Source organism: Aeromonas sp. 62-46, from assembly GCF_001898585.1.
Lineage (GTDB): Bacteria > Pseudomonadota > Gammaproteobacteria > Enterobacterales > Aeromonadaceae > Aeromonas > Aeromonas caviae.
Genome location: NZ_MKUI01000057.1, coordinates 1 through 41,382 on the forward strand (window position 1 = coordinate 1; position 41,382 = coordinate 41,382).

45 protein-coding genes and 1 pseudogene are annotated in these 41,382 nt (G+C 63.1%); 15 read left to right on the plus strand and 31 right to left on the minus strand.

Annotated features, from left to right (window positions below):
* Positions 1 to 206: 206 nt before the first annotated feature.
* Positions 207 to 1,586: an MATE family efflux transporter gene (locus BGO64_RS17580; RefSeq protein ID WP_029314480.1), complete on the minus strand. Its 1,380-nt coding sequence runs from the start codon at positions 1,584 to 1,586 to the stop codon at positions 207 to 209.
* Positions 1,587 to 1,737: 151 nt separating this feature from the next.
* Positions 1,738 to 1,944 carry a YaeP family protein gene (locus tag BGO64_RS17585; protein ID WP_010674629.1) on the minus strand — a complete coding sequence of 69 codons (207 nt, stop codon included), beginning with the start codon at positions 1,942 to 1,944 and terminating at the stop codon, positions 1,738 to 1,740.
* Positions 1,945 to 2,077: 133 nt separating this feature from the next.
* On the opposite strand from BGO64_RS17585, the gene BGO64_RS17590 reads away from it, so the two are divergent.
* Complete coding sequence (locus BGO64_RS17590; protein WP_039039091.1) at positions 2,078 to 2,689, plus strand: riboflavin synthase; 612 nt, start codon at positions 2,078 to 2,080, stop codon at positions 2,687 to 2,689.
* Positions 2,690 to 2,791: 102 nt separating this feature from the next.
* Complete coding sequence (locus tag BGO64_RS17595; RefSeq protein WP_029314482.1) at positions 2,792 to 3,082, plus strand: YciI family protein; 291 nt, start codon at positions 2,792 to 2,794, stop codon at positions 3,080 to 3,082.
* Between the two features lie 78 nt (positions 3,083 to 3,160).
* Here BGO64_RS17595 and BGO64_RS17600 read toward each other — a convergent pair whose 3' ends face one another.
* From BGO64_RS17600 to BGO64_RS17615, 4 genes are all read right to left on the minus strand, one after another.
* Positions 3,161 to 3,364, minus strand: a complete 204-nt coding sequence (locus tag BGO64_RS17600) for a CPXCG motif-containing cysteine-rich protein (protein ID WP_005336871.1) — start codon at positions 3,362 to 3,364, stop codon at positions 3,161 to 3,163.
* Between the two features lie 136 nt (positions 3,365 to 3,500).
* The gene (gene hxpB, locus BGO64_RS17605; protein WP_049636390.1) at positions 3,501 to 4,160 is read right to left on the minus strand and encodes a hexitol phosphatase HxpB; all 660 of its coding nucleotides are present in this window, start codon (positions 4,158 to 4,160) and stop codon (positions 3,501 to 3,503) included.
* A gap of 128 nt (positions 4,161 to 4,288) precedes the next feature.
* On the minus strand, positions 4,289 to 5,467 hold the full coding sequence (gene purT, locus BGO64_RS17610) for a formate-dependent phosphoribosylglycinamide formyltransferase (RefSeq protein WP_286701097.1): 1,179 nt from the start codon (positions 5,465 to 5,467) through the stop codon (positions 4,289 to 4,291).
* Between the two features lie 73 nt (positions 5,468 to 5,540).
* The gene (locus BGO64_RS17615) at positions 5,541 to 6,431 is read right to left on the minus strand and encodes a DMT family transporter (RefSeq protein WP_286701098.1); all 891 of its coding nucleotides are present in this window, start codon (positions 6,429 to 6,431) and stop codon (positions 5,541 to 5,543) included.
* A gap of 226 nt (positions 6,432 to 6,657) precedes the next feature.
* On the opposite strand from BGO64_RS17615, the gene BGO64_RS17620 reads away from it, so the two are divergent.
* Positions 6,658 to 7,245, plus strand: coding sequence for an FMN-dependent NADH-azoreductase (locus BGO64_RS17620; protein WP_010674635.1), 588 nt, complete (start codon positions 6,658 to 6,660; stop codon positions 7,243 to 7,245).
* Between the two features lie 91 nt (positions 7,246 to 7,336).
* On the opposite strand, the gene BGO64_RS17625 is transcribed toward BGO64_RS17620, so the two are convergent.
* From BGO64_RS17625 to BGO64_RS17640, 4 genes and pseudogenes are all read right to left on the minus strand, one after another.
* A complete protein-coding gene (locus BGO64_RS17625) occupies positions 7,337 to 7,516 on the minus strand; it encodes a hypothetical protein (protein ID WP_010674636.1) in 180 nt (59 codons plus the stop codon).
* A 161-nt stretch (positions 7,517 to 7,677) separates the two neighbouring features.
* A complete protein-coding gene (locus BGO64_RS17630; protein ID WP_043155974.1) occupies positions 7,678 to 7,866 on the minus strand; it encodes a DUF4250 domain-containing protein in 189 nt (62 codons plus the stop codon).
* Complete coding sequence (locus BGO64_RS17635; RefSeq protein WP_010674639.1) at positions 7,863 to 8,333, minus strand: MarR family winged helix-turn-helix transcriptional regulator; 471 nt, start codon at positions 8,331 to 8,333, stop codon at positions 7,863 to 7,865. Before BGO64_RS17635 ends, BGO64_RS17630 begins: the two co-directional genes overlap by 4 nt.
* Before the next feature lie 150 nt (positions 8,334 to 8,483).
* A pseudogene (locus BGO64_RS17640) lies at positions 8,484 to 9,661 on the minus strand (UPF0149 family protein).
* Between the two features lie 271 nt (positions 9,662 to 9,932).
* Here BGO64_RS17640 and BGO64_RS17650 point away from each other — a divergent pair.
* Positions 9,933 to 10,802, plus strand: coding sequence for a CvfB family protein (locus BGO64_RS17650; RefSeq protein ID WP_042014378.1), 870 nt, complete (start codon positions 9,933 to 9,935; stop codon positions 10,800 to 10,802).
* A gap of 1 nt (position 10,803) precedes the next feature.
* Positions 10,804 to 11,115, plus strand: a complete 312-nt coding sequence (locus BGO64_RS17655) for a DUF1289 domain-containing protein (RefSeq protein ID WP_045524812.1) — start codon at positions 10,804 to 10,806, stop codon at positions 11,113 to 11,115.
* Positions 11,116 to 11,160: 45 nt separating this feature from the next.
* Here the strand turns inward: BGO64_RS17655 and BGO64_RS17660 are convergent, their stop codons facing one another.
* From BGO64_RS17660 to minC, 6 genes are all read right to left on the minus strand, one after another.
* Positions 11,161 to 11,484 carry an HI1450 family dsDNA-mimic protein gene (locus tag BGO64_RS17660; RefSeq protein ID WP_010674643.1) on the minus strand — a complete coding sequence of 108 codons (324 nt, stop codon included), beginning with the start codon at positions 11,482 to 11,484 and terminating at the stop codon, positions 11,161 to 11,163.
* A gap of 284 nt (positions 11,485 to 11,768) precedes the next feature.
* Positions 11,769 to 12,476 (minus strand): monofunctional biosynthetic peptidoglycan transglycosylase, encoded by a 708-nt coding sequence (gene mtgA, locus BGO64_RS17665; RefSeq protein WP_080767838.1) that lies wholly within the window; start codon positions 12,474 to 12,476, stop codon positions 11,769 to 11,771.
* A gap of 53 nt (positions 12,477 to 12,529) precedes the next feature.
* Entirely contained in the window at positions 12,530 to 12,856 is a 327-nt protein-coding gene (locus tag BGO64_RS17670) for an HI1450 family dsDNA-mimic protein (RefSeq protein ID WP_029314491.1), read from the minus strand.
* 180 nt (positions 12,857 to 13,036) lie between these two features.
* Positions 13,037 to 13,306, minus strand: a complete 270-nt coding sequence (minE, locus tag BGO64_RS17675; RefSeq protein WP_010674646.1) for a cell division topological specificity factor MinE — start codon at positions 13,304 to 13,306, stop codon at positions 13,037 to 13,039.
* 2 nt (positions 13,307 to 13,308) lie between these two features.
* A complete protein-coding gene (gene minD / locus BGO64_RS17680; protein ID WP_010674647.1) occupies positions 13,309 to 14,121 on the minus strand; it encodes a septum site-determining protein MinD in 813 nt (270 codons plus the stop codon).
* Between the two features lie 18 nt (positions 14,122 to 14,139).
* Entirely contained in the window at positions 14,140 to 14,865 is a 726-nt protein-coding gene (minC, locus tag BGO64_RS17685) for a septum site-determining protein MinC (RefSeq protein ID WP_286701101.1), read from the minus strand.
* A gap of 106 nt (positions 14,866 to 14,971) precedes the next feature.
* Between minC and BGO64_RS17690 the strand changes: the two genes are divergently transcribed.
* Together BGO64_RS17690 and BGO64_RS17695 are read left to right on the plus strand one after the other, a co-directional pair.
* Positions 14,972 to 15,250 carry a YcgL domain-containing protein gene (locus BGO64_RS17690; RefSeq protein ID WP_151028228.1) on the plus strand — a complete coding sequence of 93 codons (279 nt, stop codon included), beginning with the start codon at positions 14,972 to 14,974 and terminating at the stop codon, positions 15,248 to 15,250.
* Positions 15,247 to 16,209, plus strand: coding sequence for a lytic murein transglycosylase (locus BGO64_RS17695; protein WP_286701102.1), 963 nt, complete (start codon positions 15,247 to 15,249; stop codon positions 16,207 to 16,209). The genes BGO64_RS17690 and BGO64_RS17695 overlap by 4 nt, the downstream gene beginning before the upstream one ends.
* Before the next feature lie 163 nt (positions 16,210 to 16,372).
* Here the strand turns inward: BGO64_RS17695 and BGO64_RS17700 are convergent, their stop codons facing one another.
* From BGO64_RS17700 to ppnP, 3 genes are all read right to left on the minus strand, one after another.
* Entirely contained in the window at positions 16,373 to 17,743 is a 1,371-nt protein-coding gene (locus tag BGO64_RS17700) for an L-serine ammonia-lyase (protein WP_039039104.1), read from the minus strand.
* Positions 17,744 to 18,027: 284 nt separating this feature from the next.
* Entirely contained in the window at positions 18,028 to 19,410 is a 1,383-nt protein-coding gene (locus BGO64_RS17705) for an L-serine ammonia-lyase (RefSeq protein ID WP_010674652.1), read from the minus strand.
* Between the two features lie 156 nt (positions 19,411 to 19,566).
* Entirely contained in the window at positions 19,567 to 19,851 is a 285-nt protein-coding gene (ppnP, locus tag BGO64_RS17710) for a pyrimidine/purine nucleoside phosphorylase (protein WP_162624626.1), read from the minus strand.
* A 268-nt stretch (positions 19,852 to 20,119) separates the two neighbouring features.
* On the opposite strand from ppnP, the gene BGO64_RS17715 reads away from it, so the two are divergent.
* Complete coding sequence (locus BGO64_RS17715; RefSeq protein ID WP_286701103.1) at positions 20,120 to 21,364, plus strand: dicarboxylate/amino acid:cation symporter; 1,245 nt, start codon at positions 20,120 to 20,122, stop codon at positions 21,362 to 21,364.
* Between the two features lie 108 nt (positions 21,365 to 21,472).
* On the opposite strand, the gene BGO64_RS17720 is transcribed toward BGO64_RS17715, so the two are convergent.
* Positions 21,473 to 21,871 carry a MerR family transcriptional regulator gene (locus tag BGO64_RS17720; RefSeq protein WP_010674655.1) on the minus strand — a complete coding sequence of 133 codons (399 nt, stop codon included), beginning with the start codon at positions 21,869 to 21,871 and terminating at the stop codon, positions 21,473 to 21,475.
* A gap of 132 nt (positions 21,872 to 22,003) precedes the next feature.
* Between BGO64_RS17720 and BGO64_RS17725 the strand changes: the two genes are divergently transcribed.
* Positions 22,004 to 23,170: a thiolase family protein gene (locus BGO64_RS17725; protein WP_286701104.1), complete on the plus strand. Its 1,167-nt coding sequence runs from the start codon at positions 22,004 to 22,006 to the stop codon at positions 23,168 to 23,170.
* A 61-nt stretch (positions 23,171 to 23,231) separates the two neighbouring features.
* On the opposite strand, the gene BGO64_RS17730 is transcribed toward BGO64_RS17725, so the two are convergent.
* The 11 genes from BGO64_RS17730 to BGO64_RS17780 all read right to left on the minus strand — a co-directional run bounded on the left by BGO64_RS17730 (position 23,232) and on the right by BGO64_RS17780 (position 35,524).
* The gene (locus BGO64_RS17730; RefSeq protein WP_113070305.1) at positions 23,232 to 24,473 is read right to left on the minus strand and encodes an EAL and HDOD domain-containing protein; all 1,242 of its coding nucleotides are present in this window, start codon (positions 24,471 to 24,473) and stop codon (positions 23,232 to 23,234) included.
* Between the two features lie 116 nt (positions 24,474 to 24,589).
* Positions 24,590 to 25,846, minus strand: a complete 1,257-nt coding sequence (locus BGO64_RS17735; protein WP_286701105.1) for an outer membrane protein transport protein — start codon at positions 25,844 to 25,846, stop codon at positions 24,590 to 24,592.
* A 250-nt stretch (positions 25,847 to 26,096) separates the two neighbouring features.
* Positions 26,097 to 27,368 carry an outer membrane protein transport protein gene (locus tag BGO64_RS17740; RefSeq protein ID WP_139737813.1) on the minus strand — a complete coding sequence of 424 codons (1,272 nt, stop codon included), beginning with the start codon at positions 27,366 to 27,368 and terminating at the stop codon, positions 26,097 to 26,099.
* Positions 27,369 to 27,776: 408 nt separating this feature from the next.
* Entirely contained in the window at positions 27,777 to 28,520 is a 744-nt protein-coding gene (locus BGO64_RS17745) for a DUF3379 domain-containing protein (RefSeq protein WP_041215209.1), read from the minus strand.
* The gene (locus tag BGO64_RS17750; RefSeq protein WP_286701106.1) at positions 28,513 to 29,103 is read right to left on the minus strand and encodes a sigma-70 family RNA polymerase sigma factor; all 591 of its coding nucleotides are present in this window, start codon (positions 29,101 to 29,103) and stop codon (positions 28,513 to 28,515) included. The genes BGO64_RS17745 and BGO64_RS17750 overlap by 8 nt, the downstream gene beginning before the upstream one ends.
* Positions 29,104 to 29,133: 30 nt before the next feature.
* On the minus strand, positions 29,134 to 30,669 hold the full coding sequence (locus BGO64_RS17755) for a hypothetical protein (RefSeq protein ID WP_410487806.1): 1,536 nt from the start codon (positions 30,667 to 30,669) through the stop codon (positions 29,134 to 29,136).
* A 5-nt stretch (positions 30,670 to 30,674) separates the two neighbouring features.
* Positions 30,675 to 32,132: a vWA domain-containing protein gene (locus tag BGO64_RS17760; RefSeq protein ID WP_286701107.1), complete on the minus strand. Its 1,458-nt coding sequence runs from the start codon at positions 32,130 to 32,132 to the stop codon at positions 30,675 to 30,677.
* Between the two features lie 21 nt (positions 32,133 to 32,153).
* Positions 32,154 to 33,116, minus strand: coding sequence for a VWA domain-containing protein (locus BGO64_RS17765; protein ID WP_128274529.1), 963 nt, complete (start codon positions 33,114 to 33,116; stop codon positions 32,154 to 32,156).
* Positions 33,113 to 33,670: a DUF4381 family protein gene (locus BGO64_RS17770; RefSeq protein ID WP_286701108.1), complete on the minus strand. Its 558-nt coding sequence runs from the start codon at positions 33,668 to 33,670 to the stop codon at positions 33,113 to 33,115. The genes BGO64_RS17765 and BGO64_RS17770 overlap by 4 nt, the downstream gene beginning before the upstream one ends.
* Positions 33,655 to 34,545 (minus strand): DUF58 domain-containing protein, encoded by an 891-nt coding sequence (locus BGO64_RS17775; RefSeq protein WP_286701109.1) that lies wholly within the window; start codon positions 34,543 to 34,545, stop codon positions 33,655 to 33,657. Before BGO64_RS17775 ends, BGO64_RS17770 begins: the two co-directional genes overlap by 16 nt.
* A 28-nt stretch (positions 34,546 to 34,573) precedes the next feature.
* Positions 34,574 to 35,524, minus strand: a complete 951-nt coding sequence (locus BGO64_RS17780; protein WP_039039116.1) for an AAA family ATPase — start codon at positions 35,522 to 35,524, stop codon at positions 34,574 to 34,576.
* 183 nt (positions 35,525 to 35,707) lie between these two features.
* On the opposite strand from BGO64_RS17780, the gene fadI reads away from it, so the two are divergent.
* The 6 genes from fadI to BGO64_RS17810 form a co-directional block, all read left to right on the plus strand.
* Positions 35,708 to 37,018 (plus strand): acetyl-CoA C-acyltransferase FadI, encoded by a 1,311-nt coding sequence (gene fadI / locus BGO64_RS17785; RefSeq protein WP_039039117.1) that lies wholly within the window; start codon positions 35,708 to 35,710, stop codon positions 37,016 to 37,018.
* Positions 37,018 to 39,165, plus strand: a complete 2,148-nt coding sequence (gene fadJ / locus BGO64_RS17790; protein WP_103244636.1) for a fatty acid oxidation complex subunit alpha FadJ — start codon at positions 37,018 to 37,020, stop codon at positions 39,163 to 39,165. The genes fadI and fadJ overlap by 1 nt, the downstream gene beginning before the upstream one ends.
* A gap of 262 nt (positions 39,166 to 39,427) precedes the next feature.
* On the plus strand, positions 39,428 to 39,568 hold the full coding sequence (locus BGO64_RS17795) for a TIGR02808 family protein (RefSeq protein ID WP_010674670.1): 141 nt from the start codon (positions 39,428 to 39,430) through the stop codon (positions 39,566 to 39,568).
* Positions 39,569 to 39,757: 189 nt separating this feature from the next.
* On the plus strand, positions 39,758 to 40,315 hold the full coding sequence (locus BGO64_RS17800) for a YaeQ family protein (RefSeq protein WP_043760677.1): 558 nt from the start codon (positions 39,758 to 39,760) through the stop codon (positions 40,313 to 40,315).
* Positions 40,316 to 40,326: 11 nt separating this feature from the next.
* Positions 40,327 to 41,211 (plus strand): AEC family transporter, encoded by an 885-nt coding sequence (locus tag BGO64_RS17805; RefSeq protein WP_286701110.1) that lies wholly within the window; start codon positions 40,327 to 40,329, stop codon positions 41,209 to 41,211.
* A 65-nt stretch (positions 41,212 to 41,276) separates the two neighbouring features.
* A partial coding sequence (locus tag BGO64_RS17810; RefSeq protein ID WP_502686732.1) for a phage portal protein family protein occupies positions 41,277 to 41,382 on the plus strand: 106 nt, incomplete at its 3' end.

Consider the following 41,382-nt stretch of genomic DNA (forward strand, 5'->3'; position numbering starts at 1 on the left):
AGCTATAAACCCACTTCATAAACCGGGCTGAAGACCCGTTTTATCCCGCCAGCACTGCTGGCGTGGTCGGCATACTACCCATGGCCCCCAAGGCTGTCAACAAGGGACATGCACAAAGGAGACTGTTTGCCCAGTTCTTGTGCAGCCTGTTGATTTTACAGGCGAGCCGCCCCAAAAGTGCGGCTCCCCGTGCCCCTGGCCGCGCCCTATTGCGCCCGGGAGAGGGCGGTGCAGGCCGCGGGGCTGGCGAAGCGGCCGTAGATGACGCGCAGCCGCGCGCCCAGCATCAGGGCGGCGGAGGTGAGACCGACGATGAAGCCTATCCAGAAGCCCTGCGGGCCCATGCGCGGTACCACCCAGTCGGTCAGCCCCAGGATCATGCCGGTGGGCAGACCCAGCCCCCAATAGGCGACGATGGTGACGTAGAAGATGGCCTGGGTATCCTTGTAACCGCGCAGGGCCGCCGCGGCCACCACCTGTACCGAATCGGAGATCTGGTAGATGGCGGCGAAGAAGAGCAGGGTGGCGGCGAGGCCGATCACCTGCAGGTCGTCGGTGTAGATCCCCGCGATGGGGTCGCGCAGCAGCACGGTGAGGGCGGCGGTCGCGGCGGCGACGCCCATGCCCAGCATCAGGCCGGTGCGGGCGGCGACCCTGGCCTGATCCGGTTGACCTTCCCCTATGTTGTGACCGACCCGGATGGTCACGCCGACACCGATGGAGAGGGGCAGCATGAAGACCAGGCTGGAGAAGTTGAGCGCAATCTGGTGACTCGCCACCGTCTCCGCGCCGAAGGGTGCCAGCATCAGGGCCACCACGGTAAACAGGGTCACCTCGCAGAAGATGGCCATGGCGATGGGAAACCCCAGGCGAAACAGGCGCCAGATCCGGCTGCCGTTGGGGCGTGCCAGCTGGGCGAACAGGTTGATGCGCTTGAAGTGGGCAGAACACTTCACATAGACGATCATCGCCAGCAGCATGGCCCAGAGCACGATGGCAGTGGCCACGCCGCAGCCGACGCCGCCGAGTTTCGGCATGCCAAAGTGGCCGTGAATGAAGATGTAGTTGGCGGGGATGTTGACCGCGAGCCCCACGAAACCGATAACCATGGTCGGCATGGTGTGGGAGAGCCCCTCACTGAAGTTGCGCAGCACCTGGAACATCACGAAGGCGGGCAGGCCCCACAGGATGGCGTGCAGGTAGCCGGCAGTCTTGGCCGCCATGACGGGATCCACATCCATGAACTGCAGTGCCAGGGGGCTGAAGTAGAGTGCCACCATGGCGATGGGCGTGACGATGAGGGCGAGCCAGAAGCCCTGGTGCACGGCGGGGCGCACCTCGTCCTGCTTGCGGGCGCCGTTGAGCTGGGAAACGATGGGGGTGAGGGCCATGATGATGCCCTGCACCAGCAAGATGATCGGCAACCAGAAGCTGGACGCCACCGACACGGCGGCCAGATCCACGGCGCTCACCTGTCCCGCCATCACGGTATCGACGAAGTTCATGGCGATCTGGGCCACCTGGGCGACCAGAATGGGGCTGGCTAGACGAACGAGCTGCTTCGCCTCGGACCAATAACGTTGCACTGACACCTCCGAGTGGATCAGATAAAAGAGAAAGAGCGGGCAAGAGAGATGGGCTTCTGCCTCCTCGTCCTGAGGAGACAAAATGCGGGGGTGTCATTCTAGCCTGAAAAACCGCCAACGGGGAAGGTCGGCGGCAGATTTGTAGCCGGGATCAGGCGTCTTCATGATCGCTGATCAGCAGGTTGGCCGCGGCATAGGCCGCCTGCTCGCGCAGATCCGCCGGTACCCGCTCGTCGGAGGCCACGGCGTTGAGCGCCCGTATGCTGGCGGCAATGGCCTGGGGCACATAACCCTGCTCACCGGAGCCAATCTGGTTGTAGGCGATGCGAATGGCTTCACAGCATTGATATACCTGCATTTTTGTTTCCTCGTTCAGTCTGGATTGATTGGGGTCACTATAGCGATCGCGCTTCTCCTTGTCAGCCGGCACCCTTGTCTTGCAAGGTGGCCGGGGGTAACCTGCCGACAATTTTCACAGCCTGGAGAGACTCATGTTCACCGGCATCGTACAAGGGACCGCCGAACTGGTGGCCATCGATTCACTGCCCAATTTTCGCACCCACGTGATCCGCATGCCGAGCCCGGCCTGGGGCGAGGGGCTGGCCCTGGGGGCCTCGGTAGCCCACAACGGCTGCTGCCTGACCGTCACCCGGGTGGAGGGGGATCTGGTCAGCTTCGATCTGATGCAGGAGACTCTGCGCCTCACCAACCTTGGGCAACTGGTGGTGGGTGACAAGGTCAACGTGGAGCGGGCCGCCCGCTTTGGGGACGAGATTGGCGGCCATGCCATGTCCGGCCACATCATGGGGACGGCCGAGGTGACCTCGGTCATCGACACCCCCAACAACCGCCAGGTGTGGTATCGCCTCGATCCTGCGCTCATGAAGTACGTGCTGACCAAGGGCTACATCGGCATCGACGGCATCAGCCTCACCGTGGGCGAGGTGCGCGCCAGCGAGTTCTGCGTCAACCTGATCCCCGAGACCCTGGCCCGCACCAACCTGGGCTGGGTCAAGGCCGGCTGGCGGACCAACATCGAGATTGACCCCCAGACCCAGGCCATCGTCGACACGGTGGAGCGGGTGCTGGCGGCGCGCCAGTAACCACCTGAGCGCTGCCCCCAGGGTTCGAAGAGGAGGGTGGCATCACGGGAAAGGCGTCCTCTTGTGGAAGAGGCGCCGCCCCAGGGCCTTGGAGACTTCTCTATGTTTGTCGTGACATTGACTTATGTGAAACCGCTGGCGGAGATCGATGCCCTGATCCCGGCCCACATTGCGTGGCTGGAGCGGCAGTATGCCGCAGGCCATTTTCTGGCGTCCGGGCGTCGGGTACCCCGAGTCGGGGGCGTCATACTGGCGCAGGGAGTGAGCCGAGACGCCCTGGAGGCGATGCTGGCAGAGGATCCCTTCAAGCAGGCAGAGGCGGCCGATTATCAGGTGGTGGAGTTTGTTCCGACCATGACGTCGGCGAAGGCGGCGTGCTTGAGGGAGGCGTGATCCAGCCTGACGATGGCACCAGAACAAACGGGACCCACAGGGTCCCGTTTGTTTTTGTCTGTGTCTGGACAGGGGGATTCAGAACAGCTGCTCGTCGTCGGCATCCACGAAGAGTTGCAGGCAGTCGCGGGCTTCATCCCGGTGCAGCCGCAGGTGGATGGGGTTGCAGCAGGCCATGCAATCTTCGTAGAACTCCTGATCCCCCTGGCTGGCATCCAGCTCGACCCGGGTGTGGTGGCCGCAGTGGGGGCAGACGATACGCTTGCTGGTGTATTCGATCATGGTGACCTCCTCGGGCCCGTGGGCCGTCTCTGTGCTCCTGCTGATTCTAGTCGCCACAGGACGGCGCAACCGCGAGCAAGCGCACGTTTATGAGCGGGCTCAAGGGAGGCAGGAGGTCAGTCCGCCAGGGTGCTGCCTACTTGACCCAGCCGGCCAGCATCTCTGCGTTCAGCTCGGCAAGAGATCGCAGCTCGTGGTTGGCGATGGCCAGACGGGGATCGCCGACCAGCGCCGGGTCCGGCACGATCAGCGCCGTCATGGCGGCTGCCTTGGCCGCCAGCAGGCCGGTGAAGCTGTCCTCGATGGCGAGACAGTGCACAGGCTCGACGCCGAGCTTCTCGGCGGCGTGGATATAGACATCCGGGTGGGGTTTGCCAAAGCGCTCCACTTCGGCGGAGTGGACCGCCATGAAACGGTCCTGGATGCCGAGTTTGCCGAGCACCGCCTCGACCATGGCAAACGGGGAGGAGGTGGCGAGCCCGATCTTGAGCCCTTGGGCCTCGATGAGGTCGAGCGCTTCCAGCACCCCGGCCTTGGGCTGTCCCTCTTGCAGGATGAGCGCGATCACCTGATCCAGGATGCGCTGTACTACCTCTTCCTGGCTGGGGCTGCTCCAGGGGCGGATCCGGTACCAGTGGGCCACCAGCTGATCGATGCGCACCCCTATGGTGGAGTTGCAGTCCTCCTCGGTGTGGAAGTGGCCCAGTTCGGCGAAGACGGCCATCTGTGCCCGTTGCCAGAAGGGTTCCGAGTCGATCAGAACACCATCCATATCGAAGATCACGGCAGTTAACATCTTGTACTCCTGACATAGGTGAAGGGGGGATTATAAGCCCGGTGCTTCAATGGGAAAGGGGCAGTCACCTGCCCCTTGCGCCGGATCACGCAGATAAACGTTTGTTTTTGCGTGGTAAAGCGGAGTGCCTAGAACAGTACCTCGACTTGGGCTGCCACCGTCTTGGCCTGCTCCACGGCTTCCTGGCAATCCTGCCCACGGGCGAGCGTCACCCCGAGGCGACGACGACCGGCGATCTCCGGCTTGCCAAAGAGACGCAACTGGGCACCGGGCACCAGGGCCAGTGCCTCGCCGATCCCCTGATAGCGGATATCCTGGCTGTGGCCTTCCCGCAGCACCACGGCAGAGGCGCTCGGGCCGTACTGGGTGATGGTGCCGACGGGCAGCCCCAGGATGGCGCGCACGTGCAGGGCGAACTCGGAGAGATCCTGGGAGATCAGGGTCACCATGCCGGTGTCGTGGGGGCGGGGGGAGACTTCGCTGAACCACACCTCGTCACCCCTGATGAAGAGCTCGACCCCGAACAGACCGTAGCCGCCAAGGGCTTCAACCACCTTGGCCGCCACCTCCTTGGAGCGGGCCAGGGCCAGCTCGCTCATGGCCTGGGGCTGCCAGGATTCGCGGTAGTCGCCATCCTCCTGACGATGGCCGATAGGCTCGCAGAAGTGGATGCCATCGACGGCGCGCACCGTGAGCAGGGTGATCTCGTACTCGAAAGGAACGAAGCCTTCGACAATCACCTTGCCACGACCGGCACGGCCCCCCTCCTGGGCATAGGTCCAGCTTTCATCCAGCCTGGCGAGATCGCGCAGCAGGCTCTGGCCCTTGCCGGAGGAGCTCATCACCGGTTTGACCACGCAGGGGAGGCCGATGGCCTCGACGGCGGCCACAAACTCCTCCTTGCTCTGGGCAAAGCGGTAGGCAGAGGTGGGCAGCCCCAGGGTTTCGGCGGCGAGGCGACGGATCCCCTCCCGGTTCATGGTGAGCTGGGTGGCGCGGGCATTGGGCACCACCTTAACCCCTTCCTGCTCGAGGGCGGCCAGGGTGTCGGTGGCGATGGCTTCAATCTCGGGGATGATGAGGTCGGGCTTGACCTCGGCCACCAGGGCGCGCAGGGCGGCACCATCCAGCATGTCCAGCACGCGGGCCTGGTGGGCCACCTGCATGGCGGGGGCGTTGGCATAGCGGTCGGCGGCGATCACCTCGATACCGAGCCGCTGCAGCTCGATGGCGACCTCCTTGCCGAGTTCGCCTGATCCCAGCAGCAGGGCGCGGGTCGCAGTGGGGCGGGTGGCGGTTCCAAACATCTGATCTCTCCTGAGGTCGGTGGTCAGCAGGGCTGATCCGGGTGAGCAAAAAAAGAGGCACGCATGGCGTACCTCAGGAAGTGGGTGGGTGGGCGCGCTGCTCCAGATGGGTGAGCAGGGTGATGGCGCCGATGATGATGGCCGCCCCCAGCCACAAGCGACCGGGGGGCGCCCAGCCAAATACCAGCCAGCCGGCCAGCACGTTCATGGGCAGCTTGGCAAAATCAAAAGGTTGCACGAAGGAGGCCTCCGCCACGCTGTAGGCGCGGGCGATGGACATCTGGGCCAGTGCCGACAGTACACCAGAGGCGGCCACCAGCAGCCACTGGGTTTCGCTCGGCCACTGCCATTCAGGGATCGCCAGCATGGCGTTGAACGGGGTGCTGAAGACGAGCAGGTAGACGACGATGGTGTGGGACGACTCGCTGGCTGCCTGATAGCGCACCAGCAAGGAGTAGCCTGCCCAGAAGAGGGCGGCCGCCACCGGCAGCAGGGAGACCAGGGTGAAGTCGTCGGTCCAGGGTGCCAGGATCAGCATGGCGCCCACAAACCCCGCCAGGGTCGCGAGAATGCGGGCCCGGCTCACTTGCTCTTTGAGAAAGAGGGCTGATCCCAGGGTGGCAAACAGGGGGGAGGTCATCAAGAGCGCGATCCCCTGCCAGATGGGGACGGGGACCGCCAGTGCCCAGAGCCAGAACTGGATGCCGGTCACCGCAAGGGCGACCCGCAGCAGGTGCAGGCGCAGCTGGTTCGTCATCAGGGACTGGCGCAGACCGTGGCGCACCAGCCAGGGCAGCAGGCAGACCAGGGCGATCAGATATTGGTGAAAGGCGACCTGGGTCGAGGGGAGGCCGAGCGTGAAGCTGACATACTGGCTCAGGCTGTTGACGGCGGCGAAGCAGAGGCCTGCCACCATCATCCAGACGGCGCCGGCAAAGGGGGAGTGCCTGCGGGAGGAGGTCATGAGATCCGGATCACGTACAAAAAGTGCGGCGGATCATAACGGCAATCGTTTGTCATGCCAAGGGTGCGGAGTTTGATGAGCCCCTCTCTGCCGAGGAAATGCACAGACATCAAATTTTTTGAATGACTTGAGCATCTATTTTCGCTATCAGGCTTTAATGCCAGTCTTTATAGTGACCTCCATCGACAGCCTGGCTGTTCAATTGACAATCAAATGGAGTTTCACCATGGCCAATATCCTCGTTCTGAAGTCCAGCATCCTGGGCCAGTATTCCCAATCCAACGCCCTGATCGACGGCTACCTGGCCGAGCGCCAGGGTGACACCATCCAGGTACGCGATCTGGCGACCCTGAACCTGCCGGTGCTGGACGGCGAGCTGGCCATGGGCCTGCGTGGTGGCGAGAACCTGAACGAGCGTCAGCAAGCGGTGCTGGCCCAGTCCGACGAGCTGGTCGCCGAGCTCAAGGCGAGCGATCTGGTGATCATCGCGGCCCCCATGTACAACTTCAACATCCCGACCCAGCTGAAAAACTGGATCGATCTGGTGGCACGTGCCGGCGTGACCTTCCGTTACACCGAGACCGGTCCGGTCGGCCTGGTGGAGAACACCCGCGCCCTGGTGGTCAGCCCCCGTGGCGGCATGCACGTGGGCAATGCCACCGACCTGGTGACCCCCTACATGCGTACCGTGCTGGGCTTCATCGGCATCACCGAAGTGGACTTCATCTATGCCGAAGGCATGGGCATGGGTCCGGAGGCGCAAGCCAAGGGGATCGAGCAGGCCAAGGAGCAGCTGGAAACTCTGGCTTACTGATGCGACTCGGGGCCTCCCCAGTATCCTGAAACAACAACGCAGCCCTCGGGCTGCGTTGTTGTTTTTGGGCAGTCATCGCGCTCTGGCGTCGTTATTCGCGCAGGAAGTGGCGGCAGCCGCTGCCGACCATTAGAAAGACCGCCACCAGGGAGGCCAGCAGCAGGGTGGTGAGCCACTGCTCGGCGCTGTTGGGGACCTGGGGGAGGAAGAGGCTGATCACCAGCAATGTGCAGAGGGTGATCAGGCTGGTTGGTCGAATGAGGCGCATCATGGGTCATCCTTGGCTGCGGGTGGTGAACAAGAGGCTAACCGCGGTCTGTGACAACAAGATGTATCCATACCTCTTGCGAACATCAACTGACCGGGTAGCCACCACCTTAGCAGCTTTTGCCGACGGAGCCAGCGGCATGGGTCGGGTTGTGATCCGGATCCCTATCTGAACTGCTTCTGATCTTCCTGATAGTGGAAATCGCCACTGGCCAGCCTGGCGACCAGGGCCTCCTTGTCGAGATCCTGCGCCCGGCAAAGATCATCGAGATCCTCGTAGTGATCACGCAGCTGCATGTTGACCAGGCTCAGCAGCATGTTGACATCCATGGTGGCAAAGTTGTTCAGCTTCATGAGGGTTGCTCGTTGTCCAGCAGGTGAAGTTGTTCGATGGCATCGCTGACGCTCTGCAGGTGCAGGCGAATGCTCTGACGCGCCTCGGCCGGCAGATAGTCGGTGAGGGTGTGCTGCCAGCTTCCCGCCTCCGTCTTGAGCTGCTGGAACAGGGTGAGCCCCGCCGGGGTGAAGGAGACCAGGCTGATGCGCTTGTCCTGCACGCTGTTCTCGGTGAACAGGATGCCTTTCTCCACCAGACGATGGATCTCGCGGGAGATCCGTACCTTGTCCATGCCGCTCGCCTCCACCAGTTCCTTCTGGCTGATGGGGTAGTGGGGGCCGAGCACCATCATCAGGCGCCACTGGGGCACGGTGAGTTGGTACCGCTGCTGATAAAACTGTTCAAAGGTATCGCGCACCATCTCAGCGGCGTGAACCAGCTGATAAGGAGGGTAGTGCGCGAGCAGCTCAATGATCTTCGACATATGACATCCTGCTGTGGCGGCTGCATCGGGTGCAGTTTCTCTTGATACTTTGGCCTTGATGATACGTAACACAGGGGCATTTGTCTGACCAGTCACCAGAAAAATGTGCGTTTGCGCACGTGTTCTGTCATCGAATCGGCAATTGGGGTCTCAACTGGCCTGCTTGCCCGCACTCTTTCGCAGCCATATCAAGGCGTTGTGGGTCAGCCAGGCCTCGCGACTCTGCAAGGCGTAGAGCGCCGCCTCGTCACGGCTGCCTCCCTGCCAGCGGCGAGGCTCCTGCTTGGGCAAGCGGCGCTGGCCCAGCAAAGTGGCGGGCACATGGGGATTGACCTCCATTGCCGCCGCCAGATGAGGGCGCGCCGCCGCTTCCCCTTCGCAGACAAAGCTCATCAAGGCCTCGTTGTAGAGCAGCCAGCAGGAGGCTTCATCAAAGCGCACCAGCAGTTGTTGCAGGGCATCCCATTCCCCTTGCCAGGCATAGAGGGTGGAGAGGGGGTGGCGGCAAGCGGGCTCGTCGGCGCGACAGAGGGCGAGCAGGGCCAGGTACTCATCCCGTGCCTGCCCAAGCTGCCCAAGTCGCAGCAGGCAATCGGCTCGACCGGCCCTGGCCGCGATCAGAGGGCGTGCCTCGGGGACCTGCCAGCCATGGCCCGCGTGGGCTTGCCAGAATGCCTCATCGAACAGGAGGTTGGCATCGGCAATGATGCGCTCGAACCAGCCAAGGCGAGCGAGGGGATCGCGGCTCTCTGCCGCCAGCTCGAAGCACTGCTGCCACTGGCGAGTCTGCTCGTTGTCCAGGGACGGGCTCTCTTCAGGCTCGGCCTCGTAGTGATCCTGGCCGAGCAGGAGGTTGAGGGCCGTCTTCATCTGCTGGCGTTGACGCTTGCAAAAATCGAGGAAGGGGAGCTCGCTGGCCGCAGCCTGGTGCAGCATCATGGCCATGGGCTTGTCGCGAAACAGGCAGAGCTCGGCCACCAGGCTACCCCCTGACTGAAGCCATAGCTCCATTGGCCCAGAGGATGGCGCTTGTCAAACACCTGCTCCGGGTTGTCGGTAGAGAGGCGACACTGGCTCGGCAGGGCTAGCTGCGCGTCGTCGGCCTGGGCTTCCAGCTCGGCGATCAGGTGATGCAGCGCCTCGGCACTCTTCTCGTCCAGTGCCGTATCATGAGGCAGCAGGCCGGCCAGCGGATCTTGCCAGTCGGGGGCTACGGGCCCCGTCAGACGGGCGCACAGGAAGCCGTGCAGGGCGGGGTAACTCATCTCCTGCTGGCTGTGGGTCTGGATCCATTGATTGAGATGACGGGTTCGAGTGGCTGGGTTCATCGACGCTTCCTCTGGATTTGACGGCCGCGAAGTCTACCTAAAAGTGGGGTTATTTGCAGCAAAGAGGGAACTGAATGCTGCTAATATCGTCAATCTGGCCGCCCGGGAGCGGGAAAAGAGGTCAGACACAGGGGGGAGGGGCTAGGTCCTGCTGCCGCTCTGGGGTAACATGCGCGCCTGCATGACATAAATCGGCCCCGTCCTCTCTCATCCGACGGAGGCGATGCACCTCTATATGACGGGTCTTCCATGAGATGGGCCCATCCGGATATTGAAAGAAGAGATCACCATGTTACAGATTGGCAAGATGAACACCCTGACCGTCGTCGAGATCGAGGAGCGCGGCGCCTGGCTGGCGGCGGGGGAATACGGCGAGCTGCTGCTGCCCAGGCGCCAGTTGCCGGAAGGCGTCGCCGAGGAGAGCGAGGTGTCCGTCTTCCTCTATCTGGATGCGGATTGCGAGCCGGTGATCACCACCGACAAGCCCTTCGCCATGGTGGGGGACATCGTCGGTCTCAAGGTGGTCAACGCCAACAAGATTGGTGCCTTCCTCGACTGGGGCATGAAAAAGGATCTCTTCGTACCAAGCCGCGAGCAGAACAAGCCGATGCAGGTGGGCCATGTCTATCTGGTGCATCTGATGCTGGACAACGAAGGGCGCATGGTCGGCACCAGCCGTCTGGAGCGCTTCCTGCGCATCGACCCTCCTTTCAAGAGCGGTGACGAGGTGACGGTGCTGCCGGGGGAGCACACCCCCCTTGGCATCAAGGCCGTGGTCAATGGCCAGTACGCCGGCATGCTGTTCAAGAACGAGGTGTTCGGCCGCGTGATGACGGGCCGACCGCTGACCGCCTGGGTCAAGCAGGTGCGCGAAGATGGCAAGCTGGACCTGACCCTGCAAAAGCCGGGGCTGGCCCGGATGGATGACGCCGGCGCACGCATTCTGCTGCGCCTGCAAAAGCAGGGGGGCAGCCTTGCGGTGGGAGACAAGAGCGATCCTGACGTCATCTACAAGATGTTCAGCATGAGCAAGGGCACCTTCAAGAAAGCGATCGGCGGCCTCTACAAGCAGGGCAAGATCGTCATCGAGGAGCACAGCATCCGCCTCGTGGGCTCCGACACGCCGGCAGGGGACGAATAAGGTGCCGAGTCCCTGCATCGGTGACTGCCGGGCCAAGGAGGGGCTCTGCCTCGGTTGTGGCCGCACCCTGACCGAGATAGGCCAGTGGTCCGTCATGGACAGCGAGGCCCAGCTGGCCCGCATGGCCGAGCTCGATGGCTCGAAGAGCACCCATGCCTGCCCGGGCTGCGGCGAGCCGGCGTTCTGCGCCGTGTCGGCGGGGGAACCCATCGAGCGCTGCTGGTGCAGCCAGCTTCCCGCGTTGCCCATGAGCGATGCCAGCGCCTGCTGGTGTCGCCGCTGTCTGGCCAAGGCCATCGCGACACGCCCCTGACTCGGGCATCGCAAAAAACGAAAAAGGCGCCTGGGGCGCCTTTTCTTATGCCTGTTGCTGGCGGTGCCAGCGGATATGCACGTCGTGCTCGCTTTGATCCCGGGGGAGCAGGAAGGTGGCGTAGATCACCTCGAACTCGTCCTGATGATCCAGCAAGCCGACCCAGACCTCGGCCCAACGTGCCATGTCCACCGGCTCGCCGAGTTCGGTTGACCAGTCGGCATTGGGCAGGGTTGCCTCCACCGCGCCACGTTGCTCGAACTCGAGGGTGATGTCGACGATTTGTTCGGGGGCCAGCATGTCGGCGGCCTGCTCCAGAAACTGATCATAGGCCCACTCGACCAGCTGATCCGGGCTACGTTGTTCCATGAAATCACTCCAGATACGTCCAGGTTCGCCACTTTAACAAGTATTGGGATGGGCAGCCAGCCCGGGGGCGGTGACGCCGTGCTGTCAAATGGCGGGATCAGGGGATAAGGTTAACAGAGCCGCCAGCAGGGGCGGCGTGACGGGGCGGCCTGACAAGATGAAGCGACGACAGTACAGAAGGCAGATCAAGCGGCGGCGCGAAACCTGGTGGTGGCACTATCTGCCCCTTCATCGGGAAACCGTCGGCGGCCATCTGGGGCCCGCCTCTGATCCGCAGGATGGCGCTACTCTGTGCCGTGGACCCGGTTCAGGGTGACTTGCCCGAGTTGACCCATCTGACGACGGATCCAGGCCGAGCGCTGCTGCACATAGGGTGAGGGGGGCTTTACCCGATAACGCCAGGGGTTGGGCAGGGCGGCGGCGAGCAGGGAGGCCTCGTAGCGGGTGAGGCGTATCGCCGGTTTGCCGAAGTAGTGTCTGGCGGCCGCCTCGGCGCCATAGATGCCGGGTCCGAACTCCACGATGTTGAGATACACCTCGAGAATGCGGGACTTGTCCCAGCCCAGCTCCATCAACAGGGTGAACCAGGCCTCTATCCCCTTGCGCAGGAAGCTGCGATCGCTCCACATGAAGAGGTTCTTGGCGGTCTGCTGGCTGAGGGTGCTGGCACCGCGCACCCGCCCGCTTTGCTGGTTGTGCCTGAGGGCCGAGCTGATGGCATCCATGTCAAAACCGTGATGTTCGGCAAAGCGCTGATCCTCAGCGGCGATCACCGCCAGTTGCAGCTCCCGGGAAATCTGCTCAAGTGGCACCCAGTCGTGCTTCACCTCGGCCACCTTGGCAGGGGGAAACAGGGCGCGTTCGAGGCGCCAGGTCCACATGGGGGGGTCGATGAAGCGCAGCAGCGCGACCGAGACGATGGTGCTCGCAAAGGCGGCCAGCAGCAGCTTGCCGAGCCAGCCCAGCAGTCGCCGTCTGCGTGAAGGCCTCACGGGCGCGGGCCCGCCGTCCCAGTCATAGTGGCCAGGATCATCGGGATCCGGAATTATTGGGGCAGCCATTCGATGTGGCAGAACTTCTCGTCAACGCGGCGGGAGAGCAGCATGCGGGCAAACAGGTGCTCGTACTCTTCTTGTTCGTTGCCAAGACCGACCCAGATCTCGGCATAGTCGGCGTCGCTCACCTCAAACCCCACGTCAGCCGCCCAGTCGTCGGCGGGATCGGTCTCCGCCAGCAGGCCGCGGTCGTTGAACTCCTGATTGAAGCGGACGATCTCCTGCTCGGGCAGGTTGTCGGAGGCCAGCTCCATGAAGAGTTCGAGGGCGGTGTCGAGCAGTTCCTCGACGCTGTGCATTTCGTCATTCAAAGACATAAAAGCCGTGTTCCAGATAAGGGGAGAGGGAAAGTCCGTCGGCAGCGCCTCGGGGTGCGCGGTATTCTAGCTGGCCCTGATGCCCTTGGCGAGATGCCGGGACGCCAGGCATTAAAAAACCGGATCCTGGGAAAGGATCCGGTCTTCATTGGGGGAAGGGGTCGCGCATGGTGCGTCAGCTCATCCCTTCTTCTGGTCGTCGGCGAAGGTGATGTTGAGCTCCAGCACCGACAACTCGTCACTCTTCTGATCAAGCTGGACGGTGATCTTGTCCGGGTCGATCTGCACGTATTTGCGGATCACGTCGAGGATGTCCTGCTTGAGCTGGGGCAGGTAATCCGGCCCCCCTCTGGATGAACGCTCGTGAGCCACGATGATCTGCAACCGCTCTTTGGCCAGTTGTGCGGTGTTCTGTTTCTTGTTGGAACGAAAATAATCCAATAATGACATGCTTAACTCCCGAACAGTCGGCTAAAGAAGCCCTTCTTCTCTTCTTCCAGAAAACGGAAATCCTTGGTGTCACCCAAGAGGCGGGCGACGGCGTCCTCGTAGGCCTGACCGGCATCGGACTCCTTGTCCAGAATGACCGGCTCGCCGGAGTTGGAGGCGCGCAGCACCGCCTGGGACTCCGGGATCACCCCGAGCAGTTTGATGGCCAGGATCTCCTGTACGTCCTGCACGCTCAGCATGTCGCCGCGGTTGACGCGGGTCGGGCAGTAGCGGGTCAGCAGCAGGTGCTCCTTGATGGGATCCTCACCGCGCTCGGCACGGCGAGACTTGGAGGCCAGGATACCGAGGATGCGATCCGAGTCACGCACGGAAGAGACTTCCGGGTTGGTGGTGACGATGGCCTCGTCGGCGAAATAGAGCGCCATCAGGGCGCCGGATTCGATACCAGCGGGGGAGTCGCAGACGATGTAGTCAAACTGCATCTCCGCCAGCTGATCCAGGATCTTCTCCACCCCTTCACGGGTCAGGGCATCCTTGTCCCGGGTCTGGGAGGCGGGCAGGATGAACAGGTTTTCGCAACGCTTGTCCTTGATGAGGGCCTGGTTGAGGTTGGCTTCCCCGTTGATGACGTTGACGAAGTCATAGACCACGCGCCGCTCGCAACCCATGATGAGGTCCAGGTTTCTCAGACCAATGTCAAAATCGATGACCACGGTCTTGTGGCCACGCTGGGCCAGACCGGTGCTCAGTGCCGCGCTGGTTGTCGTCTTGCCAACGCCACCCTTGCCCGATGTAACGACTATGATTCGCGCCATTCTCGCTTCCTTGTAACTCTATTTGATTCGGTCTATACGAAGTTGTTCATTGTCGAGCCGGATATGGACCGGCTCTTGTATCACGCCTGCAGGCAATGCATCGCTGAGCTGGAAGGTGCCCGCGATGGAGAGCAGCTCGGCCTGCAATTGCTGGCAATAAATGCGGGCCTTGGGATTGCCCTTGGCCCCTGCGATGGCTCGGCCACGCAGGGCACCATAAACATGGATGCTGTCATCGGCGATGACTTCGGCGCCAGGGCTCACCGAGCCCAGCACCACCAGCGAGGTGCCGGCTGCATAGATCTGCTGACCGGAGCGCACCGGGCCCACGTGGACCTTGCTTGCCTCCACGGGCGCTGGCACCGGAGGAACCGGTGCGGCCTCCACTGGCTTGGGCTCAGGCACTGGCGGCGTCGGCTCAGGATCTGCCTTGCGGCTCTTGCCTGACACCATGACGGCGAGGCCTGCCGCCTTGGCGGCCGTCTTCATCGCCTCGTCCCGCGCCCCCGTGATCCCGACCAGCACGAAGTCTTCCGACTCGACCAGCTCCCTGAGCTGTTCGAAATCGGGGATCGCCTCGAGGCGTTCCACATTGAGGACGAGGGGGGCACAATTAAAAAACTGGGGGGCCTGCGCGACCTTGGCCTCCAGCAGTTGTCGGATCCGGGCCGGATTGCCATCGCTGAGATGCAACACAGAAATAGTGAAGGTGGTCCCTTTCAATTCGTTATCGCGTTCAACCATGAATCTTCCCCGAACCGAGACGGTAATACGTTATTGTTATTCAATTCCTGATGTTATAGTTTGCCACCACCAGAGGCAATAAACCCGTCGGATTATATCAATTTCCATGTTGTGTGCAGTCTATAAAAGTCGCAAAAAAGCCGAGACCTATCTCTTTATTGAACGAAGAGAGGACTTTTCCCGCGTTCCCGAGGTGCTGATGAGTACCTTCGGGCATCCCGAACTGGTCCTGATGACCAAGCTGGACCCGGCCAAGCCCCTGGGGCTGGCCTCCACGGAGCGGGTGATGGCCGCCCTGAAGAGCCAGGGCTTTTATCTGCAGGTGCCACCGCCACCGGAAAACCTGCTGGAGCAGCACAAGGCGCAATTAAAGGGCGCACGATGAGGGCGGGGCGGCTGGCACTGCTGTTGTCAGGCGCCCTGTCGGGATCGCCGGTGCAGGCCGGCCCCGATTTTGACCCGTACGTGGCAAGCCTCAAAGAGCAGGCGCTGGCGGAGGGCATGTTGCCCGAGACGGTGAGTGCGGCCTTTGCGGATGTACATCTTGTTGATGCTGCCATCAGGCACGACAAAAATCAGCCGGAATTCAAACTGACCCTGGACACATATATTCCCCGGGCGGTGCCGGAATGGAAAGTCAAGCAAGCCCAAACCTTATATCGCCAGCATTTGCCGCTGCTCACAAAAATAGGCCGGGAATATGGGGTACAGCCCCGCTTTATTGTTGCCTTGTGGGGAATTGAAACCAATTTCGGCAAAATAACCGGCCATTATCCCCTTATCTCTTCTCTCTCGACCCTGGCCTGGGACGGTCGCCGTGAAGCCTTCTTCAAAGGCGAGTTGTTCGATGCCCTGCGCATTCTGGAGCAGGGACATGTGAACCCCGCCAACTTCAAGGGATCCTGGGCGGGGGCCATGGGACAGGTGCAGTTCATGCCCTCGTCATTCCTGCGATACGCGGTGGATCAGGACGGGGACGGCAAGAAGGATCTCTGGGGCAATCTGGCGGATGTATTTGGATCGGCTGCCAATTATCTGAGCCAGAACGGCTGGCGCGAAGACCAGACCTGGGGACGGCGGGTGAGGGTGCCAGAACGCCTGGACCCCGCCTTGCTGGGGCTTGATACCCGCAAGTCCCTGGCGACCTGGCAGGCCCTCGGGGTTCGCCAGCAGGACGGCTCACCTCTGCCTGTGGTCGACATGCAGGCCTCCCTCATCCGCCCTGACGATATTCACGGGCGAAGCTACCTTGCCTATGACAATTACCGGGTACTGCGTCACTGGAATCGCTCCCCCTATTTCGTGGTGGCCGTCGGCACCCTGGCCGATCGCATCGTGAAATAGCTCTCCCCCGTTCTCCTGTCACGGCGAACGGGTGGAGGTGATATGCCCGTCTCTTTTTATCCCTTGTCGGCCTCCCTTTATTCAGGAACGTCGCCCTTTAAATCGCGACCCCCAAAAAAAGCGGGAATATATCCCGCTTTTTTCATGTCATCGTGATCCGGCGTTAGTCGCAGGCAACCTGCATCACCTTGATGGCCAGGCCACCGCGGGAGGTCTCGCGGTACTTGGAGTCCATGTCCTTGCCGGTGATGTACATGGTCTCGATCACCTTGTCCAGCGACACGCGCGGCTTGGAGGTGCGACGCAGGGCCATGCGGGAGGCGTTGACCGCCTTCATGGCGGCGATGGCGTTGCGCTCGATGCAGGGTACCTGTACCTGGCCGGCCACCGGGTCGCAGGTCAGACCCAGGTTGTGTTCCATGCCGATCTCGGCGGCTTCACAGACGTGCTCGGGGCTGCCGCCCATCAGCTCGGTCAGGCCGGCGGCGGCCATGGAGCAGGAGACGCCCACTTCACCCTGGCAGCCCACTTCGGCGCCGGAGATGGACGCGTTCATCTTGTAGAGCATGCCGACGGCGGCAGCGGCCAGATAGAAGCGGGTGTACTCGTCGCGGCCCACCGGCTGGATGAACTTGTCGTAGTAGGCCAGCACGGCCGGGATGATGCCGGCTGCGCCGTTGGTCGGCGCGGTGACGACGCGGCCCCCGGCGGCGTTCTCTTCACTCACCGCCAGAGCGAACATGTTGACCCAGTCAACGATGTTCATGGGATCGTTGGAGAGGTTCTCGTTGGTGGTCAGCTGGCGGTAGAGCGGCGCGGCGCGGCGCGGTACGCGCAGCGGGCCGGAGAGAACGCCCTCGGTGCGGCAGCCGCGCTCGATCCCTTCCCGCATGGTGGTCCAGATCTTGCCGAGCTTCTTGTAGATCTCTTCCGGGGTGTTGAAGCACTTCTCGTTTTCCATCATCAGGGCGGAGATGGAGAGACCGCTCTGGCTGCAGTGGGCGATGAGCTCGGCGGCACTCTTGAAGGGATAGCTGACGGACATGTCGCCGCTGTCACCCTTGCCAAAGTTCTCTTCGTCGACGATGAAGCCACCGCCGATGGAGTAGTAGGTCTTGCTGTAGACGGCGTCATCTTCGATGAAGGCGGTCAGCCTCATGCCGTTTTCGTGCAGGGGCAGGGCCTCGTCATGGAAGATCATGGCGCCCTTGGGGAAGCTGACGGTATGGCAGTGCAGGCCGATGGGCAGACGACCGGTCTGCTCCACGCGGGAGATGAATTCGGGGATGGCGTCGATGTCGACGTTCTCCGGCAGGTTGCCCGCCAGACCCATGATGATGGCGGTATCCGTGTGGTGGCCTTTGCCGGTCCAGGAGAGGGAGCCATAGACATCGACCTGGATCCGGGTGATGTCACGGATCTTGCCGCCAGCACGCAGTTCATCCACGAACTGTTTGGCTGCCTTCATGGGGCCGACAGTGTGGGAAGAGGAGGGGCCAACACCGATTTTGAAGATATCAAAAACGCTGATCATGTAACAATTACCTCAGGGTAGAAGGGGGCGCCATGCCCACTCGCAGAAAAGGGATCCATGGGACGGGTCTGTCGTCACAAAGGCCAGGGAACCGGATAACCACAGTGTAACGGTTCAATGCCTAAAAAAAGTTGAAACAGATCTATTTTTGTTGAATTCGTGGCGCGAGTATAAAATTTATTTTGATGGTTATCCATTTTGTTAAGCGCCAGACAAACGTTTTGCAAAAAAATACCCGGCGATGCCGGGTATTCGAGTGCCATATGCGGCTTTATCACAGCGGCTTAACACTCGGTGATGTTGACGGCAAGGCCGCCCCGGGCGGTCTCCTTGTACTTGGTCTTCATGTCGTTGCCGGTTTCCCACATGGTTCTGATCACCTTGTCCAGCGACACCTTGTGCTCGCCGGTACCGCGCAAGGCGAGGCGGGCGGCATTGATCGCCTTGACCGCGCCCATGGCGTTGCGCTCGATGCAGGGCACCTGCACCAGACCACCGACGGGATCGCAGGTCAGCCCCAGATTGTGCTCCATGCCGATCTCGGCGGCGTTCTCGACGATGGCGGGGCTGGCGCCCAGCAGCTCGGCCAGGGCACCAGCGGCCATAGAGCAGGCCACGCCGACCTCGCCCTGACAGCCGACCTCGGCCCCCGAGAGGGAGGCATTCTTCTTGTAGAGGATGCCGATGGCGGCGGCGGTGAGGAAGTACTGCATCAGCAGCTCGTCATCCACCTTGCGCACGAAGCGATCGTAATAGTGCAACACGGCGGGGATGATGCCGGCGGCGCCGTTGGTCGGCGCCGTCACCACCCGGCCTCCGGCGGCGTTCTCCTCGTTGACGGCCAGCGCAAAGAGGTCCACCCACTCCATCACCATCAGCGGATCCTTGTTGAAATTGGTCTCGCCACAGAGCTGGCGATAGAGGGCGGGAGCCCGGCGCTTGACCTTGAGGCCGCCTGGCAGCACCCCCTCGCTCTTGCAGCCACGCTCCACACACCCCTGCATCGCCTGCCAGATCTTGCGAAGCCCGGCCTTGATCTCCGCTTCCGAGCGAAACACCTTCTCGTTGGCCAGCATCAACCCCGAGATGGAGAGGCCGCTCTCCTGGCACTGTGCCAGCAGCTCGGCGCCGCTCTCGAAGGGATAGGGGATGGGGTGGGCAGCATCGAAGCGGGCCGCCTCTTCCCGGGCGTTGGCGAAGTGACTCTCCTCGATGATGAAACCGCCCCCGATGGAGTAGTAGGTCTGTTCGAACACAAGGGTGTCACCCTCATAGGCGCGTAATGTCATGCCGTTGGAGTGGGCGGGAAGGGTCTTGCGTCGATTGAAGAGGATGGCGCCGATGCGGGGAAATTCGCTGGGTTGCTCGCCGCCAAGGCAGAGGGTCTGGGTCTGCTCTACCTGGGCGAGGAAGGCGGGAATGGCCTCGATGTCCACGGATTCGGGTTCAAATCCGGCCAGTCCCAGGATGATGGCCTTGCCGGTGCCGTGCCCCTTGCCGGTCTGGCCCAGTGAGCCGTAGCACTCGACGACGACGCGTCCGGTACGGGAGAGGAGTGCGTTCGCTTTGAGGGTCTGGATGAAGGCGCAGGCGGCCCGCATCGGTCCCACGGTATGGGAGGAGGAGGGGCCTATCCCGATGGAAAACATGTCGAAGACACTGATCATGACGTACTCCAATTATGGATTTCGTCTAAACATTGTAAATTTTTTGTAGTCGTTGAAAAGGGGGGAGATAGCGGGGTGTGATGGCGGTAGGGAAATGGGCGCGGGAGAGGCGCGCCATGGGGGAGCCGCTCGGCATCCCATGGCGCCCGTGATACATCAGTCGAGAAACTCGCACAGATAGGCGGAGGCGATCTTCACTTCCAGCTTGAAGGAGGAGTGACCGGCCACGTCGAAGGATTCCCCCTGCTGGTAGGTGTGCCACTCATCTTCGTCGGCCAGCTGGATGGTGAGGGCGCCCTTGATCACCGTCATGCGCTCCGGGGCGGCGGTATTGAACAGGTACTCGCCCGCTTCCATCACACCAACGGTAGATTTCTCACCTTTTTGCTCGAAACCGATAGATTTAACATTTCCGTCAAAATACTCGTTAACTTTCAGCATCTTTTCTTCCCTGTATGCACGTTTGCAGAGCCAACGTAGCACACTGTTTTGGATGTTGTCATGGTAAAAGGAGCAAAAACAGCCGTGTCTCTTTTGAGGCTTTACTTTCTCATAAAGTTATCAATGCATTTCGTTAACGGATTCTGATGTAAAACGGGGCGCAAATATGAGATAAAGCGCACCGCCAGAGCAATGGAGAGGATTTGACGCTCTGGGTGGTCATTTACGCTGTAAAAGTGTGAGTAATTGCTAAATAAAGGAACATTCTGTGTTAACAAAAGGATTAATCAAAAACATCGGCCTCCAGGTAGTGGTGGCCATGGTGCTGGGCGCGCTGGTCGGGGCGCTCATGGGAGAGCAAGCCACGGTGTTTGCGCCGCTCGGCACCCTGTTTATCCAGCTGATCAAGATGCTGGTGATCCCGCTGGTGGCGGTGGCCATCCTGTCGGGGGCCGCCAACCTGGGGGCCAGCCCCGCTGCTGGCAAGATTGGCGTCACCACGCTCGCCTTCTTCCTCGGCACCTCCGCACTGGCGGTGTTCCTGGCGCTGGTGATGGGTCAGGTGTTCAAACCTGGTGTGGGCGTTGACTTTGGCGCCACTGCGGCCATGTTCTCCGGCGACTACGCCGACAAGGGTGCACTGCCCGATGCGGTGGCCACCCTGCTTGGCATGATCCCGACCAACGTGTTCAGCGCCTTGAACGAGGCCAACATCCTGCAGATCCTGGTGTTCTGCATGTTCCTCGGCATCGCCCTGGCCAAGCAGCCCCGTGAGCGCGCCAAGCCGCTGGTAGACGGGCTCAACACCCTGGTGGACGCTTTCGTCTGGATGATCAACAAGGTGATGCTGATCGCCCCCATCGGCGTCTTCGGCCTGATGGCCGACGCCATCGGCACCTACGGCTTCGACGTGCTGACTCTGGTGCTCAAGCTGTTCGTCGTCTATGTCGCCGCCATCCTCATCTTCGGCTTCGTGGTCTATCCGCTGCTGATCGCGTTCTTCTCCAACACGCCGGTACGCAAGTATTTCTCCGCGATGAAGAAGCCGCAGATCGTGGCCTTCTCCACCGCCTCTTCCATGGCGACCCTGCCGGTCAACATGGAGACCTGCGAGCGCGATCTGAAGGTGACCAACGCCACCGCTTCCTTCGTGCTGCCGCTGGGTGCCACCATCAACATGAGCGGCAATGCCATCTATTACGGCCTGGTCGCCATCTTCTTCGCCCAGGTCTATAACATCGATCTTTCCATGGGTGCCTGGGCGGCGATCATCGTCACCTCCACCCTGGGTGCCATCGGTCAGGCCGGTGTACCGGGCCCGAGCTTCCTGGTGGTTGCCGTGCTGCTGGCGGCCGGGATTCCCATCGAGGGTCTGCCGCTGCTGTTCGCGCTGGATCGTCTGTTCGACATGATCCGGACCGCGCTGAACATCACCGGCGATGCGGCCTGCGCCATCATCGTCGACCGCTACAGCCCGGATTACGATCCGAACCGCTGGAGCAAGGAGGCCTGATATCGGGTCGACCACCGTGCATGACAAGAGGGAGGCTTCAGGCCTCCCTCTTTCATTTGTGTCTATTTGCTGGCGGTGTTCCCCGCTCGCCTCGCCCGTCTGCGTGCCTCAGGGGGAGAGGTGTGCCAGGGCCTGGCGGCAGCGCTGTTCGGCCGCCTCCAGCTCCAGCAGGACCATCTGGATATCTTCCAGCTGTTGCTGCAGGGTCTCCCGCTTGTCGGCTACCAGCCCCAGCATGGTCTGCAACTGGGAGCGGCTGCTCTTGTCCGCATCGTAGAGATCGAACAGCTCCCGGATCTCTGCGAGGCTGAAGCCCAGACGCTTGCCACGCAGGGTCAGCTTGAGCCGCACCCTGTCCTGACGGCTGTAGATCCTGTGCTGTCCCTGGCGGGTCGGGTTGAGCAGGCCCTGATCCTCGTAGAAGCGGATGCTGCGGGTGGTCACATCGAACTCGCGAGCCAGTTCGCTGATGCTGAAGGTGCGGGTGTCGTCCCTGGATTTGGTCATGGGGCTGTCTTGGCTGCCATCTGGTTGTCAATGCAGGCTGGCACCTTACCCAAACGTCAACTTCCCCGCAAGTCTTGTTCCTGTCGCGGTCGCGGCATATGTTATCCCGATGTAACAAGGAGAGTGCTATCGATGGATATCGTGATTGTGGCGGCCAAACGTACCCCCATGGGGGCCTTCCAGGGGGCCCTGAGCGCGCTCGGTGCCCCCGAGCTTGGCGCCTGCGCCATCCGCGCCGCGCTGGCTCAGGCCGGGATGACGGGGGAGCAGGTCAATGAGGTCTATATGGGTAACGTGCTGAGCGCAGGGGTCGGCCAGGCGCCAGCCCGCCAGGCAGCGCTCAAGGGGGGGCTGCCGGACAGCGTGCCCTGTACCACCATCAACAAGGTGTGCGGCTCCGGCATGAAGGCGGTGATGCTGGCGGCGGACAGCCTGCGCCTGGGGGAGGCCGAGGTCGTGGTGGCGGGGGGCATGGAGAGCATGAGCCGCGCCCCCTATCTGCTGGACAAGGCGCGCAGCGGTTTTCGCATGGGGCACCAGAGCGTGCTCGATCACATGTTCCTGGACGGCTTGCAGGATGCCTACGAAGGCCATCTCATGGGGCATTACGCCCAGTTGAGCGCCGATCGCAGCGGACTGACCCGGGCCGACATGGATGCCTTTGCCATCGCCTCCCTGGAGCGGGCGCTGACGGCGCAGCGCAGCGGTGCCTTTGCCGCGGAACTGGCTCCCGTCATGACCTCTGAGGATACCCTGCTGCTGGCCGAGGATGAGCAACCGGGCAAAGCAAGGCCCGACAAGATCCCCGGCCTCAAGCCGGCCTTCAGCAAGCACGGCACCATCACGGCGGCCAATGCCAGCTCCATCTCGGACGGGGCGGCAGCCCTGGTGCTGATGCGGGGCGAGACCGCTGCCCGGCTCGGATTGCCGGTGCTGGCCAGGGTAGTGGGTTACCAGAGTCACGCCGCCCTGCCGGCGGAGTTTACCAGTGCCCCCGTCGGCGCCATTGACAAGTTGCTGGCCCGGGTGGGCTGGTCGGTGGAGGAGGTGGACCTGTTCGAGGTGAACGAGGCATTCGCCATGGTGAGCATGCTGGCCATGGCAGGGTGCGACATTCCCCATCACAAGTTGAACGTGAACGGCGGGGCCTGTGCGCTGGGGCACCCTCTTGGCGCCAGTGGCGCCCGCATCCTGGTGACCCTGATCCATGCCCTGCGTGCCCGCGGGCTCAGACGAGGGGTGGCGAGCCTGTGCATCGGGGGAGGGGAGGCAACGGCCATCGCCATCGAGGCAGGCTGAATGCGTGGGTGAGAGTGCTGCGGGTTGATGAAATGACGACGTCCCTTCAAGAGGGACGTTGTCATGTCTGGCGGGAGTGGACCGGTTGCTCTTCCATGGCCTGAAGCTGCTGGTTGACCCAGGCGGTGGCGCTCAGATAGAGGTGGCTGACCTTCTCTTCGTTGAGGCCGAGCCGGACGGTGTTGGCGGCGACCCGCTGCCAGTCGGCTTTCTCGAAATCTTCACAGAACGCCAGGTAGAATCCGAGCTTGCCCTTGCGGGTGAGCAGGGCGGCACGAATGTCGTCGGTCAGGGGAATGGAGCCGAGCAGCTGATCCAGCGGTTCTCCCATGAGCACGTCCAGCAGGGAGAAGAGGCCGGTGACAAAGGCTTGCTGTGCCTGCTCTGCGGGCGCATGGGTCTGGGCCAGCAGTTCGCAGAACCGGGCTCTGATGAGGGACATCTGATGGAGTTCGGCGCTCTTTTCACTTCCCGCACTGGTGGCGGCGATCAGGGCGACGAAGCGCTTGAGCTGGGCGTGCCCCAGGGAACTTGCGGCCTGGCGAAACGAGGCGATGGGCTGGGGGAAACGCTTGAGGTGGTTGATGTAGCGCAGCAGCTTGAGGGAGAGGGTGAGATCCTGGTTGAGCAGTTGCTCAATCTTGTCCAGATCCGGTTCGGTCTGATTGACCACCTCGAGCAGCTGCATCACCACCAGCTGGGCCGGCGGTATGGTGGGCTGTTGCACCATCTGGGGGCGGCTGAAGAAAAATCCCTGGAACAGGGTGACGCCGAGCTGCTTCATCCGCTCGAACTCGGCCTGATCCTCGACTTTCTCGGCCAGATAGGTGAGGGGCAGGTGGCGATGATTCGCCATGAAGTGCTCGATGCAGGGTTGCGGCGTGCTGCGCAGGTCGAACTTGATGATATGGATGTAGGGGAGGAACCTGTCCCAGTCTGAGACCATGGTGAAGTCATCCAGCGCCAACCGATAGCCCAGCCCATAGAGCTGGATCACTTTCTCCAGCAGCGCATCGTCGGGCTCGGCATCCTCCAGGATCTCGATCACCACCTTGTCCCGTGGTAGGCACTCGGCCAATCCGTCCAGCAACAGGGAGTGGGGGAAATTGATGTAGCAGGGGTGATCTCCGATGAGATGATCGATGTTCTGCTGCAAGAACTGCTCGGCAACCAGCCTGGAAGTGGCCTGCTGTGCGGAGACGGAGGGAAATACATTGTCCAGGCTGTCGCGAAACAGCAGCTCATAGGCTTGGGTGTTCAACTCCCGATCCAGAATGGGCTGCCTTGCTACATAGGAATACATGCATCTCTCCACCATGGTTACAGGCTTGATTCTATGGTGAAGCGGATCACTATGCCAGTGCCGACCGGTCGGGAAGGTCAACAACTGGCATACTATTTGTCAGGAAACCCGGAGTGTCAGAACAGGTAGTTGAGCTGCAGGCCGGCGAGCCAGGCATCCCCTTCCGAGGTGCCATTGAAGGTGGAGGTGGTCTGGGGGATGCCGGGCCTGAGCTGCATGGTTTCGCTCACGTCCACCTTCTTGCCGTCGATCAGGGTCAGCCCCAGATCCAGCGAGAGGTGGCGGTCAATCTGGTAGCCCACGCCAGCGCTGTACCAGACCCGATCCGAGTCGGGGATGGAGATGGTGCGGCGATCCGCCGGGACCGGGCTGCGGTCGTAGGCGATACCGGAGCGCAGTTGCCACTGGGGGGCCAGCTGGTAGGTCATCCCCAGCGCATAGCGCCAACTGTCTTCCCAGTGCTCCTCCTTGATGTGCATGGTGCCGTGGTGGTCGAGTTCGGATTCGAGCTGCACGAACTTGCTCCAGTTGGTCCAGTTGATGCTCGAATGCAGCGCCAGGGCCGGGGTGAGCTGATGGAACAGGGCCAGCTCGGCGGTGGCGGGCAAGGGCAGATCCAGGCTGCCGGTATCGGTGAAGGGCTGGCCCCTTTGATCGATGCCGATGGCGTCACCGGAGAGGGTCAGGGTTACGTCGTGGCGATAGGAGAGACCGATGCGGGTTGCCTGCGACAACTCAAGCAGGGTGCCCAGGTTCCAGCCCATGGCCCAGCCATCCCCTTTCAGGTGCTTGGCTATCTGGTTGTTGGAGGGGAAAGTGCCGCCCACTTCCCCTTCCCCCTGAATGGCGGAGAGACCGGCCCCGACGGACCAGATGCGGTTGATGCGATAGGCCAGGGAGGCCCCCAGATCCATGGTCTTGATGTCGGAGACGTTGCCGAAGTGACCGGCGTTGTAGTTGTCCGGCATCTTGACCCCGAGTCCGTAATAGGAGGTGGCGGCAAGTCCGAGGCGCCATTGTTCGTTGAGGGGCACGATGAGATAGGCGTTGGGCACCCAGGCGTCACCCGCAATGTCGTGGGCTCCGGCATCCAGGCTGACCGGCCCCTGGGGGGTAGGCACCCGGGTGGTGCCCTCGATGTTGACGTCGGGGTGCACGTGGATGACGCCGCCGGAGAAGGCCAGGGTATCGAATCGGGTCATGGCGGCGGCGTTGCGGGAGAGCACGCTGGCATTGTCGGCGATGGCGGCTTCACCCGCGAAGGCACGCCCCATGCCGGTGGCGGATTGCTCCGCGAGCTGGAAGCCGGCAGCCTGCACCTGGCTCGACAGCAGCAAGAGGGCAATGAGGGAGGGTTTGAACGTCGGATGCATGGTCTTTCCTCGGGATGAACTGGGTGTTCATTCTGTTATTCGGTTGGGGCCGGGATTTTATATGGTATGACCAGCAAGGCAACGGGGAGAGGGGAACGTGGGGCAAAACGGGATTAAATGCTGAAAGAAATACCCATAACAGATTGATAAAAAAGAAAAGAGTACAGTTGTTTACTACAGCTGTGCGCTCAGATGGCGAAGTTGGATAAAAAAAGAGCGCCCAGAGGCGCTCTCGATGATGATATGAAAATCAGAATTTCATGTTGAACTGGGCGGAAGCCAGCAGGGCGTTGCCGTGAGAGGTGCCCTTCCAGCGCAGCGCATCGCTGTGGTTGCGCAGACCTTCGTTCACGTCCACTTCCTTGCCGTCCAGATAGGCCATGCCGAAGTCGAGGCTCATGTCCGGATTGATGTGGTAGGTGGCACCGGCGCTGTACCAGATACGGTCGGAGTCAGGAATGCTCAGGCTACGGTATTCCGGCTCGATGGGGCTGTTGTCGTAGGCGAAGCCGATACGGGCTTCCCAGGACGGGTTGACGTACCAGGTACCGCCCAGGGCGTAACGAGCAGAGTCCTTGAACTTCTCGTCTTTTTGCAGGCACACGCCGCCGGCGCAGTTGCTGCTGGTGGCCTTGAGCTCCTGGAAGGCGCTCCAGTCGGTCCAGTTCACGGAGTAGTGGACAGCGAATTGCTGGTTCAGGCGGTGGTAGCCTGCAAATTCGGCCTGGGCCGGCAGATCCAGCTTCAGGTTGCCATCGACGACGCGGTTGCCGGAGGTGGCACCCTGGAAGTCGCCGTCAAAGCTCAAGTCCACCTGGGAGCGGTAGGTCAGGGCGAGACGGTTGTTTTCGTTGATCTCGTACAGGGTGCCGACGTTCCAGCCAAAGCCCCAGGTGTCGCCCTTCAGGTGAGCCAGACGGGTATCGGAGTTGGCACCTGGAATGGCAGCGGAGAGCGCACCGGCATAACGGTTCAGCTCGGCGGCGGCGTAGACGGCATTGATGCCGGCACCGACGCTGAAGCTGGAGTTGATGCGATAGGCGATGTTGGGGTTGATGTTGAAGGTCAGGAGCTCGGTGTCACCGGCGCCGGCACCGGCCGCGAAGGTTTTGGAATATTCGGTGGAAAGGCCGTAGTTGGAGAAGAGGCCGATCCCCCAGGCCCACTGATCATTCAGGGGCTGGATGAAGTAGGTGGCCGGCACGAAGGCATCGGGGGCGATGTCGCTCTCGCTGGACGGAGCCAGCTTGGTGGAGCCGGCATAGATGTCGCCAGCCACGTCCACGTCTGGCTTGATATAGGTGCCGGATACAGACAGTGCCATCTTGTCGAAGGTGGTCATGGCCGCCGGGTTGCGGGACAGCACGGCCGCGTTGTCGGCGATGGCTGCTTCACCTGCGTAGGCGCGACCCAGACCGGAGGCCGAGTGTTCGTTCAGCTGGAACGCGGCGGCGAAGGTCTGGGTGCTGGCCAGGGTCACGGCCGCAGCGATCAGGCTTTTCTTGAAAAAGGCAGTTGTCATAGTGTTCTCTCTTTGTAAGCAGATTTTCTGTCGACATCGCGGCTCTTTGGCGGCTATTGACGACATGATCTGTTGTTATGTCAGCTTCTTCCCATTCATTGCTGGCGTGATTCTATGGATCTGGTAGGAGGTAAGAAATCAGACCAGTGACAGCAGAATACATAAAAGTTTCCATTGTGTTAATCATTTGTTTTAACTTGCCGTTTTATTAGGCTGATTTATCTATTATTGGATAAATAAAGCACAAATGGTGCCATTTGCGTCATTTAAAATAAATGGTAGAAATGTGACTTCGCGCGGGCAATGGGCGGGAACATGCGGGGATGTGGGGATGAACAGGCAGACAATGAGGATGTCTGCCTGTGATGTGGCTGAGGCGGAGGACGAGTCAGCCTGGGTCAAGGTCTGTTAAATGGACCAGTGCAGGCGTGACTCAAGCTGGCGGGCAACCGGGGCGAGGGGCTCCTGCATGTCTCCGATGAGCACCATGTTGGCCCCCTTGAGCGGCAGTATCTCCCCCTTGAGGGTCCCGTCTGCAAAATCGGACTGGATCGTCAGTGGCAGGTGCTTGGGGACGAGGAACAGGGTGACCGGTCCCATCTTGCCCTGCAGCACCATGTGCAGGGCCGGTCCCTGATAGAAGGCGCAGTGGTTGACATAGGTTACCTTCATGCCCGGCATCTCGCTCAGGGTGGCGCCATATTTCTCCATTTTCGCGTTGATGGTGTGCAGGCTGACCCGCTCATCCACCGCATGAATGAAGGGCTCTTCCCCATAAACGTGGGACATGGCGACTTGAGCCAGCGACAGGGTGTCCGGTGCCACAGGCCAGCTGATCCAGCGGGTGCTCATGCCGAGCAGGAAGGCGACCGAGGCCGCGATGGCCAGAGCGCGCCATTGCGTGCGTGCAGGAGTGACGGGCAGCGGGACCACCTGCTCCTCTTCGGCTGCCATCGCCTGCCTGAGCAGGATCCGCTCCGCAAGACCGGCCGGTACGTCCACTTCCAGAGTGCTGCGCACCTGGCGCTCGAGCTGCTGCATCTCGTCCAGATGCTTGCGATTGGCCGGTGACGCCTCGGCGGCTTTCAAGAAGGCGGGATCCCTGTCCGAGGGGTGAGTGATGGCCCGGCGGCGAAATTCAAGCTCATCCATTGGTGTGTCCTCTCTGTTGTTTCGCAGACTCCATGGCCTCTTTTATCTGGTTGCGGGCGCGAAACAGCCTTGTCATGACGGTGTTCTTGTTCAGGCCGAGTTGCTCGGCGATCTCTTCCCCGCTGAATCCCCCCAGTACCTGCAGCAGCAGCGGCTCCTGATATTCGGCAGGCAGGCGGGCGATGTGGCGCCTGAGCCATTCGTGCTCCATCTCCTGCTCGCTTGGCAGGACACCCTGATCCCGCAGGGGGTGCTCGTCGAGGTCGACAAGATCGAACTGCTTTCGCTCAAAGCGGCGGGCATTCTCCCGCCGCAATATGGTGATGAGCCACGCCTTGGCAGCCTTGTCGTCCAGCAGGGTATCTATCGCCTTCCAGGCGCGCAGGAAAGTCTCCTGCACCAGATCCTCGGCGATTTGCGGATCCCGGCACAACCAGTAGGCGTAGCGGTAGATGTCCCCGTGCAGGGCGTGCACCAGGGCTTCGTACTTGGTTTGTTTGTCTGCCATCTCTTCATAGACCGGAGAAGCGCAGGGATCCTTTCCCGTGTCGGCCCTTTTTCTTCTGAAAAAACCTAACGCCATAAAGGGGTGTCCTGTTTCATGAGGGGCGCATCATGCACGCATCCACGCCAGTATTCGAAGACCATAGGCTATCGTAAAGCTCTCCCAGGTGCACAGCGCCCTGGCGAGCGCCAGTCTGGGCAGGTGTTCGCCAGGGGCGAGTACGGGGGCAAAGCAGGCCCGATCCAGGCCGTCCAGCAGTGCTCCCATGGCGGGGTCGCGGTGACAGGGCAGCCTGGCCAGATGCAGACAGGGGGCGTCCCAGCGCAGGACGGCCCAGGTCAGCAGGGTTTCCCTGGCCTCGTCAGGAGAGCCCGTGGCGAGGGCCCGTTGCAGGCGATAGAAGGCGTGCCAGCGCGGCCAGCGGCGCATGAATGCCCGCAGCAGGATGGCCAGGAGCACCCAATAGAGATACTGGGTCCCCGGTGTGGGGGAGGCGGGAGTGGCGCTCTCCCTTGCCGTGAACACCAGAGGATGTGCGGGCAGGTGCGCCTCCTCGATGCGACCGCTCTGGGTGTTGAACCAGCGCAGGGTCTGGGGGGGCAGCACATAGCGCCCCGCCTCGTCGGCGGTCAGGGCCTGGCGCCACTGGCGCTCGAAGCGAAGCGCCCCCTCGCCCACGAATCGCTCCTGTTGCTGCTCGCCGTCCGGCTTCATGGAGAGGCCGGCGGGCAGGGGCGGGGCCGGCAAGGGGGGCAGGCGGTTGCCATCCCCCCCTTCCATCACCAGGGTGAGGGTGCGGATCACCGGCTCACCCACCCTGGCCTGGGCCGGGCTGAACTGCTGGCGCAACACCAGGCTGCTCGCCACCGGCTCCAGGGGGGCCTTGTCCACCTTGATGAAGAGGGTCGCCGCCCTGGCGGACAGCAGATCCCCCGCGTTGCTCGGCGCGGTCGCACCGGCCTGGTCCTGGGGCGGCAACCGCCCCTGAAAGCGGGGGGATTCGACGGGATGGAGCCCGGGTCCTTTGGCCTGCAGCAGCCATTTTCGCGTGAGACGCCCGGGCAGGCCGGGGCTGGCGGGAGAGTCCCAGCGGTCCTCGCCAAGGCGGCGAATGGTAAAGGCCGGGGTGATGGGCTCGCCGAGGCTGGGGGCCTCCAGGTTGGCAGGCAGCCAGAGGGTCAGCTCATAGATGAAGGGCTGGCCGGGGTAGAGATTCCCCTCATGGAGCACCCGGGCCTGCAGCTCGACCGGAGAGAATACCGGGTCTTGTGTCGGCATCAGGGTGCCGTCCAGGGAACGTGTCGGCACCGCCAGGGAGGGGGTGAGATCGGCGCCAAGGGGCAGGGAGGGCACCTGGCGCGGGCTGGTATCGAGCAGGTGCAGGGGGATCTGCCAGCGAGTCAGGCTGCGGCTCTGGGCACTGACCCGCTGGATGCTGACCCGCCCGACCGCAAACTGGCGCAGCAGCGGTTGCAGGTTGAGATCCTCATCGCGGTGCAGCCCGTCGGCCTCGATGATGAGCAGCCAGTCGCGCTCGCTCGCCCCCGGCAACAGCTCGGCCTCGACAGGAGCGGCCTGCACCCGCATGGCGCACAGGGCGAGCAACAGCCAGCAGCCGATCCGGGGGGAGAGTAAGCGCAGCACGAGGATCACCAGGGCTCCTCCACCTTGAGCAGGGGGCGGCGCAGGGCCTCCTTGCGAAGGCGCTGCTCCAGCAGCAGCACGGGGGGCGCCGGGGGGCGAGGAGCCTCTGAGGCGTGGGCGGGGTCGGGAGTGTCAACCTGCTCCGGGGCATTTGCCGAGGGCGTTGTCTGCGGCGGGTTGGCCCGCAGCAGGGCCAGGTTGTGCAAGGCATCCCTGTGCCCAGGTTCAAGGCGAAGGGCGCTCAGATAGGCCTGCTCCGCGGCGGCAAGATCCCCGAGCCAGACCAGGGCATTGCCCCTGTTGTAGTGGGCGGTGGCGCTGTTTGCCCTGCCATAGGCGGCGACGGCCCTGGCGTAATCCCCGGATCTATACCAGGCGTTGCCTTGCCAGACCGGATCCTGGAAGGCGTTGGCCGCTTCCCGATAGTGTCCCTGGCGATAAGCCTGCCAGCCTTCTTCATCTTGTCGGGAGGCCGCCTGCAGGGAAGGGGGCGCGACGCCAATGACGAGGATCACCAGCAGCCAGTGGGCGCCGATCCGCGCCAGCAGCGCCAGGGGGAGCAAGGTGATGAGCAGCCAGGGGCCGAGATCCCGGGATTGCCCCTGCGTCAGGGTCTGGCCCATGGGCAGGGGGGCAAAGCGGAGCAGGCCGGAATCAAGCCAGGCCAGCCTGCCTCCGGTACTGGCGGCAAGGGCGGCCATGGCCTCCTCGTCGGGCGCCGGCAAGGTGCGGCCGATCGGGCTGCCGAGCTGCCAGCGCTCGGCAGCCACGCCGGGCAGCCGGGTCTCCTTGCCCCCGCTGGCCAGCAGGATGTCGAGCCGCGGGGCCGAGCCTGCCTTGCAGAACAGGTCGTTGAGGCAGGGCCAGAGGGCGGCGATGCGATCGCGCGCTGTCCCGGAGAGGCCGTCGGTCACGAGCAGCAGACGGGCGGATTGGCCCGGCGGGATAAGGGTGAGGGCCAGGGCCACGGCGCGCTCGGGGGCGCTGCCCTGGACAGGCATGATGGCCGGGCGCAGGTCCGGCAGCAGCAGGGCGATGGCCTGATGGTCCCGGGTGGGAGGCATGGCGAGGTAGGCATCCCCGGCGAACAGGATGAGGGCGATGGGATGGGTCGCGTCCTGCCGCGCTATGTCGGCCAGCATCTCCTGCAATCCCAGCCTCACCCGGGTTGCCCGGTCCGGTGCCAGATCCTGTGCCAGCATGGAGTCGGATAGATCCAGCAGCCAGATATCGAGGGCCGGGCTCGGCATGGGGAGACTCTGCTGGCGCAGGGCGGGGCCCGAGAGCGCCAGGATCACCGGCAGACAGGCAAGCCAGCGCCAGGGGATGGCCCGATGGCGGCTCGGCAGCAGATAGGCCTGCATGGCCGGGGAGAGCAAGCCGGGATCGCGGCGGCGCCACCCCTGCCACAGCCAGGGGAGCAGGGCCAGCAACCAGAGGGGGCGCAGCAAGGTCAGCTCCATGGTGCCACCATCATGGCCTGCCTACTCATGGGATGGCCTGTGTGACAGGGAGATGCGCCAGCGGGCTGGCCAGCAGAGCAGCAGCCAGGCCAGGGCCAGTGGCCAGGGGTAGAGCTCCTGGTGGGGCCGGGAGAGGGTCTGGGGCCGGGCGAGGGGCTCCAGGGTGTCGATGGCCTGGTTGATGGCGGCGAGATCGCCCCGGTTGCGGGCGCGAAAATAGCGGCCTCCTCCCAGCGTCGCCAACTGCTGCAACAGGGCTTCATCCAGTTCGGCACTGGGATCGGCGTCCCCTGCGGGCGCGGCGAAGGTGTCGGGGTCGGCGCCCACCCCCAGGGTATAGAGACGGATGCCGGCTTTGGCGGCGAGCCGGGCCTCGGTCAGGGGATCCGCATTGCCCGAGGTATTGCGCCCGTCCGTCACCAGCAGCAGGGCGGTGGGGCGGGTGGGGTCGGCGTGCTGGCGTGCCAGCAGGATGGCTTCCCCCAGGGCCGTGGTGCGCCCCACCAGATCGAAGTCGAGCTCCCTGGCCAGGGTGAGCAGGGCCCCGGTCTCCTGGGTGAGGGGGGAGAGCAGATAGGCGTGATCGGCAAAGACGACAAGGGCGATGCGATCCCCCGGGCGGGAGGCGACAAGGTTGCTTATCTGCTGGCGCACCGCGGCAAGCCTGTCCGTTTGCTCTCCGTCATCCAGCATGTCCTGGGTGCGCATGCTGTCGGAGAGATCCACCGCCAGGATGAGGTCCCGGCTGCTCTGGTAGTGAATGATCGGGGGCTCCTGCCACTGGGGGCGGCACAGGGCCAGTACCAGGGCACACCAGCAGATCATCATGCGCCACAAGGGCTGCCCCGCCTGGGGCTGGAGCAGGGGAAAACCTCCATGAACGAGCCGGTTTCCTCCCTTGCGCCCCTTCATGGGAGGCAGGCCGAAGCGCACCAGCAGCGGCAGGGCGAGGGCGAGGGAAAACCAGGGCCAGGCGAGGATCATCGCGTACCCTCCGGGGAAGGGGCCCCTCGCTTGCTTGCCGGGAATCGCGGCGCGCTGACGCAGCGTCGCCCCCAGGCGAGATAGGCGAGGCGCAATCTTTTGCGCTGCGCCTCATCGGGCACTCTGCCCCCATAGAGCCAGAGCGGCCACTGGGCGGCAAACCGGGAAAAATCGCTCCCCCCCTTGCTGTCCAGCCAGGCGAGCCAGGCCTCCCCTTGCAGGGGGGCCGCCTCGGGCCAGCGGGCCATGGCCGCTTCTCGCAGGGCATCCTGCAGCCTGGGGACGAGATCGTCTGCCTGCCAGTCTATCCGGAGCGCCCAGTGGCGCTGGCGCCACAGGGTGAGGGCCGTCATGGCGATCAGGCAAGCGGCGATCGCCGCGATCAGCAGCCCACCGAGGGCCATCAGGCGAGGATCCTGTGCAGGCTCGAGAGCGGGGCCTTGGTGGATGTCGCGCAGCTCGGCACGAATGGCTTGCAAGGCCTCGCTGGACGAGGGCTGGCGATATGCATCCGGTGCGGGCACGCCCTGCTCCCCCCTCAAAACAGACGGCATCCGCCCTCCTGCCACTGGCGTTGCAGGGTGGCGCCGTTGTCGAGGCGATAGAGGCGCGTCACCAGGGGCAGCAACTGCTGGCGACAGGCCTCGGCCTGCTCGTCGGCCGCCCTCTGGTAGCGGGCGCGAAAGCGGGGGTCTTCTCCCGCGAGCCAACCGCTGTGTCTGCCTGCCTGCACTGCCAGCTGCCCCTGCTCGGGCAGAGCGGCTTCCAGGGGATCGCGGATCTGCCAGTAGTGGATATCGTGGCGCAGGCGAAGGCGTTGCAACTGCTGGCAGAGTGCCTGGTCCGGTGCCTGGTGATGGCTTATCAGGGTCAATCTGGCCCCGTGGGGCAGGGTGAGTCGTGCCAGGGTCTGGGCCAGCGTCCTAGGCGGGGGGGCGCGATCCAGCCCTGCCTCGTAATGGCGGCAGAGCGCTTCCAGCAGAGGCATGAGAGAGCCGCGCTGGTGCTCTGTGTGGGGGGCTGCGCCCTGGCAGATCAAGGTATTGGCCTGTTTCTCCCCCTGCCAGAGCAGGGCGGCGGCCAGCTCGCAGCCAAGGCGGGCCTTGAGCTGGGCGCGGGAGCCAAAGTACATGGCGGGTGAGAGATCCAGCAGCAACCAGTGGGCCTGATCCTGCTCTTCCCCGTAGAGGCGGGTGTGGGGGCGGCCGAGGCGGGCGGTGACCCGCCAGTCGATGTGACGCACCTCGTCACCGGCCTGATAGAGGCGAAGCTCCCTGAAATGGAGCCCGGGCTGGCGCCCGATACGCCCCTGGGCCGCCTGATGAATGCGGGCACGCTCGCCCTGGCGGGTCCAGAGGCGCACCGCCAGCAGCCGTTGGAGGGTGAGGGCGATGTCGGGGTGATCCCGGGGCTCGGCGACGGGGGTCATGGCGATAGGGCTGCCTGTGGGGGCCGGCTCAGGGGCATGGAATGGCATCCAGCAGCAGGGTGATGAGCGCCTCGCTATCGAGGTTGTCCGCCAGCGCCTGATAACTCGGGATGAGGCGGTGGCGCAGCACGGCAGGCGCCAGCTGCTGGATGTCTTCGGGCAGCACGAAGTCGCGCCCGGCTAGCCAGGCCCGGGCCCGTGCGGCTCTTGCGAGGCCGATGCTGGCTCTGGGACTGGCCCCCACCGCGACCAGGGGGTCTAGCTCGGGGCACAGGCCGCTGCCGGGGCGGGTGGCGCACACCAGTTGCACCAGATAGTGCTCGAGGCGTCCCTGCATCTGTACCCCCTGAACGGCGGTACGGGCTTCCAGCAGGTCGGACTGGCTGAGGGTGACTGGCGGCGTCGGCAGGGCGTCGCCGCGGGCGTTGAGTTGAAGGATGGCCAGCTCCATGGCGGGGCTGGGGTAATCCACCAGCAGCTTGAGCAAGAAGCGATCGAGCTGGGCCTCCGGCAGGGGATAGGTCCCTTCCTGCTCGATGGGGTTCTGGGTGGCGGCGACCATGAAGAGGGAGGGCAGGCGCCAGCTCTTCTTGCCCACGGTGATCTGGTGCTCGGCCATGGCCTCCAGCAGGGCGGACTGCACCTTGGCCGGCGCCCGGTTGATCTCGTCCGCCAGCACCAGGTGGTTGAACAGGGGGCCGGGTTGAAACACGAAGCTCGCATCCTGGGGATGGAAGACCTCGCTGCCGGTGAGATCGGCTGGGAGCAGATCCGGGGTGAACTGGATACGGGCAAAGCGCCCCTCCACGGCACCGGCCAGCGCCTTGACCGCCCGGGTCTTGGCAAGACCGGGGGCCCCCTCGATCAGCACATGTCCTTCACATAACAGGGCGATCAGCAGCCCCTCGATGAGGGGGCCCTGTCCCAGGATCTGGCTGCCCAGATAGTCTCCAAGTGCTCTGAACTCGGCCGCTGCCATGCGATAAACCCGTTGTTTTTATGGAAGTTGATCTTTTTATACCCCAGTTGGCTCACAAGGGCGAGGGAGGGTGGCAAGATGGGGACAATTTAGTTTCAATCAGCCGTATGAAAGTTGTGATTGGATTGTTAAGATGTGGCGCAATGAGGTCAGACCTCTGCCTTTTTAACCCAAGGAGCCAGGATGAAACAGCCATTGAAACTGACGACTCGCCAGGGCGAACGGATAGCCGTCGTGGCGGGTCTGCGCACCCCCTTTGCCAAGCAGGCCACCGCTTTTCACGGCGTGCCTGCGGTGGATCTGGGCAAACTGGTGGTGAGCGAGATGCTCGCCCGCACCGATCTCGACCCCAAGCTCATCGACCAGCTGGTGTTCGGCCAGGTGGTGCAGATGCCGGAAGCGCCAAACATCGCCCGGGAGATCGTGCTCGGCACCGGCATGAGCGTTAGCACCGATGCCTATAGCGTGTCGCGCGCCTGCGCCACCAGTTTCCAGGCGGTGGCGAATGTCACCGAATCCATCATGGCCGGCACGGTGGACATCGCCATCGCCGGCGGTGCCGACTCCTCTTCCGTGCTGCCCATCGGGGTCAGCAAGTCTCTGGCCCGCGCCCTGGTGGATCTCAACAAGGCGCGCAACCTCCAGCAGCGTTTCAATATTCTGCGCCGTCTGCGCCTGAAGGACCTGCTGCCGGTGCCCCCGGCCGTGGCCGAGTACTCCACCGGTCTCTCCATGGGGCAGACCGCCGAGCAGATGGCCAAGACCCACCAGATCAGCCGCGAGGCGCAAGATGCGCTGGCCCACCGCTCCCACACCCTGGCGGCCGAAGCCTGGGCGCAGGGCAAATTGAATGGCGAGGTGTTCACCGCCCACGTGCCCCCCTACAAGTCGCCGCTGGAGCGGGACAACAACATCCGTGAAAGCTCGGATCTGGCGAGTTACGCCAAGCTCAAACCGGTCTTTGACCGGGCCCACGGTTCGGTGACGGCCGCCAACGCCACTCCGCTTACCGACGGCGCCGCCGCCGTGCTGATGATGCGCGAAGGGCGTGCCCGCGAGCTGGGTCTGGAGCCGCTGGGTTACATCCGCAGCTTCGCGTTTTCCGCCATCGATGTCTGGCAGGACATGCTGATGGGCCCCTCCTATGCCACGCCGCTGGCGCTGGACCGTGCCGGCATCACCCTTGGGGATCTGACCCTCATCGACATGCACGAGGCCTTTGCCGCCCAGACGCTCGCCAACCTCAAGATGTTTGCAAGCGCCGAATTTGCCCGTGACAAGCTGGGCCGGGATCAGGCCATTGGCGAGGTGGACATGGAGAAGTTCAACGTGCTCGGCGGCTCTTTGGCCTTTGGTCACCCCTTTGCCGCCACCGGGGCGCGCATGATCACCCAGACCCTGCATGAACTGCGGCGCCGGGGTGGGGGATTGGGGCTCAACACCGCCTGTGCGGCGGGTGGGCTGGGTGTGGCCATGGTGCTGGAGGTGGAATGATGAGTGCCAAGACTTTTTCTCTGGATATTCGCAAAGATGGCATCGGCATCCTCACCATGGATGTGCCCGGTGAGAGCATGAACACCCTGAAGGCCTCCTTTGCGGACGAGATCCGCACTCTGCTGGCCGAGGTAAAGGGGAACGGGGATCTGATCGGCCTGGTGATCGTCTCCGGCAAGAAGGACTCCTTCGTCGCCGGGGCCGACATCGCCATGCTGGCTGCCTGCACCAGCGCCCAGGATGCCGAAGCGCTGTCCCGGGCCGGACAGGAGGTGTTCGCCGAGATCGAAGCCCTGGGGATCCCGGTGATCGCCGCCATTCACGGCCCCTGCCTTGGCGGCGGGCTGGAGCTGGCGCTCGCCTGTCATGGCCGGGTGGTGACCGATCACGGTAAAACCGTGCTGGGCCTGCCGGAAGTGCAGCTCGGCCTGCTGCCGGGCTCCGGCGGAACCCAGCGCCTGCCGCGCCTCATCGGGGTGGCCAAGGCACTGGATCTGATGCTGACCGGCAAGCAGGTGCGGGCCAAACAGGCCAGGAAGCTCGGGCTGGTGGATGACATGGTGCCCCCGTCCATTTTGCTGGAGGCCGCCATCAAGCTTGCCAAGAAGGGCAAGCCGCGCCACCACCTGAAACGGGATCTGCAGGGCAAGGTGCTGGAGACCAACAAATTTGGTCGCAAGGTGCTGTTCGATCAGGCCCGCAAGGGGGTCAAGGCCAAGACCCGGGGCAACTACCCGGCGCCGGAGCGTATCATCGAGGTGGTGCGCATCGGCGTGGAGGAGGGGATGCAGGCCGGCCTGCTGGCCGAAGCCCGCCACTTCGGCGAGCTGGTGATGACGCCGGAATCCGCCGCCCTGCGCTCCCTCTTCTTCGCCACCACGGAGATGAAGAAAGAGGTGAGCTATCAGGGGGCCGAGCCGCGCAAGGTGGGTCATGCCGCCGTGCTGGGGGGCGGCCTGATGGGGGGCGGTATCGCCTTCGTCACCGCCACCAAGGCGGGGGTACCGGTGCGGATCAAGGATGTGGCGAGCGCCGGCATCGGCAATGCCATGCGTTACAGCTACGACCTCCTCGCGAGGAAGCTCAAGCGTCGCCAACTGCTGCGCAGCGAGCTGGAGAAACAGATGAGCCTGCTCACCGGCACCCTGGACTATTCCGGTTTCCACCGGGTGGACATGGTGGTGGAAGCGGTATTCGAGGACATCAACCTCAAGCACCAGATGGTGCAGGACGTGGAGCGCGAGTGCGGCGAGCACACCGTGTTTGCCTCCAACACCTCCTCCCTGCCCATCCACCAGATCGCCTCGGCGGCGACGCATCCGGAGCGAGTGGTGGGGCTGCACTACTTCAGCCCGGTGGACAAGATGCCGCTGGCCGAGATCATTCCCCACGCGGGTACCAGTGCCGAGACGGTGGCCACCACCCTGGCCTTCGCCCGGGCCCAGGGCAAGACCCCGATCGTGGTCAAAGACGAGGCCGGTTTCTACGTCAACCGCATCCTGGCCCCCTACATGAACGAGGCGGCGCGCCTGGTGCTGGAAGGGGAGCCGGTGGAGGTACTGGACGGCGCTCTGCTCGACTTCGGTTTCCCGGTCGGCCCCATCACCCTGCTGGACGAGGTGGGGATCGACGTGGGGGCCAAGATTTCCCCCATCCTCGAAAAAGAGCTGGGTGGCGAGCAGTTCCAGGCGCCCAAGGCCTTTGACAAGCTGCTGGAGGACGATCGCAAGGGGCGCAAGAACGGCAAGGGCTTCTATCTCTATGGCAAGGCGGCTCCGCGCAACAAGCTCACCGGCAAGGAGGGCAAGAAGACGGTGGACGCGAGCGTCTACGACGTGCTTGGCGTCAAGCCCCAGGCCAAGCTTGCCAGGCAGGAGATCGCCGAGCGCTGCGTGCTGTTGATGCTCAACGAAGCGGCCATGGCCCTGGATGGTGGCGTGGTGGCCTCGGCCCGGGACGGCGACATCGGCGCCATTTTCGGCATCGGCTTCCCTCCCTTCCTGGGCGGTCCGTTCCGCTACATGGACAGCCTCGGCATCGACTATCTGGTGGGGCGTCTTGAGCACCATCAGAAGCGCTTTGGCGACCGCTTCGCCCCCTGTGCGCGGCTGAAAGCGATGGCGGCGGAGCAGCAGACCTTCTACTGATGGCTCTCGACGGCATGCATCGAGCGAGGCGACCCCAAGGTCGCCTCGCTTTTTGTTGGGCGTACCTTTCCGGTTTGGGGCGGGGGCGCGAAGAAAAACGGGGCGGGGAGGGGTAAAACCTTGATCTGGCGCAAACTGGTGCCCCATTTATTACTTTGGTGGCATAGGACTCAGGCGCGGGTTGAGGTCAAATAGTCTCATCAGGAACGGGGGCGACCCCGTCACGAAAGGGACACCCATTTCACTGGATGAAGGACACACTATGAGTCTGCTTGAACATACCATCTGGACTGTATTGGGGTATGGGGCCATGCCCTTTATCTTCCTGAGCGGGTTCGTGGCAGTGGCAGTGACCTGCTGCCTGCTGCTCAATGCCTTCGGGGTCAAGTCCGCCGAGAAGTGAGTCACTCTCGTTCATGCCGCCAAATGCCAGTCTCACGACTGGCATTTGTTTTTTGTGTCTTCTGAAGCACTTGTCCCGCCCCTGATGGGGTAAAGGGAGCGCAAGACGGTCGAACCCGGCGGCCATTTTGATTACACTGACGCCCGGCATGTCCGCCCCCTTCTCTTTTATCAGGTATTCACGACTTCTATGGCGCTCAAGGCAACCATCTTCAAGGCCCAGATCAGCTTGTCTGACATGGATCGCAATCTCTATCAGGACTTCTCCCTCACCCTGGCCCGTCACCCCTCCGAGACCGACGAGCGCATGATGATCCGCCTCGCGGCCTTCGCCTGGCATGCCGCCGAGCGGCTGGAGTTCACCAAGGGGCTCTCAGCCGACGACGAGCCTGAGCTCTGGTGCAAGAACTACTCCGACGAGATTGAACTCTGGATTGAGCTGGGTCAGCCGGACGAGCGCCGTCTCAAGAAGGCATGCAACCGCTCTCGCCAGGTGGTGCTCTACCTCTATGGCGGTCGTGGCACCAGCGTCTGGTGGAAGCAGAACCAGGGCAAGCTCGGTCTGCACGACAACCTGAGCGTCATCGAACTCTCCGACAGCCAGACCCTTCCCCTGGCGGCCATGGTGGAGCGCACCATGCAGCTCACTTGTACCATCTCCGACGGCCAGCTCTGGGTCAGCAACGGCAACCAGGAGGTGACGCTGGACCCCGTGGTGCTGATGGGACGCCCGGCCCGCGAACTGTAAACGGGATACCCATGTTCAGCGCCCTGCTCAATATCGTCATTCCCGTGTTTGCGGTGGTGGGCCTTGGCGCCCTCTATGGACGGCTGCGACCGGGCGGGGCCCTGGGTTATGTCAACCGGGCCAATATCGAACTCTTCACCCCGGCGCTGGTCTTCTCGGCCCTGGTGAAATACCCCCTGGATCTCGCGGCGCACCTGCCCCTTGTGGGGGCCGGTGCCCTGGTCATCCTGCTGCCCGGCTTGCTGCTCTCCCTGCTCAAACTCAAGGCAATAGAGCGGGCCGCGCTGATCCTGCCCGCCATGTTTCGCAACACCGGCAACCTCGGCATTCCGCTGATGGTGCTCGCCTTTGGCGAGCAACAGCTCGGCGCCATCGTCATCCTCTTTGTGCTCTCCAACCTGCTCCACTTCTCGGTGGGGATGTTCATCCTCTCCGCCAGCAGCTCCCGCTGGCTCTGGCTGAGAAGCCCCGTGCTCTGGGCCGCCTTCGCCGGGCTGCTGGTGGCCAACCTGCATATCCCGCTGCCGGAATACCTGGTGACCAGCGCCGCCCTGCTCGGTCAGATAGCGGTGCCCCTGATGCTGTTTGCCTTGGGAGTGAGGCTGATGGAAGGGGAGCTGGATCATCTGGGGCTGGCCATCAAGTGCAACCTGCTCTACCTGCTGGCGGGGGGCCTCTCCCTGGGGCTCGCCGTCTGGCTGCTGCCCCTCGAACCTGACTGGATACCACTCCTGATGCTGTCGGTGGCGCTGCCCCCGGCGGTGCTCAATTACATCCTCAGTGAGCAGTACCAGTGCCAGCCCGACAAGGTGGCCAGCATCGTGCTCGGCGGCAATGCGCTCTCTGTGGTGGTGATCCCCCTTACGGTCTGGTTGGCGCTTCATCTGGGTGGCTGATCTTTAGAACTCCACCAGCGGTCATTCCGATCCCATTGGTAATGATGGAATGGTGCGAGCACTCCATGAGCAAGGCCATTCTGGGGGGCACCTTGACCTCACAGGCCGATGGCAAGAGTTCGACCAATGCACTGGGTAATGTTCATAACGAGGTACGCGAGGAGGCACTAG

Excerpts from the sequence above, each read along its gene's own strand:
- BGO64_RS17585 (WP_010674629.1), bottom strand. The coding sequence starts at position 1,944 with ATGCAGGTATATCAATGCTGTGAAGCCATTCGCATCGCCTACAACCAG.
- BGO64_RS17590 (WP_039039091.1), top strand. The coding sequence starts at position 2,078 with ATGTTCACCGGCATCGTACAAGGGACCGCCGAACTGGTGGCCATCGAT.
- BGO64_RS17595 (WP_029314482.1), top strand. The coding sequence starts at position 2,792 with ATGTTTGTCGTGACATTGACTTATGTGAAACCGCTGGCGGAGATCGAT.
- BGO64_RS17600 (WP_005336871.1), bottom strand. The coding sequence starts at position 3,364 with ATGATCGAATACACCAGCAAGCGTATCGTCTGCCCCCACTGCGGCCAC.
- hxpB (WP_049636390.1), bottom strand. The coding sequence starts at position 4,160 with ATGTTAACTGCCGTGATCTTCGATATGGATGGTGTTCTGATCGACTCG.
- purT (WP_286701097.1), bottom strand. The coding sequence starts at position 5,467 with ATGTTTGGAACCGCCACCCGCCCCACTGCGACCCGCGCCCTGCTGCTG.
- BGO64_RS17615 (WP_286701098.1), bottom strand. The coding sequence starts at position 6,431 with ATGACCTCCTCCCGCAGGCACTCCCCCTTTGCCGGCGCCGTCTGGATG.
- BGO64_RS17620 (WP_010674635.1), top strand. The coding sequence starts at position 6,658 with ATGGCCAATATCCTCGTTCTGAAGTCCAGCATCCTGGGCCAGTATTCC.
- BGO64_RS17625 (WP_010674636.1), bottom strand. The coding sequence starts at position 7,516 with ATGATGCGCCTCATTCGACCAACCAGCCTGATCACCCTCTGCACATTG.
- BGO64_RS17630 (WP_043155974.1), bottom strand. The coding sequence starts at position 7,866 with ATGAAGCTGAACAACTTTGCCACCATGGATGTCAACATGCTGCTGAGC.
- BGO64_RS17635 (WP_010674639.1), bottom strand. The coding sequence starts at position 8,333 with ATGTCGAAGATCATTGAGCTGCTCGCGCACTACCCTCCTTATCAGCTG.
- BGO64_RS17660 (WP_010674643.1), bottom strand. The coding sequence starts at position 11,484 with ATGGAACAACGTAGCCCGGATCAGCTGGTCGAGTGGGCCTATGATCAG.
- BGO64_RS17670 (WP_029314491.1), bottom strand. The coding sequence starts at position 12,856 with ATGTCTTTGAATGACGAAATGCACAGCGTCGAGGAACTGCTCGACACC.
- minE (WP_010674646.1), bottom strand. The coding sequence starts at position 13,306 with ATGTCATTATTGGATTATTTTCGTTCCAACAAGAAACAGAACACCGCA.
- minD (WP_010674647.1), bottom strand. The coding sequence starts at position 14,121 with ATGGCGCGAATCATAGTCGTTACATCGGGCAAGGGTGGCGTTGGCAAG.
- minC (WP_286701101.1), bottom strand. The coding sequence starts at position 14,865 with ATGGTTGAACGCGATAACGAATTGAAAGGGACCACCTTCACTATTTCT.
- BGO64_RS17690 (WP_151028228.1), top strand. The coding sequence starts at position 14,972 with ATGTTGTGTGCAGTCTATAAAAGTCGCAAAAAAGCCGAGACCTATCTC.
- BGO64_RS17695 (WP_286701102.1), top strand. The coding sequence starts at position 15,247 with ATGAGGGCGGGGCGGCTGGCACTGCTGTTGTCAGGCGCCCTGTCGGGA.
- BGO64_RS17700 (WP_039039104.1), bottom strand. The coding sequence starts at position 17,743 with ATGATCAGCGTTTTTGATATCTTCAAAATCGGTGTTGGCCCCTCCTCT.
- BGO64_RS17705 (WP_010674652.1), bottom strand. The coding sequence starts at position 19,410 with ATGATCAGTGTCTTCGACATGTTTTCCATCGGGATAGGCCCCTCCTCC.
- ppnP (WP_162624626.1), bottom strand. The coding sequence starts at position 19,851 with ATGCTGAAAGTTAACGAGTATTTTGACGGAAATGTTAAATCTATCGGT.
- BGO64_RS17720 (WP_010674655.1), bottom strand. The coding sequence starts at position 21,871 with ATGACCAAATCCAGGGACGACACCCGCACCTTCAGCATCAGCGAACTG.
- BGO64_RS17725 (WP_286701104.1), top strand. The coding sequence starts at position 22,004 with ATGGATATCGTGATTGTGGCGGCCAAACGTACCCCCATGGGGGCCTTC.
- BGO64_RS17730 (WP_113070305.1), bottom strand. The coding sequence starts at position 24,473 with ATGTATTCCTATGTAGCAAGGCAGCCCATTCTGGATCGGGAGTTGAAC.
- BGO64_RS17735 (WP_286701105.1), bottom strand. The coding sequence starts at position 25,846 with ATGCATCCGACGTTCAAACCCTCCCTCATTGCCCTCTTGCTGCTGTCG.
- BGO64_RS17740 (WP_139737813.1), bottom strand. The coding sequence starts at position 27,368 with ATGACAACTGCCTTTTTCAAGAAAAGCCTGATCGCTGCGGCCGTGACC.
- BGO64_RS17745 (WP_041215209.1), bottom strand. The coding sequence starts at position 28,520 with ATGGATGAGCTTGAATTTCGCCGCCGGGCCATCACTCACCCCTCGGAC.
- BGO64_RS17750 (WP_286701106.1), bottom strand. The coding sequence starts at position 29,103 with ATGGCGTTAGGTTTTTTCAGAAGAAAAAGGGCCGACACGGGAAAGGAT.
- BGO64_RS17760 (WP_286701107.1), bottom strand. The coding sequence starts at position 32,132 with ATGGAGCTGACCTTGCTGCGCCCCCTCTGGTTGCTGGCCCTGCTCCCC.
- BGO64_RS17765 (WP_128274529.1), bottom strand. The coding sequence starts at position 33,116 with ATGATCCTCGCCTGGCCCTGGTTTTCCCTCGCCCTCGCCCTGCCGCTG.
- BGO64_RS17770 (WP_286701108.1), bottom strand. The coding sequence starts at position 33,670 with ATGCCGTCTGTTTTGAGGGGGGAGCAGGGCGTGCCCGCACCGGATGCA.
- BGO64_RS17775 (WP_286701109.1), bottom strand. The coding sequence starts at position 34,545 with ATGACCCCCGTCGCCGAGCCCCGGGATCACCCCGACATCGCCCTCACC.
- BGO64_RS17780 (WP_039039116.1), bottom strand. The coding sequence starts at position 35,524 with ATGGCAGCGGCCGAGTTCAGAGCACTTGGAGACTATCTGGGCAGCCAG.
- fadI (WP_039039117.1), top strand. The coding sequence starts at position 35,708 with ATGAAACAGCCATTGAAACTGACGACTCGCCAGGGCGAACGGATAGCC.
- fadJ (WP_103244636.1), top strand. The coding sequence starts at position 37,018 with ATGAGTGCCAAGACTTTTTCTCTGGATATTCGCAAAGATGGCATCGGC.
- BGO64_RS17795 (WP_010674670.1), top strand. The coding sequence starts at position 39,428 with ATGAGTCTGCTTGAACATACCATCTGGACTGTATTGGGGTATGGGGCC.
- BGO64_RS17800 (WP_043760677.1), top strand. The coding sequence starts at position 39,758 with ATGGCGCTCAAGGCAACCATCTTCAAGGCCCAGATCAGCTTGTCTGAC.
- BGO64_RS17805 (WP_286701110.1), top strand. The coding sequence starts at position 40,327 with ATGTTCAGCGCCCTGCTCAATATCGTCATTCCCGTGTTTGCGGTGGTG.